This is a genomic window from Allobosea sp. 05T438, from assembly GCF_056396025.1.
The window spans coordinates 54,726-108,114 of the sequence record NZ_JBFTKQ010000011.1; the positions used below are offsets into that span (position 1 = coordinate 54,726).

General features: G+C 67.4%; 60 protein-coding genes and 1 other RNA gene (2 of these 61 only partly in view). 40 read left to right on the forward strand and 21 right to left on the reverse strand.

The window, feature by feature from the left end; translation table 11 throughout:
- The 3 genes from ftsH to ybgF all read right to left on the reverse strand — a co-directional run.
- Positions 1–84, reverse strand: partial view of an ATP-dependent zinc metalloprotease FtsH gene (ftsH, locus tag AC1DIN_RS20250; protein ID WP_441472890.1) — the start only. 1,842 nt of this gene lie to the left of the window's left edge; only the first 84 of its 1,926 coding nucleotides appear in the window; it begins with the start codon at positions 82–84; its stop codon lies beyond the left edge, outside the window.
- Between the two features lie 109 nt (positions 85–193).
- Positions 194–1,252 (reverse strand): tRNA lysidine(34) synthetase TilS, encoded by a 1,059-nt coding sequence (gene tilS / locus AC1DIN_RS20255; RefSeq protein ID WP_476811092.1) that lies wholly within the window; start codon positions 1,250–1,252, stop codon positions 194–196.
- Complete coding sequence (ybgF, locus tag AC1DIN_RS20260) at positions 1,249–2,187, reverse strand: tol-pal system protein YbgF (protein ID WP_476811093.1); 939 nt, start codon at positions 2,185–2,187, stop codon at positions 1,249–1,251. Before ybgF ends, tilS begins: the two co-directional genes overlap by 4 nt.
- A gap of 156 nt (positions 2,188–2,343) precedes the next feature.
- On the opposite strand from ybgF, the gene ssrS reads away from it, so the two are divergent.
- The 3 genes from ssrS to AC1DIN_RS20275 all read left to right on the forward strand — a co-directional run bounded on the left by ssrS (position 2,344) and on the right by AC1DIN_RS20275 (position 4,125).
- A non-coding RNA gene (ssrS, locus tag AC1DIN_RS20265) (6S RNA) lies at positions 2,344–2,501 on the forward strand.
- A gap of 8 nt (positions 2,502–2,509) precedes the next feature.
- A complete protein-coding gene (locus AC1DIN_RS20270) occupies positions 2,510–3,109 on the forward strand; it encodes a 5-formyltetrahydrofolate cyclo-ligase (RefSeq protein WP_476766420.1) in 600 nt (199 codons plus the stop codon).
- Positions 3,110–3,300: 191 nt separating this feature from the next.
- Entirely contained in the window at positions 3,301–4,125 is an 825-nt protein-coding gene (locus AC1DIN_RS20275; RefSeq protein ID WP_441472894.1) for a TIGR00282 family metallophosphoesterase, read from the forward strand.
- A gap of 20 nt (positions 4,126–4,145) precedes the next feature.
- Here AC1DIN_RS20275 and AC1DIN_RS20280 read toward each other — a convergent pair whose 3' ends face one another.
- Positions 4,146–5,501 (reverse strand): methyl-accepting chemotaxis protein, encoded by a 1,356-nt coding sequence (locus tag AC1DIN_RS20280; RefSeq protein WP_441472895.1) that lies wholly within the window; start codon positions 5,499–5,501, stop codon positions 4,146–4,148.
- A 221-nt stretch (positions 5,502–5,722) separates the two neighbouring features.
- Between AC1DIN_RS20280 and AC1DIN_RS20285 the strand changes: the two genes are divergently transcribed.
- Positions 5,723–6,469 carry a YebC/PmpR family DNA-binding transcriptional regulator gene (locus AC1DIN_RS20285; protein ID WP_441472896.1) on the forward strand — a complete coding sequence of 249 codons (747 nt, stop codon included), beginning with the start codon at positions 5,723–5,725 and terminating at the stop codon, positions 6,467–6,469.
- A gap of 122 nt (positions 6,470–6,591) precedes the next feature.
- Here AC1DIN_RS20285 and AC1DIN_RS20290 read toward each other — a convergent pair whose 3' ends face one another.
- Positions 6,592–7,407 carry a TSUP family transporter gene (locus AC1DIN_RS20290; RefSeq protein WP_476811094.1) on the reverse strand — a complete coding sequence of 272 codons (816 nt, stop codon included), beginning with the start codon at positions 7,405–7,407 and terminating at the stop codon, positions 6,592–6,594.
- 117 nt (positions 7,408–7,524) lie between these two features.
- On the opposite strand from AC1DIN_RS20290, the gene ruvC reads away from it, so the two are divergent.
- From ruvC to AC1DIN_RS20315, 5 genes are all read left to right on the forward strand, one after another.
- The gene (ruvC, locus tag AC1DIN_RS20295) at positions 7,525–8,037 is read left to right on the forward strand and encodes a crossover junction endodeoxyribonuclease RuvC (protein WP_441472898.1); all 513 of its coding nucleotides are present in this window, start codon (positions 7,525–7,527) and stop codon (positions 8,035–8,037) included.
- A 167-nt stretch (positions 8,038–8,204) separates the two neighbouring features.
- Positions 8,205–8,822 carry a Holliday junction branch migration protein RuvA gene (gene ruvA, locus AC1DIN_RS20300; RefSeq protein ID WP_476811095.1) on the forward strand — a complete coding sequence of 206 codons (618 nt, stop codon included), beginning with the start codon at positions 8,205–8,207 and terminating at the stop codon, positions 8,820–8,822.
- On the forward strand, positions 8,819–9,310 hold the full coding sequence (locus AC1DIN_RS20305) for an N-acetyltransferase family protein (RefSeq protein ID WP_476811096.1): 492 nt from the start codon (positions 8,819–8,821) through the stop codon (positions 9,308–9,310). The genes ruvA and AC1DIN_RS20305 overlap by 4 nt, the downstream gene beginning before the upstream one ends.
- Before the next feature lie 23 nt (positions 9,311–9,333).
- A complete protein-coding gene (gene ruvB / locus AC1DIN_RS20310) occupies positions 9,334–10,359 on the forward strand; it encodes a Holliday junction branch migration DNA helicase RuvB (RefSeq protein WP_441473016.1) in 1,026 nt (341 codons plus the stop codon).
- Positions 10,356–10,901: a DUF3828 domain-containing protein gene (locus tag AC1DIN_RS20315; protein ID WP_476811097.1), complete on the forward strand. Its 546-nt coding sequence runs from the start codon at positions 10,356–10,358 to the stop codon at positions 10,899–10,901. The genes ruvB and AC1DIN_RS20315 overlap by 4 nt, the downstream gene beginning before the upstream one ends.
- 48 nt (positions 10,902–10,949) lie before the next feature.
- Here the strand turns inward: AC1DIN_RS20315 and AC1DIN_RS20320 are convergent, their stop codons facing one another.
- Positions 10,950–11,465 carry a hypothetical protein gene (locus AC1DIN_RS20320; protein ID WP_476811098.1) on the reverse strand — a complete coding sequence of 172 codons (516 nt, stop codon included), beginning with the start codon at positions 11,463–11,465 and terminating at the stop codon, positions 10,950–10,952.
- A gap of 128 nt (positions 11,466–11,593) precedes the next feature.
- Between AC1DIN_RS20320 and ybgC the strand changes: the two genes are divergently transcribed.
- The 3 genes from ybgC (at position 11,594) to AC1DIN_RS20335 (ending at position 13,260) form a co-directional block, all read left to right on the forward strand.
- A complete protein-coding gene (gene ybgC / locus AC1DIN_RS20325; protein WP_476811099.1) occupies positions 11,594–11,998 on the forward strand; it encodes a tol-pal system-associated acyl-CoA thioesterase in 405 nt (134 codons plus the stop codon).
- Between the two features lie 52 nt (positions 11,999–12,050).
- Positions 12,051–12,710, forward strand: coding sequence for a TetR/AcrR family transcriptional regulator (locus AC1DIN_RS20330; protein ID WP_476811100.1), 660 nt, complete (start codon positions 12,051–12,053; stop codon positions 12,708–12,710).
- Between the two features lie 91 nt (positions 12,711–12,801).
- Positions 12,802–13,260: a DUF2852 domain-containing protein gene (locus AC1DIN_RS20335; protein ID WP_476811101.1), complete on the forward strand. Its 459-nt coding sequence runs from the start codon at positions 12,802–12,804 to the stop codon at positions 13,258–13,260.
- 252 nt (positions 13,261–13,512) lie between these two features.
- On the opposite strand, the gene AC1DIN_RS20340 is transcribed toward AC1DIN_RS20335, so the two are convergent.
- Entirely contained in the window at positions 13,513–14,094 is a 582-nt protein-coding gene (locus AC1DIN_RS20340) for a hypothetical protein (protein ID WP_441472906.1), read from the reverse strand.
- 647 nt (positions 14,095–14,741) lie between these two features.
- On the opposite strand from AC1DIN_RS20340, the gene tolQ reads away from it, so the two are divergent.
- The 5 genes from tolQ to pal all read left to right on the forward strand — a co-directional run bounded on the left by tolQ (position 14,742) and on the right by pal (position 19,455).
- Complete coding sequence (gene tolQ, locus AC1DIN_RS20345; RefSeq protein ID WP_441472907.1) at positions 14,742–15,452, forward strand: protein TolQ; 711 nt, start codon at positions 14,742–14,744, stop codon at positions 15,450–15,452.
- Between the two features lie 11 nt (positions 15,453–15,463).
- On the forward strand, positions 15,464–15,913 hold the full coding sequence (locus AC1DIN_RS20350; protein ID WP_476811102.1) for an ExbD/TolR family protein: 450 nt from the start codon (positions 15,464–15,466) through the stop codon (positions 15,911–15,913).
- A 28-nt stretch (positions 15,914–15,941) separates the two neighbouring features.
- Positions 15,942–17,150 (forward strand): cell envelope integrity protein TolA, encoded by a 1,209-nt coding sequence (gene tolA, locus AC1DIN_RS20355; RefSeq protein WP_441472909.1) that lies wholly within the window; start codon positions 15,942–15,944, stop codon positions 17,148–17,150.
- A 5-nt stretch (positions 17,151–17,155) separates the two neighbouring features.
- Positions 17,156–18,493, forward strand: a complete 1,338-nt coding sequence (gene tolB, locus AC1DIN_RS20360) for a Tol-Pal system beta propeller repeat protein TolB (RefSeq protein ID WP_441473017.1) — start codon at positions 17,156–17,158, stop codon at positions 18,491–18,493.
- A gap of 449 nt (positions 18,494–18,942) precedes the next feature.
- Complete coding sequence (pal, locus tag AC1DIN_RS20365; protein ID WP_441473018.1) at positions 18,943–19,455, forward strand: peptidoglycan-associated lipoprotein Pal; 513 nt, start codon at positions 18,943–18,945, stop codon at positions 19,453–19,455.
- A gap of 88 nt (positions 19,456–19,543) precedes the next feature.
- Here the strand turns inward: pal and AC1DIN_RS20370 are convergent, their stop codons facing one another.
- Both AC1DIN_RS20370 and AC1DIN_RS20375 read right to left on the reverse strand, forming a co-directional pair.
- Positions 19,544–19,912, reverse strand: a complete 369-nt coding sequence (locus AC1DIN_RS20370; RefSeq protein WP_476811103.1) for a cell division protein ZapA — start codon at positions 19,910–19,912, stop codon at positions 19,544–19,546.
- A gap of 124 nt (positions 19,913–20,036) precedes the next feature.
- Positions 20,037–20,357: a DUF4164 family protein gene (locus AC1DIN_RS20375; RefSeq protein WP_349238563.1), complete on the reverse strand. Its 321-nt coding sequence runs from the start codon at positions 20,355–20,357 to the stop codon at positions 20,037–20,039.
- A gap of 341 nt (positions 20,358–20,698) precedes the next feature.
- Here AC1DIN_RS20375 and tkt point away from each other — a divergent pair, with 341 nt between their 5' ends.
- The 12 genes from tkt (at position 20,699) to AC1DIN_RS20435 (ending at position 33,448) form a co-directional block, all read left to right on the forward strand.
- Complete coding sequence (gene tkt, locus AC1DIN_RS20380; RefSeq protein WP_476766415.1) at positions 20,699–22,696, forward strand: transketolase; 1,998 nt, start codon at positions 20,699–20,701, stop codon at positions 22,694–22,696.
- Positions 22,697–22,885: 189 nt separating this feature from the next.
- Entirely contained in the window at positions 22,886–23,896 is a 1,011-nt protein-coding gene (gene gap, locus AC1DIN_RS20385) for a type I glyceraldehyde-3-phosphate dehydrogenase (protein WP_476811104.1), read from the forward strand.
- A 102-nt stretch (positions 23,897–23,998) separates the two neighbouring features.
- Entirely contained in the window at positions 23,999–24,496 is a 498-nt protein-coding gene (locus AC1DIN_RS20390; RefSeq protein ID WP_476811105.1) for a hypothetical protein, read from the forward strand.
- The gene (locus tag AC1DIN_RS20395) at positions 24,493–25,686 is read left to right on the forward strand and encodes a phosphoglycerate kinase (RefSeq protein WP_441472914.1); all 1,194 of its coding nucleotides are present in this window, start codon (positions 24,493–24,495) and stop codon (positions 25,684–25,686) included. Before AC1DIN_RS20390 ends, AC1DIN_RS20395 begins: the two co-directional genes overlap by 4 nt.
- A gap of 140 nt (positions 25,687–25,826) precedes the next feature.
- Entirely contained in the window at positions 25,827–26,909 is a 1,083-nt protein-coding gene (gene fba / locus AC1DIN_RS20400; protein ID WP_441472915.1) for a class II fructose-bisphosphate aldolase, read from the forward strand.
- A gap of 170 nt (positions 26,910–27,079) precedes the next feature.
- Complete coding sequence (locus AC1DIN_RS20405) at positions 27,080–28,234, forward strand: benzoate/H(+) symporter BenE family transporter (protein ID WP_476811106.1); 1,155 nt, start codon at positions 27,080–27,082, stop codon at positions 28,232–28,234.
- Positions 28,231–28,884, forward strand: coding sequence for a thiamine phosphate synthase (locus AC1DIN_RS20410; RefSeq protein ID WP_476811107.1), 654 nt, complete (start codon positions 28,231–28,233; stop codon positions 28,882–28,884). Before AC1DIN_RS20405 ends, AC1DIN_RS20410 begins: the two co-directional genes overlap by 4 nt.
- A complete protein-coding gene (locus AC1DIN_RS20415; RefSeq protein ID WP_476811108.1) occupies positions 28,881–29,801 on the forward strand; it encodes a tetratricopeptide repeat protein in 921 nt (306 codons plus the stop codon). The genes AC1DIN_RS20410 and AC1DIN_RS20415 overlap by 4 nt, the downstream gene beginning before the upstream one ends.
- 197 nt (positions 29,802–29,998) lie before the next feature.
- Positions 29,999–30,790: an inositol monophosphatase family protein gene (locus AC1DIN_RS20420; protein WP_441472919.1), complete on the forward strand. Its 792-nt coding sequence runs from the start codon at positions 29,999–30,001 to the stop codon at positions 30,788–30,790.
- Positions 30,791–30,975: 185 nt separating this feature from the next.
- Positions 30,976–31,986 carry a flagellar motor protein MotA gene (locus AC1DIN_RS20425; protein WP_476811109.1) on the forward strand — a complete coding sequence of 337 codons (1,011 nt, stop codon included), beginning with the start codon at positions 30,976–30,978 and terminating at the stop codon, positions 31,984–31,986.
- A 29-nt stretch (positions 31,987–32,015) separates the two neighbouring features.
- Positions 32,016–33,032, forward strand: a complete 1,017-nt coding sequence (locus AC1DIN_RS20430) for a peptidoglycan -binding protein (RefSeq protein ID WP_476811110.1) — start codon at positions 32,016–32,018, stop codon at positions 33,030–33,032.
- A 2-nt stretch (positions 33,033–33,034) separates the two neighbouring features.
- A complete protein-coding gene (locus AC1DIN_RS20435) occupies positions 33,035–33,448 on the forward strand; it encodes an Ivy family c-type lysozyme inhibitor (protein WP_476811111.1) in 414 nt (137 codons plus the stop codon).
- Between the two features lie 79 nt (positions 33,449–33,527).
- Here the strand turns inward: AC1DIN_RS20435 and AC1DIN_RS20440 are convergent, their stop codons facing one another.
- Positions 33,528–35,306 carry an ABC transporter transmembrane domain-containing protein gene (locus tag AC1DIN_RS20440; RefSeq protein WP_476811112.1) on the reverse strand — a complete coding sequence of 593 codons (1,779 nt, stop codon included), beginning with the start codon at positions 35,304–35,306 and terminating at the stop codon, positions 33,528–33,530.
- 266 nt (positions 35,307–35,572) lie between these two features.
- Here AC1DIN_RS20440 and rpmE point away from each other — a divergent pair, with 266 nt between their 5' ends.
- Positions 35,573–35,809: a 50S ribosomal protein L31 gene (rpmE, locus tag AC1DIN_RS20445; protein WP_441472924.1), complete on the forward strand. Its 237-nt coding sequence runs from the start codon at positions 35,573–35,575 to the stop codon at positions 35,807–35,809.
- Between the two features lie 141 nt (positions 35,810–35,950).
- Here rpmE and rcdA read toward each other — a convergent pair whose 3' ends face one another.
- Together rcdA and AC1DIN_RS20455 are read right to left on the reverse strand one after the other, a co-directional pair.
- Positions 35,951–36,481, reverse strand: coding sequence for a protease adaptor protein RcdA (gene rcdA / locus AC1DIN_RS20450; RefSeq protein ID WP_476811113.1), 531 nt, complete (start codon positions 36,479–36,481; stop codon positions 35,951–35,953).
- A gap of 372 nt (positions 36,482–36,853) precedes the next feature.
- Positions 36,854–37,054: a DUF1192 domain-containing protein gene (locus AC1DIN_RS20455; RefSeq protein WP_441472926.1), complete on the reverse strand. Its 201-nt coding sequence runs from the start codon at positions 37,052–37,054 to the stop codon at positions 36,854–36,856.
- 95 nt (positions 37,055–37,149) lie between these two features.
- On the opposite strand from AC1DIN_RS20455, the gene AC1DIN_RS20460 reads away from it, so the two are divergent.
- The 3 genes from AC1DIN_RS20460 (at position 37,150) to AC1DIN_RS20470 (ending at position 39,513) form a co-directional block, all read left to right on the forward strand.
- On the forward strand, positions 37,150–38,148 hold the full coding sequence (locus tag AC1DIN_RS20460; RefSeq protein WP_476811114.1) for an NAD(P)H-quinone oxidoreductase: 999 nt from the start codon (positions 37,150–37,152) through the stop codon (positions 38,146–38,148).
- Between the two features lie 2 nt (positions 38,149–38,150).
- On the forward strand, positions 38,151–38,612 hold the full coding sequence (locus tag AC1DIN_RS20465; RefSeq protein ID WP_476811115.1) for a nuclear transport factor 2 family protein: 462 nt from the start codon (positions 38,151–38,153) through the stop codon (positions 38,610–38,612).
- Positions 38,613–38,784: 172 nt separating this feature from the next.
- Complete coding sequence (locus tag AC1DIN_RS20470; protein WP_441472929.1) at positions 38,785–39,513, forward strand: DUF1013 domain-containing protein; 729 nt, start codon at positions 38,785–38,787, stop codon at positions 39,511–39,513.
- 153 nt (positions 39,514–39,666) lie between these two features.
- On the opposite strand, the gene AC1DIN_RS20475 is transcribed toward AC1DIN_RS20470, so the two are convergent.
- Positions 39,667–41,601 carry a propionyl-CoA synthetase gene (locus AC1DIN_RS20475; protein WP_441472930.1) on the reverse strand — a complete coding sequence of 645 codons (1,935 nt, stop codon included), beginning with the start codon at positions 41,599–41,601 and terminating at the stop codon, positions 39,667–39,669.
- A 175-nt stretch (positions 41,602–41,776) separates the two neighbouring features.
- On the opposite strand from AC1DIN_RS20475, the gene AC1DIN_RS20480 reads away from it, so the two are divergent.
- Positions 41,777–42,541 (forward strand): sulfite exporter TauE/SafE family protein, encoded by a 765-nt coding sequence (locus AC1DIN_RS20480; RefSeq protein WP_441472931.1) that lies wholly within the window; start codon positions 41,777–41,779, stop codon positions 42,539–42,541.
- Positions 42,542–42,720: 179 nt separating this feature from the next.
- Positions 42,721–44,349 (forward strand): acyl-CoA synthetase, encoded by a 1,629-nt coding sequence (locus AC1DIN_RS20485; protein ID WP_476811116.1) that lies wholly within the window; start codon positions 42,721–42,723, stop codon positions 44,347–44,349.
- Between the two features lie 70 nt (positions 44,350–44,419).
- On the opposite strand, the gene AC1DIN_RS20490 is transcribed toward AC1DIN_RS20485, so the two are convergent.
- The 3 genes from AC1DIN_RS20490 to AC1DIN_RS20500 form a co-directional block, all read right to left on the reverse strand.
- Positions 44,420–44,887 carry a YidB family protein gene (locus AC1DIN_RS20490; protein WP_441472933.1) on the reverse strand — a complete coding sequence of 156 codons (468 nt, stop codon included), beginning with the start codon at positions 44,885–44,887 and terminating at the stop codon, positions 44,420–44,422.
- Positions 44,888–44,961: 74 nt separating this feature from the next.
- Positions 44,962–45,222 carry a GlsB/YeaQ/YmgE family stress response membrane protein gene (locus AC1DIN_RS20495; RefSeq protein WP_441472934.1) on the reverse strand — a complete coding sequence of 87 codons (261 nt, stop codon included), beginning with the start codon at positions 45,220–45,222 and terminating at the stop codon, positions 44,962–44,964.
- Positions 45,223–45,424: 202 nt separating this feature from the next.
- Positions 45,425–45,613: a YdcH family protein gene (locus AC1DIN_RS20500; RefSeq protein WP_441472935.1), complete on the reverse strand. Its 189-nt coding sequence runs from the start codon at positions 45,611–45,613 to the stop codon at positions 45,425–45,427.
- Positions 45,614–45,842: 229 nt separating this feature from the next.
- On the opposite strand from AC1DIN_RS20500, the gene AC1DIN_RS20505 reads away from it, so the two are divergent.
- The 5 genes from AC1DIN_RS20505 to AC1DIN_RS20525 all read left to right on the forward strand — a co-directional run bounded on the left by AC1DIN_RS20505 (position 45,843) and on the right by AC1DIN_RS20525 (position 49,256).
- A complete protein-coding gene (locus tag AC1DIN_RS20505) occupies positions 45,843–46,061 on the forward strand; it encodes a YdcH family protein (protein WP_441472936.1) in 219 nt (72 codons plus the stop codon).
- 102 nt (positions 46,062–46,163) lie between these two features.
- Positions 46,164–46,664 (forward strand): 5-(carboxyamino)imidazole ribonucleotide mutase, encoded by a 501-nt coding sequence (gene purE / locus AC1DIN_RS20510; protein WP_441472937.1) that lies wholly within the window; start codon positions 46,164–46,166, stop codon positions 46,662–46,664.
- On the forward strand, positions 46,661–47,761 hold the full coding sequence (locus AC1DIN_RS20515) for a 5-(carboxyamino)imidazole ribonucleotide synthase (protein ID WP_476811117.1): 1,101 nt from the start codon (positions 46,661–46,663) through the stop codon (positions 47,759–47,761). The genes purE and AC1DIN_RS20515 overlap by 4 nt, the downstream gene beginning before the upstream one ends.
- 168 nt (positions 47,762–47,929) lie before the next feature.
- Entirely contained in the window at positions 47,930–48,163 is a 234-nt protein-coding gene (rpsU, locus tag AC1DIN_RS20520; RefSeq protein ID WP_441472939.1) for a 30S ribosomal protein S21, read from the forward strand.
- Positions 48,164–48,407: 244 nt separating this feature from the next.
- Entirely contained in the window at positions 48,408–49,256 is an 849-nt protein-coding gene (locus AC1DIN_RS20525) for a tetratricopeptide repeat protein (protein ID WP_441472940.1), read from the forward strand.
- Here the strand turns inward: AC1DIN_RS20525 and AC1DIN_RS20530 are convergent, their stop codons facing one another.
- From AC1DIN_RS20530 to AC1DIN_RS20550, 5 genes are all read right to left on the reverse strand, one after another.
- Positions 49,257–50,141, reverse strand: a complete 885-nt coding sequence (locus tag AC1DIN_RS20530; RefSeq protein WP_476811118.1) for an alpha/beta hydrolase — start codon at positions 50,139–50,141, stop codon at positions 49,257–49,259.
- A 131-nt stretch (positions 50,142–50,272) separates the two neighbouring features.
- Complete coding sequence (locus tag AC1DIN_RS20535; protein ID WP_476811119.1) at positions 50,273–51,679, reverse strand: NAD(P)(+) transhydrogenase (Re/Si-specific) subunit beta; 1,407 nt, start codon at positions 51,677–51,679, stop codon at positions 50,273–50,275.
- A gap of 3 nt (positions 51,680–51,682) precedes the next feature.
- Complete coding sequence (locus AC1DIN_RS20540) at positions 51,683–52,117, reverse strand: NAD(P) transhydrogenase subunit alpha part 2 (protein WP_476811120.1); 435 nt, start codon at positions 52,115–52,117, stop codon at positions 51,683–51,685.
- A 17-nt stretch (positions 52,118–52,134) separates the two neighbouring features.
- Complete coding sequence (locus tag AC1DIN_RS20545; protein WP_441472944.1) at positions 52,135–53,274, reverse strand: Re/Si-specific NAD(P)(+) transhydrogenase subunit alpha; 1,140 nt, start codon at positions 53,272–53,274, stop codon at positions 52,135–52,137.
- A gap of 36 nt (positions 53,275–53,310) precedes the next feature.
- Positions 53,311–53,389, reverse strand: partial view of an aa3-type cytochrome c oxidase subunit IV gene (locus tag AC1DIN_RS20550; protein WP_441472945.1) — the end only. Its footprint extends 206 nt past the window's final position; only the last 79 of its 285 coding nucleotides appear in the window; the start codon falls outside the window, past its right edge — the gene reads right to left on this strand; the stop codon is at positions 53,311–53,313.

The following is a 53,389-nucleotide window of genomic DNA, read 5'->3' on the forward strand; positions in this document are numbered from 1 at the left end:
TGGGCTCTGGAACAGAGTCACCAGCGCCAGGACAAGAAGAAAAATCACCACCCAGAGGGCGAAATTACGAAAATTCGGATTCATCACCAGTCCGATCGGGCCTGCCGGACCAACCGGATAAGGCCAAGGGTTTCCCGAGCTAATCTAGGAGCGGCGTACGCCCTTGCCAAGGGAAACAGAAGACGTAAGGGCACTAAGATGTCGCAGGGTGAACGCCGCGTCGACGTGGCGGCTCCCGTTCGAGGGCCAGCACGCCGTCCACGCCGAGCATCACCATGCAGCCGGACAATGTCCGTCTGATGGCAGAACCTGTCTTCGCGCCAGCACGCAGCGCCTCCACGCAATCCTCCAGCCGTTCGAGCCGACCATAGCGGTCGCCGCTGGCCATGACGGCCTCAAGCGCCTGCCCGACCACGCGCAGAACGATCTCGTCCGGCTCGGCCATCAGCGCCGAAAAGTCGAGCCTCACCCGGTCCTCGCCCGCCTCTCGCGGCAAGCCGACCGCTGCAAACACGGCCTGCGCGCGCTGGCTCGCCGCAGCCTCCAGCCGCGCCATCCTTTCCGCCATCCGTCCGAAGCGCTCAGCCGTCAGCCCCTCCTCCGCGAGAACCGGCATGATCTCACGCCAGCGAACGCGCTCGAAGCGCAGGTCGGCATTGCTCGGATCACTCACAAAGGGAAGGCTGCGCGCCCGGGCTGTCGCAACGAGCCGTGCCTTCGCAATGCCGAGAAGCGGGCGGACAAGTACGACACCGTCCTTCACGGTTCGCGCGCGCATCCCGGCGAGACCGGATGGGCCGGAGCCGTGGGCGAGCCGCATCAGCATCGTCTCGGCCTGATCGTCGAGCGTGTGGGCGGTCACCAGAACGGCACCGCCGAGCCGCTTCGCCTCTCCCGCCAGCAGCGCGTATCGGGCACGCCGGGCCGCTGCCTGGATGCCCCTTGAGGGCTTCTCGCCTTCCCAGCGCAGGGTCGCGTGCGCGACGCCGAGCCGCGCGCAGAGCGCGGCGACAGCGGCAGCCTCCGCCGAGGCTTCCGGCCTCAAGCCATGGTCGACGGTCGCGGCATGGAGCCGTGGCCGGCCCGGCAAGCGCGCCCAATCGGCCAGCAGCCCCAGCAATGCGACCGAATCCGGCCCGCCTGAAACCGCGACGAGCAGAACGCTTTCCTGCGTCAGCCCCAGAAAGAGTTCGCCGGCCTCGACAGGCGAGACCGGCGACGCATTCGTTTGATTCTGTGGCAGCGCGCTCAAGCGCAGCCGGAGCGGCGCCGCTCGCGCGCCACGCCCTGGCGCACCGCATTGGAGGCCGAGGGATAATCGACGCCGACCTTGGCATAGGTCGCGCAGGCCTGGTCCTTGGCACCGAGCCCATTCAAAGCCATGCCGAGCTTGAGCAGGCTGTCCGGCGCCTTGGTCGCCTTCGGCGATTCCCGCGAGATCTTCAGGAACTGCTCGGCAGCCTCGCGATAGCGCTGGCGCTGTAGATAGCTTTCGCCGAGCCAATAGGTGGCGTCGACCGCAAGCCGGTCGCGCGGATAGCTCTGCAGGAACTGCCGAAAGCCCATCTCCGCCTGCTCGTACTCCCTGCGTTGGAGCGAGGTGAAGGCGAGGTCGTAGGCCTCCTTGGCGCTCTGGGGACCGCTGGCAGCCGCGACGCTCGGCCCCCGCGGCATGGCCTGCGGCAGGCCGCCTTGCGGAGCGGGGCGTCCGACGCCCTGCAGGTCGAGCGGCCGGCCCGTGGCCGGTCCGCCGCCATCGTCATCCTCGATGATGCCTGCGATCCCGCCGCCGAGCTGCTGCGGGCCGCCGGCGGCGCCCTGCTGCATCGTCGGATCGAAGGCATCGCCACGGCGCTGGCGCTGCGGCGCCCCGGGGGCGCCACCGCCAGCCGGCGGAGCGCCCGGCGCGGCCCCGCCTGAACGGCCGCCGCCCTTCTCGTTCAGGCGGAAATCGACATCCTCCTGAAACTTGCGCAGCTGTTCGCTGAGGCGGCGGTTCTCGAACTGGAGCTGCTCGATCTGGCCGGACATCTGGCGCAGCTGGTTCTCCAGCCGCGTCGTACGCACCAGCAGGTCAGCGGCATCCTGGGCCGAGCCGGGCGCGGCCCCGCCGAACAGTGCCGCGGCGCAGGCGAGCGCAACCAGCCCCGAACGGGAAAGATAACGGGCGAGGATCGAAGGAAGCATCGATGAAACCGGTTTTCCGAACATGTCGCGCTTGTCTATATCATCTGCTCACCACGTCCAAAATATGAACATTTTCATGGCGCCCCCCCGCACATTTGGGTGCGTGCCGGCAAATCGCCTCTGGCGCTTTGCCGGCGGCTTGCTTACATTGGCTGAGCGGGGCTGCCTGGTGCGTGAGAGACAGCATTCCCCGGGCCCATACGACTCCCTAGGGAGCTGTCCCTGTCCGGATCCATCGGAACCGGGCACACGGCGCCCACCTACTTCTGTAGGTGTCCCGGGATTCAAAACTCCACGGCCGAGGTGGCTCCGCAGCCTGACCATGACGACCACGCGTCCCGATACGCCTTTCATACCCCCGGCCTCCCCATCCCCGCGCAAGGTCGTTCTCCGTGACGCCGCGCTGGCCCGCCGTGACGCGCTGGATCTCGACAGCCGGCTCGAATGGGATGCGGACATCGCCGCCCGCGTCCTCGCTCTGCCCGTCTGGGACAGCACCGGCCCTATCTCCGCCTATTGGCCGATGCGCTCGGAAGCCGATCCGCGCCCGATCCTCGAAGCGCTGCATGAGCGCGGGCTGCCGCTCTGCCTGCCGGCGATCGTCGACAAGCGCATGATCTTCCGCCGCTGGGCGCCCTACGAGCCGATCGTGCCGGGCGGCTTCGGCACGCTCGTCCCCGCTCCCGCCGAGCCCGAGGCTAAGCCTGTCATCCTGATCGTGCCGCTCGCCGCCTTCGACCGGCGCGGCTACCGCATCGGATACGGCAAGGGCTACTACGACCGTGCCCTGACGGAACTCGGGCCGACCGTCAGCATCGGCATTGGCTACGCAGCACAAGAAATCGAGGCCGTGCCGGACGAGCCGCACGACCAGCGCCTCGACTGGATCGTGACCGAACGCGACACTATCCGCTGCGGTTGATTCCGGCTGGCTTTCGGGTCACGGAGGAGGACAGACCTGCCATTCCACAGCCCTCATCCTGAGGAGCCGCGGAACGCGGCGTCTCGAAGGATGATCCAGCGGACTGTGGAACATCCGTCGAGGCGCGACCTGCGGCCGCTCCTCAGGATGAGGGCTCGTGTAACCGGCGCCCCTACCGGCTCGGAGCCCTCATGCGTTTTCTCTTCCTCGGTGACATCGTCGGCCGCCCTGGCCGGATTGCGGTTCAGGAGCGCCTGCCGGCCCTGCGCGAAGCGTGGAAGCTCGACTGCGTGGTCATCAACGGCGAGAATTCCGCGGGCGGCTTCGGCATCACCGAGGCGATTTGCGACGAGATCCTCGCAGCCGGCGCGGATGTCGTCACGCTCGGCAATCATTCCTGGGACCAGCGCGAGGCGCTTGTCTTCATCAACAGGCAGGACCGGCTGATCCGCCCGGCGAATTATCCGCCCGGCACGCCCGGCCGCGGCGCTACCGTCATCGAGGCGCGCAACGGCGCCCGCGTCCTCGTCGTCAACGTCATGGGTCGTCTCTTCATGGACCCGCTCGACGACCCCTTCGCCGCAGTCGAGCGCGAGCTCGCCGCCTGCCCGCTTGGCGAAGTCGCCGACGCCGTCATCGTCGACGTCCATGCCGAGGCGACGAGCGAAAAGCAGGCGATGGCCTATTTCCTCGATGGCCGCGCCAGCCTCGTCGTCGGCACCCACACCCATGCGCCGACCTCCGACACGCGCATCCTGCCCGCCGGCACGGCCTATCAGTCCGATGCCGGCATGTGTGGCGACTATGATTCCGTGCTCGGCATGCAGAAGGACGAGCCGGTGCGCCGCTTCCTGCAGAAGGTGCCGGGCGCGCGGCTGGAGCCGGCCACCGGCGAGGGCACTCTGTCAGGCGTCGCAGTCGAGATCGACGATGCGACGGGGCTCGCGAAAGCCGTCTGGGCCGTACGGGTCGGCCCGCATCTCAGCGAGGCGCTGCCCGGCTGGGCGCAAGACTGACCCGCAGGAGCCTGCGCGCCTCAGACCGCGCGGTGCTGGCGAACCAGATCGTCGAAGGCGTGGTTCAGACTCTCGGCCTGGCGGGACAGGGTGCCCGCCACGTCGAGCACGTCATGCACCGCCTTGCCGGCCTGCTGCGCCCGGTCGTTCAGTTGCACGATGGTTTCGGCGTTGGCCTGCGTGCCCATCGCCGCCTGATCGGCACTGCGTGCGATTTCCTGCGTGGCGGCGCGCTGCTCGTCGATGCTCGCCGCAACCGCACCGGCGATGCCGTTCACCTGGCTGACGAAGGCGACGATGCTCTCGATCGCCGTCACCGCCTCGCGCGTCGCCGCCTGCATCGCCGGGACCTGGGCCGCGATTTCGTCCGTGGCCTTCGCGGTGCGCGATGAAAGCTGCTTCACCTCCGTAGCCACAACGGCAAAGCCTCGTCCGGTCTCGCCGGCGCGTGCAGCCTCGATCGTAGCGTTGAGCGCAAGCAGATTGGTCTGGCTGGCGATCGTCTGGATCATCTCCACGACCGAGCCGATCGTCTCCGCCGAAAGAGCGAGACTCTTGACGATGGCATCGGTCTTCTGGGCAGCGACATGGGCCTCATGCGCCATGGTCGATGCCCGCACGACCTCCGCCGCGACATGGTCGAGCGAGATCGACAACTCGTTCGTCGCGGTCGCGACGTTGCTGACATTGTCCGAAGCGCTCCCCGCCGCCCCCGCGGCCCGTTTGGCTTGCGCGCTCGTTTCTCCGACCACGTCTTCGACCGAGGCGGCGAGGCGCTCCACCTTGCCGGCGCTCGCGTTCACCGCGCCAACCACCTCCCGGACCGTGACCTCGAACGCCTCGATCTGGTGGCGCGTGCGGTCGCGGCTCTCCTGCTGAACCACGGCATAGGTCTCGAGCAGCAGCTCCAGGTCGAGCTGGGTCGCCTTGGAGAGCGCCGTGCGCGTCGCGATCCGCCGGTCGAGCTCGCGTCTCTGCCAGAAGCTCGACAGCCCCATCATGCTCTGCCGGTCGAGGCCGAGCTCCACGATGATGGCGTTCGAGACGATCGCGTGGCAGATCACCACCGCATAGATCGGCACGCCATGGTCGTGGAACGCGGTCGCCAGCTTGCGGGCCGACTCGCTGTAGCCCTCCCGGAGATCGCCGGAAGCAAGTTTGATCCAGTGCGCCAGCCGCCGCTGGTGGACGTCGGGACGGCGCAGCGCCTGCGCGATCTCCGGCCAGGGCGCGAATTGCTCGTGCAGCTCCTCCAGCAGTTGCGGCAGCCGGTCGCGCGCGAAACCCGATAGCGAAGCGAGAAGCTCGATATCCTCGCTGAAGATCCGGAAGGCGCGGAACCGGTGTTCCTGCGCGGCGATGGAATTGAATGTCACTGGTTCACGAGCTTGAAGGATGGCGACATGGCGGCGCCGGCATACTGCTCGGCCACGGCAAACAATGGCTTAACGGCCGCTCCGCCATCGATCTCGCCAGCGAGGGCCCACTGGCGCTTGCCTGTCCCGGAAATCGGCGCCTATAAGGCCGTTCCGATCGCCCCGGCGCGCCGCGGGTGGTGTTTCCATGGTTCCATCATCTCAAAGGGCAGCGAGTCCCCATGGCCGGCCATTCACAGTTCAAGAACATCATGCACCGCAAGGGCAAGCAGGACGCGGTGCGCTCCAAGCTGTTCTCGAAGCTGGCCCGCGAAATCACCGTCGCCGCCAAGATGGGCATGCCCGATATCAACATGAACCCGCGGCTGCGCATGGCGGTGCTCGCCGCCCGCGCCGAGAACATGCCGAAGGACAATATCCAGCGCGCCATCAACAAGGCCGCCGGCGGCGAAGGCGATAACTACGACGAGGTCCGCTACGAGGGCTACGGCCCCGGCGGCGCCGCCGTCATCGTCGAGGCGCTGACCGACAATCGCAACCGCACCGCCTCGGCCGTCCGCTCCTACTTCACCAAGTCCGGCGGCGCGCTCGGCGAAAGCAATTCCGTCTCCTTCATGTTCAACCGCGTCGGCGAGGTCACCTATCCGCCGGAGGCCGGCGATGCCGACAAAGTGATGGAAGCCGCGATCGAAGCCGGCGCCGACGATGTCGCCTCGGACGAGAACGGCCATGTCATCACCTGCGCCTTCGACGCGCTGAACGAAGTCTCCAAGGCGCTCGAAGCCTCGCTCGGCGCGCCCGCCTCGGCCAAGCCGGTCTGGCGGCCGACGACGACGGCCCCGCTAGACGAGGACAAGGCGGCATCGATGATGAAGCTGATGGAAGCGCTCGACAACGACGACGACGTCCAGAACGTCTTCGCCAATTTCGAGATCGCCGACGACATCATGGCCAAGCTCAGCGCCTGATCCCGGCCAGCCGTCATTCTCGGGCGAAGCGAAGCGCAGACCCGAGAATCTCATGCCGGAAAACGCGGCGGCACCTCCTGGTCACGAGATGCTCGGGTCAAGCCCGAGCATGACGGCCTCCATTACCGCCCGATCAGCGCATCCCAGAGCGGCAGGCTGATCAGCGCACTCAGGAAGATCACCAGATAGGCGCCGCGCCGGAAGCTCTGCTCCGAGGCCAGCCGGAAGCCATGCGTGCCGGCCCAGAGCCCGATGCCGTAGACCGCGAAGAGCGGCACCGCCATCAGCAGCGCGCCAAAGATGAGAATGCCTTTCCACCACAGCACCGCGCCGCTGATCAGCGTCGAGACGCCGAAGAAGGCCTGCATGTTGGCCCGCGTCTTGTGCCGGTCGTTGCGCTGGGCACCCAGCCAGAACACCGCCAGCGGCATGCCGCCGATCGAGGCCATGCCGTTGAAAAGTCCGGACAGCGCGCCGACCCCGAGCGAAAGCGGGATCGTCGGGCGCCCGTGATAGCGCCATCCCGAGGCCATAAGAGCGACCGCAACCAGCACCAGCGAGGCGAGCAGCCAGCGCATCGTCTCGCGGTCGAGCCAGGTCAGAAGCCAGATGCCGGCCGGCAGCGCCAGCGTCGCCGTCAGCAGGAGCGGCAGGATTTCGCCCCACTCGGCCCGCCTGGCGCTGCGCGCCGCGATCGGCAGGGCGAAGGGCAGGTCGATGAACCAGATCAGCCCCAGCGCCGCCACCGGCCCGAGCACCATCGAGGCCAGCGGCATGAACACCATCGCAAAGCCGAAGCCGGTGAAGCCGCGCACCAGCCCGCCGAGCAGCGTGGCGGCGAGCAGGACGGCGATGCCGTCTGAGGTCAGTCCGGGCATGAAGGCGGAGAGGCTGAAAGGCATGGCGTCGGCGTCGGAGAAGCTGATCCGGCGAACCATGCCCGCCGCTGCGCGGCAAGAACAACTTTCCTTTTTGATGCGATCGCTGAGCGGAATTCATCTCCGCCCAAGTTCCGGGCGGGACAAATCCGAAACACCCGCTAGTTTGGCAACGTCATGGCACCCGCGATTCGCATCATCGGCATCGACCCCGGCCTCCGGAAGACCGGCTGGGGCGTCGTCGTCTCGGAAGGCAACAAGCTCTCCTTCGTCGCCTGCGGCTGCGTCGAAAGCGACGGCACTCTCGCCTTGGGCGAGCGCCTGCGGCAGCTGCACGAGGGACTGCACAAGATCATCGCCACGCATCGCCCGCATGAGGCGGCCGTGGAAGAGACCTTCATCAATCGCGATCCGCAATCGGCGCTGAAGCTCGGCCAGGCGCGCGGCATCGCATTGGTCGTGCCCTCGCTGGCCGGCCTGAGCGTGGCGGAATACGCCGCCAATCTCGTCAAGAAGACGGTGGTCGGCGTCGGCCACGCCGACAAGAAGCAGGTGCAGGCGATGATCCGCGTGCTCCTGCCCAAGGCCGAGACCCGCTCCGCCGATGCGGCGGACGCGCTCGCCGTCGCGATCTGCCATGCCCAGCATCGCGGCATGAAGGCGTTGGTCGCGCAATTGAAGGCATCGTGAGGGCCATGCTGTCATCTGGTAATTTTTGCGAGGCTCGTACCGCGCAGGTCATCCCGGACGCAGCGAAGCGGAGATCCGGGATCCATGCCTGAACCTCTATCGGCGGCGCTCCGGCATGGATCCCGGGTCTCCCTGCGGTCGCCCGGGATGACAGGCGGAGAATATCGATGATCGGCAAGCTCAAGGGCCTGATCGATTCCTATGGCGAGGATCACGTCATCATCGACGTGCAGGGCGTCGGCTATGTCGTGCAGTGCTCGGCGCGCACGCTGCAGCGCCTGCCCAAGCCGGGCGAGGCGGCGGCGCTCTCGATCGAGACCCATGTCCGCGAGGATGCCATCCGCCTCTACGGCTTCATGTCCGACGTCGAGCGCGACTGGTTCCGGCTGATGCAGGTGGTGCAGGGCGTCGGCGCCAAGGTCGCGCTCGCGATCCTCTCGACGCTCGATCCCGGCGCGCTCGCCACCGCCATCGCCACCAACGACAAGGCGGCGATCGCCCGCGCTCCGGGCGTCGGCCCCAAGCTGGCGCAGCGCCTCTGCGCCGAGCTCAAGGACAAGGCCCCGGCCTTCGGCCATATCGATCCCGGGATCGCCCAGCTCTCCGGCGCGCTCGAGGACCGGAAATTGCCGCAGCCCATCGCCGACGCAGTCTCGGCGCTCGCCAATCTCGGCTATCCTCAGGCGCAGGCCGTAGCGGCCGTCGCAGCCGCCGCCAAGGCCGCCGGCGACGGCGCCGGCACGGCCCAGCTCATCAAGCTGGGCCTGAAGGAACTGGCGAAGTGAGCGAAGCGCCCGACGAGCTGGACCTGCGCATCGTCACCGACAAGACCGAGCTTTGCCGCATCATGCTGGCGAGCTGGGGCTCGCACAGCATGATGATCGACCTGCATGTCTATGACGTCGCGGAGATCGGCGCGCTCGGCTTGTTCGAGCGCGATGGCAGGACGGCGGCGCTGGCGAGCTGGACGGTGAGAGGCGACACCGCCTATCTCTGCGCGCTCCATTCGCTGCGCCCCGGCGAAGGCGTGGCGATCCAGATGCTCGACGCCGTCATCGAGGCCGCACGGACGGCGGGCGCGAAGAAGCTCAAGGCGATGCTGACCAACGACAACATGCCCGGCCTGACCTTCTACCAGCGCCGCGGCTTCCGCCTCTCGGGGCTTTATATCGAGGCGATCGACCACTATCGCTCGGTCGTGCCTGATATCATCAAGACGGGGTACAAGGACATTCCGATCCACGACGCCATCGAGCTGGAGATCGCGCTGTGAGCGACCCAAAGCGCTCCGGCCTTATGACGGCCGAACGCCGCGACGACGACAGCGAAACCTCGCTGCGGCCGCTATCGCTCGCCGATTTCACCGGCCAGGCGGCGGCCCGCGCGAATCTCCAGGTCTTCATCAACGCCGCCAAAAGCCGGGGCGATGCGCTCGACCATGTCCTCTTCGTCGGCCCGCCCGGCCTCGGCAAGACGACGCTTGCGCAGATCGTGGCGCGCGAGCTCGGCGTCAATTTCCGCTCGACCTCGGGCCCGGTCATCGCCAAGGCCGGCGATCTCGCCGCGCAGCTCACCAATCTCGAAGAGCGCGACGTGCTCTTCATCGACGAGATCCATCGGCTGAACCCAGCAGTTGAGGAAATCCTCTACCCGGCGATGGAGGACTACCAGCTCGACCTGATCATCGGCGAGGGACCAGCCGCCCGCTCGGTCAAGATCGACCTGCCGAAGTTCACCCTGGTCGGCGCCACCACCCGCGCCGGCCTGCTGACCACGCCTTTGCGCGACCGCTTCGGGATCCCGATCCGGCTGCAGTTCTACACCGTCGAGGAACTGCAGGGCATCGTCGCCCGCGGTGCCCGCGTGCTCGGCGTGCCGATGTCGGACGACGGCGCCAACGAGATCGCCAAGCGGTCCCGGGGGACGCCGCGCATCGCCGGGCGCCTGCTGCGGCGGGTGCGCGACTTCGCCATCGTCGACGGCGACCCGATCGTCACCCGCAAGGTCGCGGACAAGGCGCTCTCGCTGCTCGATGTCGACGCCATCGGCCTCGACCAGATGGACCGGCGCTACCTGACGACGGTGGCCATCAATTTTGGCGGCGGCCCGGTCGGGATCGAGACCATCGCCGCCTCGCTCTCCGAGCCGCGCGACGCGATCGAGGAGATCATCGAGCCCTTCCTGCTGCAGCAGGGCTTCATCCAGCGCACGCCGCGCGGGCGGCTGCTGACCCCCCATGCCTTCCGCCATCTCGGCATGCCCGAGCCCTCGCGTGAAACGGCACAGTTCGGCTTGTTCGGAAACGACGAGGACGAAGCGTGAAGCAGATCGTTCGGAATTTCGCGCTGGCGCTCGCGCTGACGGGCCTGTTCGCAGTCCTGGCGGTTTCGGCCCGCGCCGGCGACGACGTTCCGCGCGGGCCGGTGGAAGAAGGGTACGCCATTACGACCAGGACGCTGATGGCCAAGGGCAAGGCCCCGCCGCCGGCATGGCGCCCGCCGCACCGTGACAAGCTGATGAGCAAGAGCCTGGCCGCGCTCTTCGCCCGCGACGACCTCTACCAGACGGAAAGCGGCGATATGGGCCAGATCGGCGCCGATCCCTTCCTCAACGGCCAGGATGGCGAAGTGAAGAAGCTGAGCTTCGACACGATTCCCGTCGCCGCCGGCAAGGCGACCGTGCTGGCCAACTTCCGTAGCTTCGGCAAGCCTGTCACCGTCCAGTTCCAGATGATCAGGGAGAACGGCGGCTGGCGCATCGACGACATCGTCAACCGCTTCGAGGGCAAGGATTATTCGATCCGCGAGCAGCTCTCGCAGCCCTATGATTGCGGCTCCTTCATTAACAAGCCCTGCAAGCGCTAAGCGCCCGCAGGGCCCGAGATAACCGCGCCGCCGGAACGCGCCGACTGATCAGCCGCTGCGGCGAGCCATCTTCGCGCGCATCATCGCGGGGCGGGCGCCAGCATCCTTGAGGGCGCCCGACTTGGCCGCCTTGGGATTCTCGACCGGCTGCATGCCCTTGCCGGCAGTGCGGCTCTTCGGACGCTCCAGCGCGCTCTGGCGTTGTTTCAGCGCCAACGCCTTGCGGGCGAGGCTGCGCTGGCTCGGCTCCTTCAGCTTCTCGGCGCGACGGGTGCGCTCGGCGCCGACCCGCTTCAGCGCCGCCGTCAGCGCATCGGCCTTGGCCTTGGTGCCGCTGTTGTCGCTCGCCGCCTTGGCGCCTTTCGGCTCCGCCTTGCCGCGCATCTCGCGCTTCTGGCGCCGCGCGCTGTCGCGCGCCTTGTCGCGGCGTTCCCGCAGCTTGGCGGCAAGATCGCGCAGCTCCTCGTCCGGTAATGCGGCTATCGCGCCGCGCTGCGTGCGGGCGACGAAGTCGAGCTCGGTCTTGTCGAGCAGCCTTGCCGTCGCCTTGCTGGATTGTGCCATCTGATGTCCTCCCACGTCTTTGGCCGCGTAACGGGCAACGCTTCCCGGCCGAACCGGTTCCGGCCTTTCCGAAGGCGCGCCTGTTGGTCTATTGCAGCGCGAACAATCCGACAGCGCCCCGGAGCGACATGAGCAGGGTCCACCGCCTCGACGTCCGCGTCTACTATGAAGACACCGATTTCTCGGGCGTGGTCTACCACGCCTCCTATCTACGCTTCATGGAGCGCGGGCGCACCGAGCTGATCCGTTCGCTCGGCATTGAGCAGCGCGAGCTGTTCGACGGCGAGACAGCGCTGGGCTTTGCCGTGCGCAAGATGACGATCGACTTCCTGCGCCCCGCCGTGATGGACGATCTGCTGACCGTCGAGACCCGCTCGGTCGAAGCGCGTGGCGCCACCATGGATCTCGAACAGCGCGTGCTGCGCGGCGAGGACGTGCTGATCACCGCGCAGGTCATGGTCGCCTGCGTCGGCGGCGGCCGGGCCCGGCGCATCCCGGACGGCCTGCGCAAGCGGCTGATGCTCGACGACTGACAGATCGCACGACAGTCGACGCGGCGCCTGCGCTTATGTTAGCGCTCCTTACATGAGCTGGAAGCGCGACCGCCCCGAGACACCCCGCGGCTATCACCATGGCAACCTCAAGGAGGAGCTGGTGCGTGCGGCGCTCGGGCTGATCGGCGAGAAGGGCCCGAACGGCTTCACCTTCGCCGAGGCCGCGCGCCTCGCCGGCGTCAGCCCGGCCGCGCCCTATCGCCATTTTCGCGACCGTGACGAACTGCTGGCCGATGTCGCGACACGCGGCTTCCAGGCGTTCGAGGCCGCGCTCTCGCACGCCTGGGACCAGGGCAGGCCCGATCCCGAAACCGCCTTCCACCGGCTGGGGCGCGCCTATCTCGCCTTCGCCCATGACGAGCCCGCCTATTATTCGGCGATGTTCGAGGCGGGCGTACCGCTCGACGCCAGTTCCGAATTGCGCGAAGCGGCCGACCGCGCCTTCGCCGGCTTGCGGCAGGCGGCGGAAGCGCTGATCGCCCGGCTGCCGCAGAACAAGCGCCCGCCCGCGCTGATGATGGCGCTGCACATCTGGGCGATGTCGCATGGCATCGCCGCCCTGTTCGGCCGCGCCGACGGTGGCCGGCGGCCGCTGCCGATGTCGGCCGCCGAGCTCCTCGAAGCCGGCATGCTGATCTACCTCCATGGCCTCGGAATCGGCCCGGACGCAGCGCCACCGCCGGCCGGCTGACGATTTTCGCGGCGCCATTCTTGACAAGCCGGGGGGTCGCGCGCATCTATGTAAATGTGATTTACATTCACGCCGATGAGCGGAGGAGAAGATGCCGATCGTCACGAAGCTTGACGAATATGGAAGAGGGGCCTGGATCGCCTTCGCGGTGCTCGGCTTCATCGTGTGGTGGCCGCTGGGTCTGGCGACCCTGGCCTTTCTGTTCGGGAGTGGACGCATGGGTTGTGGCTACGCGGGCGACCGTTACGAGCACCGGATGAGCCGCCTTCAGGGCAAGATGGATCGTCTGCGTGAGCGCATGGCCGGCCGTGAAGGCGGCTTTGGCGGCGGCTTCGGCGGCTGGGGCCGCGGCGGCCCCTCCAGCGGCAACCGCGCCTTCGACGAGTATCGCGCCGAGACGCTGCGCCGGCTCGAGGACGAGCAGCGCGAGTTCCACGACTTCCTGGGCCGCCTGCGCATGGCCCGGGACAAGGCCGAGTTCGATCAGTTCATGAACGAGCGCCGCAACAACCCGTCGGCCAATCCTCCGGCCCAGCCTGACGCGGCCTGACGCGCCGGTTGAGGCAAGCCAAGAATCGAGCCCGCCCCGGACCGCCGGGGCGGGCTTTTCTTTTCGGCCGCGGCTTCTTCGCACAAGCAAGCAGACGGCGGATGGCGACTACAGCGAGACGCCGACCTCCTGGCGCGACGCCGGCAGCGTCGCGCCGAAGCCCGATCGCACGACCAAGCGACGCAGTCTCATCGCCCAAAGCGGGCTCCGCCTGCCCGGGACCACCAGGCAGGCGGCCCATGCGGCCAAACGCTATTTGAGAGTGATGAAGAAGGCTTCCTCGAAGCTGAGGTCCACCATGTCACCCCGCTTGAACTTCTGCAGCCGCGCCTTCACGGCGGGGTCGACCACGGTGATCGAGCGCGGACCGAAGGGGCCCACATAACTCACGACGCCGCTGGCCGCATCGAACCGCTCGAACTTGGCGGTCAGCGTCACCGACCGGGCGACGAACCTCTCCGGCAGGTTCTGGAAGGTCGAACTGGCCCCTATCTCCGTATAGGTGATCCCCGGCTTGGCACCCCGCCTGTTGGGCCGGACCTCGACGACGACGCCCTCGACACGGCTGATATCGACCGTGTCGCCTTCCCGCAGATTTTCGAGATTGCCGAAGACAGGCGGGACATCAACGAGCCACCTGTAGCCGCGCTGCTCGACCGTCACGGCACGGTTGGGCCGGTCGATCGACACCACGCGGACATTGAGGCGCTCGATCTCGACCGGGCCGACGCCCGAAACGATCACGGTTTGGGTGGTAACCTCGGGGTAGGTGGCGCAACCCGCCAGACCCGCTGCGATTGAAATGGCAACAATCAGACCAATGTGCCTCGACATGGGAAACCTCTCCACTCAGAAAGCAACGACGGTTCAATTTTTTGCGTCTTGTCGCGGATGGCAGCCGCGACATCAGTCGTAGAGTGTTCCGAGACAAGTTTCAGCCGATTTCTTGTTTTTGCCATCCCGACGAACGCCGAGATGCCTCCGTGCGCCGATTCGGCCAGCCGGCCGAAGAGCGTCTGTGAGATCTCGAGCGGGTGAAAGTCCGTGGCCGGGTCAGATCACGGGCTTTTTCCGGAGATGCTCGGCGCCCTTCCCTTCGGATCCCGATCTGCGACATCTGCACGGAATACTGGCTGTTCCTTGCCGCTGAGCAGCCGAATCATGCGCCTGCCCGATGTTTCAAGCGGGGCTTTCCGTCCCTGCCTGTGCCCCCGTCATCGCCGCATCGCACCAGACGTATACCCCACATTAACCTTGCTGGATGCTTAACTGCTCCTGGAGCATGCGTTTCGTGGGAAACCCCGTTTCGGCCCATCTTTCGCCGAATTCGCGCGCGATTGACGGGATACGGCATTTCCCCGATCGCGAAACGGGCGGCGGCGTGGGTCTCCTGCGACGCGAGCGGCGGGGTTTGGGGCCGGGGCCATGAGCCTTGAAGGTTCGGGCCATCGGCGTACCGCCTGGGTAAGAAGGATGACAGGATGAACCCCGCCGACGTCGCGCAGGCCGCGCCACAGATCGACATGTCGTTCTGGACGCTGTTCTGGCATGCTCACATCGTCGTCAAGCTGGTGATGATGGGCCTGATCAGCGCCTCGATCTGGTGCTGGTCGATCATCATCGACAAGACGCTGCTCTATCGGCGCACGCGGCGCGACATGGACGCCTTCGAGGAGGTGTTCTGGTCCGGCCGCTCGCTCGAGGAACTCTATCGCGACCTCGCCAGCAAGCCCGTCAACGACATGGCCGCGGTCTTCGTCGCGGCGATGCGGGAATGGAAGCGCTCCTTCGAGAATGGCGGCCGCTCCGTCGCCAGTCTCTCCCAGCGCATCGACAAGGTGCTCGACGTCACCATCCAGCGCGAGACCGAGCGGCTCGAATCTAAGCTCCTGGTGCTCTCGACCATCGCTTCGGCTGCGCCCTTCATCGGCCTCTTCGGCACGGTCTGGGGCATCATGCACTCCTTCACCGCCATCGCGGTCTCCAAGAATTCCTCCCTCGCAGTGGTCGCGCCCGGCATCGCCGAAGCGCTCTTCGCCACCGCGATCGGCCTCTTCGCCGCAATCCCCGCGCTGATGGCCTACAACAAGCTCCAGGCCGAGGTCGCCAAGGCGCAAGGCCGGCTCGAAGCCTTCGCCGACGAGTTCTCCGCGATCCTGTCGCGGCAGATCGACGAGCGCATGGCCGCGTGAGGGGCTGAACAATGGGTATGTCCGCCGCCACCGCCGCGAAGGGCGCCGGCCGCCGGGGCCGCCGCGGGCGCCGCCACGGCGCCATCGCCGAGATCAACATGACGCCGTTCATCGACGTCATGCTGGTGTTGCTCATCATCTTCATGGTCGCCGCGCCGCTGATCGCGACGGGCGTCCCGCTCGACCTGCCGCAGACCGGCGCCAAGCCGATCAATGTCGATCAGAAACCGATCACCATCGCCATCGACAGCAAGGGGCAGATCTTCCTGCAGGATCAGCCGACGCTGGAGCCGGACCTTGTCAGCAAGCTGCAGGGCCTCGCCAAGCAGGGCTTCGACGAGCGCATCTATGTGCGCGGCGACAAGCTGGTGGATTACGGCCGGGTCGCTTCGGTGATGTCGACCATCACCTCGGCCGGCTTCAAGCGGGTCGCGCTGGTCACCGAGCCGGCGAGCCGCTGAGAGCGACGAGAGTAAGGGTGTTCAGGGCGTGAAGCTTACGACCTCCGAACCTGGCATGCTGGTGTCGGCGCTCGGCCATGCGACGGTCCTCGTCGCGGGGTTGCTGGCGTTTTCGTCCCCGGCGCCGCTGCCGGAGAACGAGGAAGCGATCGCCGTCGAGATCATCGATCCCAACGCACTGAACCAGGTCACGCGCGGCGAGCGTAGCGCCGAGAAGGTGCAGGCGCAGCCGACGCCGCGCGCCGAGCGCCAGTCCGATGTCGTCGAGCGCAAGGAAGCCGGCGAGGCCAAGACCGACACGCCCGCCCCACCCTCGCGCCCGCCCGAGCTGAAGGTCGCCGAGGACAACGCCTCGACACCGCCGCCGCCGGCCCGCCCGGTCGAGTTGCCGAAGCCCGAGACCAAGCCGCCGGAGCCGGCCAAGCAGCCCCCGCAGAAGAGCGAGGCCGCGGCCGCCCGCGAGGCCGAGCAGAAGCGCGAGGAGCTGGCGAAGCTCGCCGAGGACGCGGAGCTCGCCTCCAAGGCGAAGCAGGCCGAGGAGGAGGCGAAGGCCGCCGCCAAGGCCAAGGCGGAAGCCGAGGCCCAGGCCGCCAAGCGCGCGGCCGACGCGAAGGCCAAGGCCGAGGCGCTCGCCAAGGCCGAAGCCGACAAGCAGGCCAAGGAGAAGGCCGAAGCTGCCGCCAAGGCGAAGGCCGAGGCCGAGCAGAAGGCGAAGCTCGCCGCCGAGGCCAAGGCCAAGCAGGAGGCCGAGGCCAAGGCCAAGCGCGAGGCCGAGATCGCCAAGAACTTCAACGCCAGCGATATCGCCAAGCTGCTGCAGTCGAAGGAGAAGGCGCAGTCCTCCGGCTCCTCGGCGCCGCAGGTCAACCGCACGGCCTCGCTCGGCACCGAGCGCGGCGCCTCGCAGAAGCTCAGCCCGTCGCTCCGGGCGCAGCTCATCGGCATCATCCAGGATCAGCTGCTGAAGTGCTGGAACGTGCCGATCGCGCTCGCCAACGCGCATGGCAGCGGCAACGTCGTGCCGTCCGTGCGGATGAAGCTCAATACCGACGGCTCGCTCGCCGGCCAGCCGGGCGTGATCAACTCCTCGTCCGACCCGCTCTTCCGTGTCGCCGCCGACTCGGCGCTGACCGCCACCCGCCGCTGCGCGCCTTTGCGCATTCCGGCTCAATTCGCCGCCTATTATGACGACTGGCGCGACGTCGTCGTCAATTTCGACGCAAGGGACGTCATGTGACCCCGATGATCGACATTAGCCCCCTCCCCTTCCTGACGGCCGCGCCGACGCGCCGCCGTCTGCTCGCCACCGCCGGCGCCGCCCTGATGGTGCCTGCGGCCGCCCGCGCCGAACTTGTCATCGACCTGCGCGGCGGCGCCTTCCAGCCCATGCCGATCGCCATCGCCGATTTCGCCGGCGAAGGCGGCGTGCTCGTCTCCAGCGTGATCACCAACAACCTGAAGCGCTGCGGCTACTTCACGCCGGTCGACAAGAGCCGCTTCCCGGAGCCGAACCCGCCCTTCGACTCCGCGCCCCGCTTCGACGCCTGGAAGGCCAGCGGCGTACAGGCGCTGGTCACCGGCCGCGTCGCGCGCGAGGCCGGCCGCATCCGCGCCGAGTTCCGGCTCTGGGATGTCGCGACCGGCACGCAGACCGACGGCCAGCAGTACTTCACCGACCCGAGCAATGCCCGCCGCGTCGGCCACATCATCTCGGATGCGATCTTCAGCAAGGTCACCGGGCTCGGTGGCTTCTTCGACACCCGCGTCGTCTTCGTCGACGAATCCGGCCCGAAGGAGAGCCGCCGCAAGCGTCTCGCCATCATGGACCAGGACGGCGCCAATGTGCGCTATCTCACCAATGGCGATACCTCGGTGGTGACGCCGCGCTATTCGCCGGTCTCGCAGGACGTCACCTTCATGTCGCAGCGCCAGGGCGAGCAGCCCCGCGTGCAGGTGCTCAACATCGAGACCGGCCAGCGCCAGATCGTCGGCAACTTCCCGGACATGAGCTCGAGCCCGCGCTTCGCGCCCAACGGCCAGCGCGTCGTGCTCTCGCTGCAGCAGGGCGGCAACGCCAATCTCTACGCCATCGATATCGGCTCGCGCTCGACGACGCGCCTGACCTCGACGGCGGCGATCGACACCTCGCCTTCCTACGCGCCCGACGGCTCGCGGATCGTCTTCGAGAGCGACCGTGGCGGCCAGCAGCAGCTCTATGTGATGTCGTCCTCCGGCGGCGAAGCCCAGCGCATCTCCTTCGGCCAGGGCCGCTATTCGCAGCCTTCGTGGTCGCCGCGCGGCGACCTCATCGCCTTCACCCGGCAGGGCGGCGGCGGCTTCGCCATCGGCGTGATGCGCCCGGACGGCTCGGGCGAGCGCATCCTCACCGAGGGCTTCCACAACGAAGCCCCGAACTGGGCGCCGAACGGCCAGTACCTGATGTTCTTCCGCGATCCGGGCGGCCAATCCGGCGGTAAATTGTACATGGTCGACATCACCGGCCGCGTCGAGGTGCCGGTCCCGACACCGGCTTTCGCCTCCGATCCGACCTGGTCGCCGCTGCTGAGCGGGCAGCGCTGAGAACGGCCGCGTATTTGACAGGAGAAGGGGCCGCCCGGCCATGGTTGGGCGGCCTTCTTTTTGGCCAGAGAGGCGGCCCGGAGCCTGATCCGATCAGGTTCAATCGACCTGATCGGTTAAGCCGTCCCCAAGCTATTCAAAGTGCACGCCCCGACCGAGAGCTTGCCCCAGCCTTGTGATGCACTGCGAGGCGTCGCCGAAACGATTGCGCCCCTGATCGGTCGGGTAGCTGGCAAAGTGGCCAGAGAGGCGAGCTTCTGTGTCTCCAGGGCCACAACGGCCAGCGCAAACGCCTTTCGCCATAATTGGTTAACCATACGCCGCAATGCCGCCACTTCGCCTTGTTCTGGCAAGGTCTCGTTTAGGTTGACGCTTCATTGATGGAGCCACGCGAAGCCGTCCTTGAAGCGCGCCGCCAAGAGATTTCGATCGCCCGGAGTTTAGCCATGATGACCACTCTTTTCGCCGGCGGCCGTTCGGTCCGCTTTGCCGCCGCCATCGCCGCAACGCTCGCGCTCGGCGCCTGCGCCAAAGACCAGAATGCCGACGCCTCGGGCTTCGGCGCCGGCGGCGCCGCGACGCCCGGCAGCGCCCAGGACTTCGTCGTGAATGTCGGCGACCGCGTCTTCTTCGAGACCGACTCCACCGACCTGACCTCCACCGCCACCGCTACCCTCGACAAGCAGGCCGGCTGGCTGCAGCGCTATCCGCGCTACACCTTCACGGTCGAGGGCCACGCCGACGAGCGCGGCACGCGAGAGTACAACTATTCGCTCGGCGCCCGCCGCGCCCAGACCGTGCGCGACTACCTCGCCTCGCGCGGCATCCAGGCGAACCGCATGCGCACCATCTCCTATGGCAAGGAGCGCCCGGTCGCGGTCTGCAACGACATCTCCTGCTGGTCGCAGAACCGCCGCTCCGTCACGGTGCTGGACGGCGCGGGCGGCGCCCCGGGCGTCTGATCGCGACAGCTTTCGCAAGGAAAAAGCCCCGGACGGCAATCGTCCGGGGCTTTCGCTTTGATTGGCAGGTGCCGTTGCCGGCAGTCCGTCACCCCGTCATTGTCGGAAGCAAGCTCTTGGCCACGCCCTCGATCCGCTCGGCCGCCGCGACCAGGGCTTCCGCCGCGCGGTCCTCGACCTCGCTCAGGCGCTGGTCGGCCGCGCCGGCATCGCCCTGCGTTGCGGCGAGGTCGGATTCGAGCCTGGCCAGCCGCTGCTTCAGTTCATGGACCTCGTCCGCGACCATCAGCGCCGCCATGACATGCAGCCGCATGTCGCCGATCTCGCCGAAGGCCTGCCGCATCTCGCCGATCTTTTCGTCATAGAACTGCGCGAGCCCTTCGAGATGGGCTTCTTCGCCCTCCCCGCATGCCATGCGGTAGGCCTTGCCGGCGATCATGACGTTGACTTGCGGCATCCGTCTCCTGCCCTCTTCGCTTCTGGTGCATTTCCGCGTCTCTGCGTATCGCGGGAATGCTCCATCTCTTCGTTTTGTCGCGTTTTCCGTACGCGAACCGGCGTCCACTTCGCTCGAAAATGCGCTAGCTCGCTTCGGCCTCGTGCTCCGGCTCCTCGGCCGGCTGCTGCGCCTGCACGCGTTCGATCACCGCGCTGATGACGTTCATCGCCCGCAGCAACCGCTGGTCGACATCGGCGGCCGCCGTTTCGACATGGCCGAGCCGCGCCATCGCGCCGTCGAGATCGGCCGCGAGCCGCGCCCGGTCGTCCTGCATCAGCGCCAGTTCGGTTTCGAGATTGCCCCGGCCGCGTTCCGCTTCGATCCGCCGCCGCGCCGCCGCCTCGAGCTGCCCCAGAGCGCTGTCGAGACGCGCCAGCGCATTGTCCAGCATCAGGCTCGCCACGGTCGCTCTCCTTTCAGATCGAAGCCGGCTCACACGATTCGTGCCTGAATTTACAGCAGAACGCGGGAAAACAGGAATCGACCCAAAAGCGCGTAAACGCTGCCTCGCAAAGGCTTGCCCGCCGCGACGGATGCGCCATCTGCGAAAAACCGGGCACTGAGGCCCCCTGCGACCGCGAAAGCCGGCCTCCGCGAATTGACTCGAAGGGAGAGCCGGGCCTAATCCACCCGTCCTTTCCAAGCTCGCCAAAAGCAGCTTCAAGACTGCCTCCCCCCTCCCCCGGCCCGCTGTCGCGCAGGTCGGACCGGCCCTCCCGCCAGACGGAGCCCTGTGAGACCATCATGACCAGCATCGACCGCGCCCAGCACGACAAGCTCGCCAACGCCATCCGCGGCCTGGCGATGGACGGCGTCGAGAAGGCCAAGTCCGGCCACCCCGGCCTGCCGATGGGCGCCGCCGACGTCGCCGCCGTGCTGTTTACCCGCGTGATGAAATACGATGCCGCCGATCCGCGCTGGCCGGACCGCGACCGCTTCGTGCTCTCCGCCGGCCATGGCTCGATGCTGCTCTACGCCCTGCTCTATCTCACCGGCACCCCCGGCATGGAGCTCGCCGACCTCCAGAAATTCCGCCAGCTCGGTTCGAACACGCCGGGCCATCCGGAGAATTTCGAGACTGCCGGCGTCGAGACCACCACCGGCCCGCTCGGCCAGGGCCTCGCCACCGCCGTCGGCATGGCGATGGCCGAGCGCATGCTCGCCGCCGAGTTCGGCAAGAAGGTCGTCGATCACCACACCTATGTGCTGGCCTCTGACGGGGACCTGATGGAGGGCATCAGCCAGGAGGCGATCGCGCTCGCCGGCCACCAGAAACTCAACAAGCTGATCGTGCTCTGGGACGACAACGGCATCTCCATCGACGGCCCGCTCTCGATCACCGACAATGTCGATCAGGTCGCGCGCTTCAAGGCCTGCGGCTGGCGCTCCGAGCGCGTCGACGGCCATGATCCCGAGGCGATCGAGGCCGCCATCCGCCGCGCCCAGAAGTCGAACAAGCCGACCATGATCGCCTGCAAGACGATCATCGGTTTCGGCGCGCCGCATAAGCAGGGCACCTCGAAGGCCCATGGCGAGGCGCTGGGCGCCGACGAGCTCGCCGCAGCCAAGAAGAACCTCGGCATCACCGGCGGCCCCTTCGAGGTTCCCGCCGAGGTGCTGAAGGCCTGGCGCAGCTTCGGCGCGGCCGGCGCCGCCGCGCACAAGGAATGGAACGAGCGCTTCGGCGCCCTATCCGAGCGAAAGCGCGGCGAGTTCGAGCGCCGTCTCGCCCACACGGTCCCCGCCAAGCTCGACAAGGTGATCCTCGCCCACAAGAAGGGGCTGATCGCTGCGCCGCAGGCCGTCGCGACCCGCAAGGCCTCGGAGCTGGCGCTGGAAGCCATCACGCCGGTCATGCCGGAGCTGGTGATGGGCTCGGCCGACCTGACGCCGTCGAACAACACCCGCACCAAGGCCGCCGAGGACTTCACCCCGAAGACCCCGAAGGGCCGCTACGTGCGCTACGGCATCCGCGAGCATGGCATGGCCGCGGCGATGAACGGCATCACCCTGCATGGCGGCTTCCGCACTGCCGGCGGCACCTTCCTCGTCTTCGCCGACTATGCCCGTCCGTCGATGCGCCTCGCCGCCCTGATGGGGCTGCCGGTCGTCTATGTCATGACCCATGACTCGATCGGCCTCGGCGAGGACGGCCCGACCCACCAGCCGGTCGAGCAGATCGCCTCGCTGCGCGCCATGCCGAACATGCGCGTCTTCCGCCCGGCCGACGCGATCGAGACCGCCGAAGCCTGGCAGGCAGCGCTGGAGCGCAGGGACGGGCCGACCGTGCTGGCTCTGTCGCGCCAGAACCTGCCGCAGCTGCGCACCGACGCCACGGCGAAGAACCGCTCCGCCGCCGGCGCCTATGAGCTGCTCGCGGCCGAGGGCGGCAAGGCCCAGGTCTCGCTCTTCGCCTCGGGCTCCGAGGTCGAGCTTGCCGTCGCCGCCCGCAAGCTGCTGGCTGAGAAGGGCGTGCGCGCCCGCGTCGTCTCGGTGCCCTCGCTCGAACTCCTGCTCCTGCAGGACGAGGCCACCCAGGCCGAGATCATCGGCTCCGCGCCGGTCAAGGTCGCGGTCGAGGCGGGCGTGCGCTTCGGCTGGGATGCGGTGATCGGCCATGACGGCGCATTCGTCGGCATGCACTCCTTCGGGGCGAGCGGCCCCTATAAGGAAGTCTACAAGCACTTCGGCATCACGGCGGAGGCTGTCGCCGAAGCCGCGATGAAGCAGCACAACGGCTGATATTCCCCCGTCATTGCGAGCGCGGCGAAGCAATTCAGGGGAACGTCGGGCCCTGCTGCCCCTGGATTGCTTCGTCGCTACGCTCCTCGCAATGACGGTTTTTATCTTGCGTTCGGCCATGCTTTGGCCGAATTGCCCGCGTGGATAGCGACGGCTCACGCCGGTTCGCTCGGCGAAGGAGAGGAAGAGATGACGGTTAAGGTGGCGATCAACGGCTTCGGCCGCATCGGGCGCAACGTTCTGCGCGCGATCATCGAGTCGAAGCGCAAGGACATCGAGGTCGTCGCGATCAACGATCTCGGCCCGGTCGAGACCAACGCCCATCTCTTCCGCTTCGACTCAGTCCACGGCCGCTTCCCCGGCACGGTGACCGTCTCCGGCGATACGATCGATGTCGGCCGCGGCCCGATCAAGGTCACCGCCATCCGCGATCCGAAGGACCTGCCGCACAAGGCTCTCGGCGTCGACATCGCGCTGGAATGCACTGGCATCTTTACCACCCGCGAGAAGGCCGCCGCCCATCTGGCCGCAGGCGCCAAGCGCGTGCTGGTCTCTGCCCCCTGCGACGGCGCCGACCTCACCGTCGTCTACGGCGTCAACCATGCCGAGCTCAGCAAGGAGCATCTCGTCGTCTCGAACGCCTCCTGCACCACGAACTGCCTCGCGCCGGTCGTGCGCGTGCTTCATGACGCCGTGGGCATCGACAAGGGCTTCATGACCACGATCCATGCCTATACCGGCGACCAGCCGACGCTCGACACCATGCACAAGGATCTCTATCGCGGCCGTGCCGCCGCGATGTCGATGATCCCGACCTCGACCGGCGCTGCCAAGGCGATCGGCCTCGTCATCCCCGATCTCAAGGGCCGCCTCGACGGCACCTCGATCCGCGTGCCGACGCCGAACGTCTCGGTCGTCGACTTCAAGTTCCTCGCCAAGCGCAAGACCTCGGTCGAGAAGATCAACGACGCCATCATCAAGGCGTCGAAGCGTGGCGCGCTGAAGGGCATCCTCGGGGTCACCGACCAGCCGAACGTTTCGATCGACTTCAACCACGACTCGCATTCCTCGACCTTCGCCCTCGACCAGACCAAGGTCATGGACGACAAGTTCGTGCGCGTGCTGTCCTGGTACGACAATGAGTGGGGCTTCTCGAACCGCATGAGCGACACGGCCGTCGCCATGGGCGCCCTGCTCTGATCCATCGCCCCCATGCCCCCGGCAGGGGGTATGGTGCCTGAAAGCGAGGCCGCACCGTGCTCCGGCGCGGCCCCGCCATTTCCTCCACGCTACGGAGAGCCTATGGCCAAGATCGAGCCGACTGTTGCGTCCCCGGTGCCCGTCGAGGCGCCCGCCGTGATGCCGCCCCCCGCATTCAGCCCTGCTCCCGCAGTTGCAGCGCTGGCACCGGCAGCTCCCGCCGTGGTCATCGGCTCCGCGGTGCCCGCCTCCGTCGAAACCGCATCGAAGCCCGATCCGCGCCAGCTCGATCAGCTCTCCCGCATCGAGGAGAAGGCCGCGCGCATCGAGGAGAAGTTCGCCCGCTACGAGGCTGTCCTGACCCGCGCCGAGGCCTCGCTGGAGCGCAGCGCCCACAAGGTCGACGCCGCCGCCGGCACGATGGACTTCGCCGCGATCCGCGGCGAGATTTCCGCTCTGCGTGACCGCGTCGACGCCACGCCGCGCGCCGGAACCCTGTTCTTGACCGCCATCGTCACGGCCGTTCTCACTGTCGCGCTCACCATTGCGGTGCTGAGGTTCGGAGTGCCCGGTCTGTTCGGGAGCCTGCTGACGCGATGACCGCCTTCCGCACCCTCGACGACGCCGATCTCGCCGGCAAGCGTGCCCTCGTCCGCGTCGACCTCAACGTTCCGATGGAGAACGGCAAGGTCAGCGACACCACCCGCATCGACCGTGTGCTGCCGACCATTCGCGAGATCGCCGACAAGGGCGGCAAGGTCATCCTGCTCGCGCATTTCGGCCGTCCCAAGGGCCGCGACGACAAGAACAGCCTGAAGCAGATCGTCCCGGCGCTGACGCAGGCGCTCGGCCGCCCCGTCGCCTTCGTCGACGACTGTATCGGCGAGCCGGTCGCCAAGGCCGTTGCCGCCGCGAAGAACGGCGACGTCCTGCTGCTGGAGAACACCCGTTTTCACGCTGGCGACGAGAAGAACGACGCCGAGTTCGTGAGGGCGATCGCCGCCAATGGCGATCTCTACGTCAATGACGCCTTCTCCGCCGCCCACCGCGCCCATGCCTCGACTGAAGGTCTCGCCCATGTCCTGCCGGCCTATGCCGGACGGACCATGCAGGCGGAGCTGGAGGCGCTTTCCGCCGGCCTCGACAATCCCGCCCGGCCGGTGATGGCGATCGTCGGTGGCGCCAAGGTCTCGACCAAGCTCGACTTGCTCGGCAACCTCGTCAGGAAGGTCGACGTGCTCGCTATCGGCGGCGGCATGGCCAACACGTTCCTCGCCGCGCGCGGCGTCGATGTCGGCAAGTCGCTCTGCGAGCACGACCTGCTCGACACCGCCCGCGAGATCGAAGCCAAGGCCAAGGCCGCCGGCTGCGAGATCCTGCTTCCGGTCGATGCGCTCGTCGCGCGTGAATTCAAGGCCCATCCCAGCTACCGCGTCGTGCCGGTTGGCGAGGTCGAGGCCGACGAGATGATCCTCGACGCCGGCCCGCTGAGCATCGCCGAAGTCGTTCTGCGGTTGGAGAAGGTCAAGACGCTGGTCTGGAACGGCCCCTTCGGTGCCTTCGAGCTGCCGCCCTTCGACACGGCGACCGTCGCGGTCGCCAAGGCGGCGGCCAGGCACGTCCAGGCAGGCGAACTCGTCGCGGTCGCCGGCGGCGGCGACACCGTCTCGGCCATGAACCATGCCGGCGTCGCGGACAGCCTGTCCTATGTCTCGACGGCAGGTGGCGCCTTCCTCGAATGGATGGAAGGCAAGGCTCTGCCGGGCGTCGAGGCGCTGCGGAAAGCCTGATTGCGACGATGTTTTCAGAGGCCGCCCGGCACCCGGGCGGCCCTTCGCATTTTCAGCATGTCAGTGCTTTAGTTTTGCGCCAGTGGCGCTTACGCACTACATCAAACCTCATATCGATTAGCCAAAGGGGAGTGCCAATCGTGGCCCGTATCACGCTTCGCCAGTTGCTCGACCACGCCGCCGAGAACGACTACGGCGTGCCCGCCTTCAACATCAACAACATGGAGCAGGCGCTGGCGATCATGGCCGCGGCGGATGCGACCGACGCGCCCGTCATCATCCAGGCCTCGCGCGGCGCCCGCAGCTACGCCAACGACATCATGCTCAAGCACATGATGGACGCCGTCACCGAGATCTATCCGCATATCCCGGTCTGCGTGCATCTCGACCACGGCAACGAGCCGGCGACCTGCATGACCGCGATCCAGGCGGGCTTCACCTCGGTGATGATGGACGGCTCGCTCAAGGCCGACGGCAAGACCCCCGGCGACTGGGACTACAATGTCGGCGTGACCAAGACCGTCACCGACATGGCCCATCTCGGCGGCATCTCGGTCGAGGGCGAGCTCGGCGTGCTCGGCTCGCTCGAATCCGGCGAGGGCGAGAAGGAGGACGGGCACGGCTTCGAGGGCAAGCTCAGCCATGACCAGCTCCTGACCAACCCCGACGAAGCCGTGAAGTTCGTTGCCGAGACCAAGGTCGATGCGCTCGCCATCGCCATGGGCACCTCGCACGGCGCCTACAAGTTCACCCGCAAGCCCGACGGCGCGATCCTGGCGATGCATGTCATCGAGGAGATCCACAAGCTGCTGCCGAACACGCATCTCGTCATGCACGGCTCGTCCAGCGTTCCGCAGGACCTTCAGGACGTCATCAACCAGTACGGCGGCAAGATGCCCCAGACCTGGGGTGTGCCGGTCGAGGAGATCCAGCGCGGCATCAAGCACGGCGTGCGCAAGATCAACATCGACACCGACAACCGCATGGCGATGACCGGCCAGATCCGCAAGATCCTGTCCGAGAACCCCGGCGAGTTCGATCCGCGCAAATATCTGAAGCCCGCCATGGAGGCGATGACCAAGCTCTGCAAGCAGCGGCTCGAGGAGTTCAACACCGCCGGCCAGGCCTCGAAGATCAAGCGCGTCATCACGCTCGCCGAAATGGCCAAGCGCTACGCCAAGGGCGAACTCGACCCGACCTTCGGCTCGAAGAAGGCGGCGTGATCCGCCTGACGGCTCCATTCTGCAACGCCCGGCCTGGCGCCGGGCGTTTTATTTCCGGGGCGGCGCATCGCTCCGGCTGCAGCTCGGCATGTGCCTAGCGCTCTTTCCGTACGCAGCGTTTTCTGATTCAACGGCTTGATCCCGCCGCCTGCGATCACCGCCGGAACGCCATGTCGATCGTCTTCTCCGCTCTGGTCGCAGTCTTCGTCGGCTTCGCCGCCTCGGTGGCCGTCATCCTCTCCGCCGCGCAGACGCTCGGCGCAACGGCCGGACAAACCGTGTCCTGGATCGCCGCGCTCGCCATTGCGACCGCGATCTCCAGCGCCTTTCTGTCCTGGCGCTACCGCATGCCGATGATCTGCGCCTGGTCGACGCCGGGCGCGGCCCTCATCGCCGCCGCCAGCGGCTTCGACATGGCGTCGGCGGTCGGCGCGTTTCTCCTCGCCGCGGCGCTGATGATGCTCACCGCCGCCTTCCGCCCGCTCGGCCGCCTGATCGAACGCATCCCGATGCCCGTCGCCTCGGCGATGCTGGCTGGTGTCATCTTCCGCTTTGTCGTCGCGGTCTTCGACGAGATGAGGCTGTCGCCGACGCTCGTCCTGCCGCTGCTCGCGGTCTTTCTCGTCGCGCGGCTGATCAGCCCCTTCCTTGGCGTCATCGCCGCGCTCGCCGCCGGTATTGTGATCAGCTTTGCGGGCGGGCTCGCCCATTGGCCGGCAGGAGAGATCGCGCTGACCGGCCTCGAATTCGTCACGCCGCGCTTCGATATTGCCGCCATGCTCGGCATCGGCGTCCCGCTCTACCTCGTCACCATGGCCGCCCAGAACCTGCCGGGTTTCGCCGTGCTGCGCGCCGCCGGCTACAGCCCCCCGACGGCGCCCGCCCTCTTCGTCACCGGCCTGACCTCGCTCGTCACCGCACCCTTCGGCGCGCATATGACCAACATGGCCGCGATATCAGCCTCGATCTGCACCGGCGGCGACACCCACCCTGACCCGAAGCAGCGCTGGAAGGCCGGCGTGGTCTACGGCGCGCTCTGGCTCACCGTCGCTGGCTTTGCCGGCCTGCTGATCGCGCTGGTGCTCGCCATGCCGAAGGCGCTGATCGTCGCCGTTGCCGGGCTCGGCCTCGTCGGCTCGCTCACGGGCGCGCTCGCACAGGCCATATCCTCCGACAAGGAGCGCTTCGCCGCCGTCATCGCCTTCTCCGTCGCCGCCTCCAGCTTCTCGCTCTTCGGCATCGGCTCCGCCTTCTGGAGCTTGATTGCCGGGCTTGCAGTCTTGACATTGGACTTCGCTGCGGGCCGTTTGCGCAGCCGATCATGACCACGCACTCCTCCCACACCCGCCTGATGCTCGTCACCCCGCCCGTCGCGGACGCGGAGGCGATCGTCTTTCGCCTGATGCAGGCCATGGCCGGCGGTGACATCGCCGCCATCGTGCTGCGCCTCACGCCCGGCGACGACCGCAACCGCATCGAGCGCGTCAAGCGCCTCGCCGCACCGGTCCAGGCCAACAACGTCGCCCTTGTCGTCGAGGACAGCGCGCTCGTCGCGACCCGCGGCGGCGCCGACGGCGTGCATGTCACCGGCGGGCCCGAGGCGATCGCAGAGGCCCGCTCCAGCCTGAAGAACGAGCGCATCGTCGGCGCCGGCGGCCTGCGCGCCCGCCACGACGCGATGGATGTCGGCGAGGCCGGTGTCGACTACGTCATGTTCGGCGAACCGCGCGCCGACGGCAGCGTGCCGCCGCTCACGGCCGTGATCGAGCGCGCCGGCTGGTGGGCCGAGATCTTCGAGACGCCCTGCGTCGCCTATGCGCCCGATGCCGAATCGATCCCCGCGCTGGTCGAGACCGGGGCCGAGTTCGTCGCGCTCGGTGCCTGGGCCTTCGAGGAAGGCCAGGATATCCGCGCGCTGGTCGAGGCTGCCAATGCCACGATCGCCGAATTCGCGGCCCGGAAGGCGGCGCGATGAAGCATCTCGCCCGTATTGCCTGCCTCGCCGGTTCCATGCTGGTGGCGGCTCCGGCTTGGGCCGCGCCCTCAGCCGACAATGCCTATGGCGCCTATCAGGCAGGCCACTACCGGCGTGCGCTGTCCGATGCGCTCAAGCGCATCGAGACCGACAACAGCGACGCCGCCGCGATGACGCTGCTCGGCGAGCTCTACCGTCAGGGCCTCGGCGTCGCCCCGAACCAGAAGGTCGCGACCGAATGGTATGAACGGGCCGAAGCGCGCGGCGATATCAATGCCACCTTCGCCCTGGCGACTCAGCTCCTCGACGAGAAAAGCGGAAAGCGCGATCCGGTCCGCGCCGGCGCCCTGCTTGAGAAGGCCGCTGCGGCCGGCCACCCGGCCGCCAACTACAATCTCGCGCTGACCCTGCTCGCCACCGGCCGCGAGGCGGACGACCAGCGCGCCGTCGCCTGCCTCGAGATCGCCGCCAAATCCAATGTCGGGGACGCCATGCATGCCCTCGGCGTGCTGGCAAAGCAGGGCCGCGGCATGCCGGCGAGCGAGGAGACAGCCGCGCGCTGGATGAAGCAGGCGGCTGCGGCCGGCAACGTTCCCGGCATGGTCGAGTATGCGATCATGCTGTTCAACGGCATCGGCGTGTCCAAGGATGAGGCGCGCGCGGCGAAGCTGTTCCAGCGCGCCGCCGCGCTCGGCAACCCGATCGCCCAGAACCGTCTGGCCAAGCTCTACCAGTTTGGCCTGGGCATTCCGCCCGACACGATCGAGGCAGCGGCCTGGCATCTCGCCGCCCGTGCGCAGGGGCTCGATGACCCCGGGCTCGACGCCCTGTTCGACCGGCTGAAGCCCGAACAGCAGGCCCGCGCCGCGCGCATTGCGGCCAGCCGCATCAGCAGCGCCGTCTTGACGGCGCAGTAAGAGCCGCGCAAGTGACGGGTTACTACGGTCGAAACACAGCCCTCATCCTGAGGAGCAGCCTTTAGGCTGCGTCTCGAAGGATGTTCCAGTGCACTCTGAAACATCCTTCGAGACGCCGCTTTGCGGCTCCTCAGGATGAGGGCTGGAGAGGCCGTTCCTTCCTTTCCAGCCGCGCCCCGGCGCGCAAGAGGTTTCCGATGATCCGCTCCCCCCTGATGACCGTGATGACCGACGCCGTGATGAAGGCGTCCCGCTCTCTGAAGCGCGACTTCGGCGAGGTCGAGAACCTGCAGGTGCTCGCGAAAGGGCCCGGCGACTTCGTCTCGAAGGCCGATCACAAGGCCGAGCAGATCCTGCGCGAGTCGCTGGAGAAGGCGCGGCCGGGCTACGGCTTCATCATGGAGGAAAGCGGCGTCGTCCACGGCACGGACGAGAGCAATCGCTGGCATATCGACCCGCTCGACGGCACCCACAACTTCCTGCGCGGCATCCCGCACTGGAACATCTCGGTCGCGCTCGAGCGCGACAACCAGTTCATCGCCGGCGTCGTCTATGACGCCGCCAAGGACGAGATGTTCATGGCCGAGAAGGGCAAGGGCGCCTATGTCAACAACCGGCGCCTGCGCGTCTCCGGCCGCAACGAGCCGGCCGACATGCTGATCGGCACCGGCATCCCGCATATCGGCAAGGGCGGCCACGGCCAGTTCCTGCGCGAGCTCGCCGCCGTGATGCCGCGCTTCGCCAATGTCCGCCGCATGGGTTCGGCCGCGCTCGACATCGCCTATGTCGCCGCCGGCCGCATGGATGCCTATTGGGAACGCGGGCTCAACACGTGGGATTTCGCGGCGGGCGCCGTGCTGATCCGCGAGGCGGGCGGCACCTTCGGCTCGCTCGACGGCAAGCCGATCACCAGCGCCCGGGACATCATCTGCGGCAACGAGGCCGGCGAGCGTGCGCTCGCCGCAGCGCTGAAGACAGCCGCCGCCTGAGAGGCTCTCTGGGCGCACCAGTCCTCATCCCGAGACGCCACTTCCGGCGAAATGGCTCCTCGCCCGAGGGCTGGGGACTTTTTCAAACCGGCTTTGAGACAGAACTGTAGCTCTTTCGTGCTTGATCCCGGAGGCGTGGAAGGCGACAGTCCTCCCCGCACTCCGAGGCGAACGGAAGACGACGAATGGCGAACGAGGATTTCGCGGCCGAGCCGGTGACGGCCGCACCCCTGCGTACGGAGACCCGCTTCTCGCGCCCGCTTCGCTACATCATCCGTGCGGTCCTGTTTCTCGCCCTGATCGGCTTCCTCGGCTACATCCTCCAGGGCGGCCTGGTTCAGGCCTTCATGACCAATCCGGGGCTGAACGGCCTCATTGTCGGCGCACTGTTCGTCGGCGTGCTGATCGCCCTGCGCGAACTCTGGCGCCTTTACACCGAGGCCCGTGCCGCCACCCGGCTTGCCGCCGCCCCCGCCTCGGCAGAGGTCCAGCGCAGCCAGGTCATCGCGCCCTTCGGCTCCGTCCTCACAGCTCTCGATCGCGGCACGCTCGCCCCCGCCCAGGCCGTCTCGGCCCTCGAATCGGTCGCGGTCAGGCTCGACGACGGGCGTGAGGTGCTGCGTTATCTCGCCGGCCTGCTCGTCTTCCTCGGCCTGCTCGGCACCTTCTGGGGCCTGCTCGACACCGTGGGTTCGGTCGGCACCGTCATCAAGTCGCTGCGCACCGGCGCCGAGGCCGGGGTGCTCTTCGACGAGCTGAAGGCCGGGCTCTCGGCCCCGCTCGCCGGCATGGGCCTGTCCTTCTCGTCCTCGCTCTTCGGCATCGCCGGCTCGCTGATTCTCGGCTTCCTCGATCTTCAGGTGGCGCAGGCGCAGCGCCGCTTCCGCAACGAGCTCGAAAGCTGGCTCGGCACCCGCACCGCAACGCCGGATACCATCGCGCCCCTGCTCGCCGCGGGCGACCCGCTGGCCGACCGCTTCGAAAGACTGAGCGCCGCGATGGCGGACGGCGCCTCGAACAACCGCGCGGCGACCCAGGCGCTCGCCAACCTCGCCGAGGGCATCCAGGGCCTCGTCCAGCATATGCGCGCCGAGCAGCAGATGATCCGCGACTGGGTCGAGGCGCAGGCCACGCGCGAAAAGGATCTGAAGCGGTTGATCGAACGCCTTACGGCTGACCAGATCACCGAGCCATGATCGCCGTCGGCACTTCAGGAGCCTGACCCATGGCCCTCTCCCGCGCCCATCGCCGCGAGGACGCGAATTTCTGGCCCGGTTTCGTCGATGCGCTCTCGACGATGCTGATCGGCATCGTCTTCCTGCTCACCGTCTTCGTCCTCGGCCAGTTCTTCCTCTCACAGGAGCTGACCGGCAAGGACACCGCCCTGGAGCGGCTCAACAGGCAGATCTCCGAGCTCACCGATTTGCTGGCGCTGGAGCGTTCCTCGAACCGGCAGGCGCAGGAGAACCTGCAGCTCATGCAATCGACCCTGACGCGCGAGCAGGACGAGCGCGGCCGCCTGCAAGGCCAGCTCGCCACCCAGAACAATGCAGCCCCGGTCCAGCTCGCAGAGGCGCAGAAGGCGCTCGACGCCGAAAAGCAGCTCTCCGCCCGCGCCCAGTCGACCGTCGATCTCGTCAACCAGCAGATTCTCGCCATGCGCCGTCAGCTCGCGGCGCTGGAAGAGGCGCTTGCCGCCTCGGAGGCCAAGGATAAGGATTCGCAGGCGCGCATCTCGGAACTGGGCTCGCGGCTCAATGTGGCGCTGGCCCAGCGCGTCCAGGAACTCGCGCGCTACCGCTCGGACTTCTTCGGACGTCTGCGCCAGGTGCTCGGCACGCGGCCCGACATCCGCGTCGTCGGGGACCGCTTCGTCTTCCAGTCGGAAGTCTTCTTCGATGCCGGTCAGGCGGTGCTGAAGCCCGAAGGCAAGGAGGAGCTCGACAAGCTCGCCACCATCCTGCTCGATCTCGGCCGCGAGATGCCGCCCGACCTGCCCTGGATCCTGCGCGTCGACGGCCACACCGACAACCGCCCGATCAAGACCGCCCAGTTCCCTTCGAACTGGCATCTCTCCTCGGCGCGCGCCATCGCCGTGGTCGAGTACCTGATCTCGCGCGGCCTGCCGACCGATCGGGTCGCCGCCACCGGCTTCGGCGAATACCAGCCGCTCGATGTCGCCAATACCGACGAAGCCCACCGCCGCAACCGCCGCATCGAGTTCAAGATCACGGAGCGCTGACCATGTCCGTCCGGCGCCTCTCTTTCACAGTCGCTGGGGCTCTCGCGCTGCTGCTGACGGCCCCGGCTTCGGCCCAGTCGCCGGGCGGCGGCGGCCGCTATCTCCACGACATGCTGAAGCAGCCGACCTATCGCGAGGCCTGGACCCACATGGTCGGCAAGCTCGGCCCGCGCGAAGCCTGGCTCAGGGCCGACAAGCTGAGCGGTCCGGGCGGCCCCAGCACGATCGTCACCGTCGGCGACCTGACCTTCGAGCGCGTCGACACCTGCAAGCGCCACGATTGCGGCGACAACCGGTTCTATGCGCTGTTCTCGCCCGATGGCAGCGAGGCGCTCGGCGTCCTCATCCAGCCCGGCAACATCCGCTTCTTCGGCCAACCCAGCGAAGAACAACAGCGCGCGCTGGTGGGCCCCTAGAGCCGGGCCCACTGCGTCACTCCGGACACGCCGCTTTAGCGGCGCCGATCCGGAACAACGGTTTTCTTCTCGCTCTATCCTACGCCGCCTCCAGCCCGAACTGCAGCGCGGCCAGGCGCGCATAAAGCCCGCCGCGCGCCTTGAGCTCGGCATGCGTGCCTTCCTCGACGATGCGTCCGTCTTCCATCACGAGAATTCGGTCGGCCGAGAGGATGGTCGCCAGGCGATGCGCCACGACCAGCGTCGTGCGCCCCAGCATCAGCCGGTCGAGCGCATCTTGAACCGCCCGCTCGCTTTCCGAGTCGAGCGCGCTCGTCGCCTCGTCGAGCAGCAGGATCGGCGCGTCCTTCAGGATCGCCCGCGCGATGGCGAGGCGCTGGCGTTGCCCGCCCGATAGCGTGACGCCACGCTCGCCCACGATCGTGTCGTAGCCCTGCGGCAGCGCACGGATGAACTCTTCGGCCGCCGCGAGCCGCGCCGCCGCTTCGACCTCGTCCTGCGACGCGTCGGGACGGCCATAGGCGATATTGTCCCGAATCGAGACACCGAAGACGGTCGGTTCCTGCGGCACCAGCGCGAAGCGCTCGCGCCAGATTTCCGGGTCTGCCTCGGGTCCGGCGACGCCGTCGACCACGACGCGCCCATCCTGCGGATCGTAGAAGCGCAGCGCGAGCTGCAGCACCGTGCTCTTGCCGGCGCCGGACGGCCCGACCAGCGCCACGCGCTCGCCCGGCCGCACGGAGAAGCTCAGATTCGACAGCGCCGGGCCGACCCGGCCGGGATAGCTGAACGAGACGTTCTCGAAGGCGAGCTCGCCGAGCGAAGGGGCCGGCATCGGCTTGGGATGCGGCGGCGCGGCGATCGCAGGCTTCAGGGCCAGGATCTCGCCGAGCCGGCTCGAGGCGCCGGCTGCCGCGCTGATATCGCCATAGACCTCGGACAGCTGGCCGAGCGAACTTGCCGCCAGCACCGCATAGAGAATGAACTGCGAGAGCCGGCCGCCGCTCATCCGCCCGTCGAACACCTCGGTCGCCCCGGTCCAGAGCACGCAGACGACGCTGGCGCTGACCAGGAAGATCGCGACGCCGGAGAGCAGCGCGCGCGAGGCCGTCGCTTCCCGCGAAGCGAAATAAGCTCCGTCGGAGGCGGCCTCGAAGCGGGCCGAGGTCTGGCGGGCGGCTCCGAAGGACTGCATCGTCCGGATCGCGCCGACAGCCTCGGCGGCGAAGGCGGAGGCGTCGGCCAACCTGTCCTGCGCGGCCCGCGCCCGTCTGCGCACCGAACGACCCGAGAGCACCAGCGGGACCACGATCAGCGGGATGACGCCGATGACGATGGCGGAGAGCCGCGGGCTCGTCGCCACCATCAGCCCGAGCGCGCCCAGCGCCATGATGACGTTGCGCAGGGCGATCGAGGCGGTCGAGGCGAAGGTCGACTTGATCTGCGTGGTGTCCGCCGTGAGCCGCGAGACGAGCTCGCCCGCCTTGCTCGAATCGAAGAAGGCCGGCTCCAGCCGCGTCAGATGGCGGAAGACATCGGCACGCAGCGAAGAGACGATGCGCTCGCCGATCGTCATGACGAGGTAGAAGCGCGCCGAACTCGCCAGCGCGAGCACCGCGACCACGCCGATCAGCAGGATGAAGTAGCTGTTGGCGAGCTGCCGTTCGCCGCCGGCGAAGCCGACATCGATGACGCGTCGGACCGCCATCGGCAGCACCAGCGTCGCCAGCGACGCGATCACGAGCGCGACGAGCGCGAAGGCGATCCGCCCCTTCTGCGCGCGTGCATAGGGCCAGAAGGTCGCCAGGGAGCGGAAGTCGGGACGCGCCTTCTTGTCGTTCTTGTCAGCCTCGGCCACGCACCGAACCTCCTTCGTCACGCGCGCGCCACGCGCGCGCCTTTTCCACCAATATCAACCTCGCCCGGTGAAGCCCATGAAGGCGAGCTTGGCAAACGACGCATCGCCGCAGGGGCGCGCCGATTGCCGGTTAAGCTTGCGCTGACGCCGCGGCTGCGATATGTGCACGCGACTTCACGACAGGCTCATCCGAATTCTTTCGACGGGCCGGGCAGGCTCGCCTGCTTGTCGATGCGCCCGTTTTTGTAAGCTCCGAGGATTTCGTCATGGCCAAGGCCGGCATCCACCCCGATTATCACACCATCAAGGTCGTCATGACCGATGGCACCGAATATGCCACCCGTTCGACCTACGGCAAGGAAGGCGACACGCTCAACCTTGACATCGACCCCAAGACCCATCCGGCCTGGACCGGCGGCACGCAGCATATGCTGGACCGTGGCGGCCGCGTCTCGCGCTTCAACACGCGCTTCGCGGGCCTGGGCACGATCGGCAAGAAGTGAGGCTGCGGCGCCCCGGCGCCACCGTCCTTGATCTGAGACAAAGAAACCCGGCCTCGCGGCCGGGTTTTTTGTTGTTCAGCCTGGAAGCGGCGTGAAGCCCGAGACGGCCCGCCCGGAGAGCGGGCCTCCCGCGAGAATTCTTCAGTGCCTCATGCCGAGGCGCGCCTGCAGGCTCGCCAGTTGGTCCTGGACGGGATTGCCGGCTTCGCGGCGGGTCTCGGTCCCGGACATCTGGTTTTCGAGATGGCGCACGCGGGTCTGCAGCCGCAGCGAATGCGCCATCAGGCTACGCAGGCGCTCCGGCAGCTGTGCGACGACATGCTCGGCAGGCGAGATCATCGGATCGCTGATCTTGACCTTGTTGTGCTCGGTTCTGGCCTGCTCGGCCGTGAGCTCGCCTTCGGCCACGGCGCGCTGGACCAGCAGCCAGGAGGCGATCTGCATCAGCCGCGTCGTCAGGCGCATGCTCTCGGTGGCATAGGTCAGCGCGATCTCGCGCGGCAGAGCCGCCGCTTCCTTGCGGCCTTCCCCGTCGAGATAGGCGGCGGTCTGTTCGACCAGCCCCATGCCTTCGCGAAACAGCAGCATGAAGGCGTCCGAACGGACGAAACGGCGCGCGAAGGAAAGCGCGCCCTCCTCCGTCGGCGGATCGAGCAGCTGGGCATCGTTCATGCGGTGTCTCCCATCGGCACAAGCCCGTGCGCCTTTGGAACGCGCCACGGATCATGCCGCTGACGTGGCAAGGATAACGCCGATCGCGTTTCCGAACGCCGCTAAGATGTCGTTAACCTTAACAAGGCTACACCGCTATGGCGGAAACGAGGCCGGCGGCCCGTCCGGGCACAGGCAGTGGCCCTCTCCACAGGAAGGCGCGCGGAAGCGCCAAAAACAAAAAAAGAGCCGCCAAAGGCGGCTCGAAGGTCAACAGGGAGGCGTCAAACAGAGTGGGCAGGAGCCACTCGACATCCAGACAAACTGGATGATGCGATTCATAATTTGGAATCATTAACGCCCCCTTAACGGGCGTTTCTTTTTGATGCTTTTTCAGGCGAGCTTCCGAAAGAAAGCGTCCGCTGCGGAGCGCGAGGCATCCTTGCGCGCCCGCGTTTCGGCCAGGCGTTCGATCTCGGCCTTCAGCGCGGCGATGCGCTCATCGATCTCGGCGAGCGAGAGCATCGACAGGTCCTGCCCGATCTCATGCACGCTCTTCGGTTTGGGGCGATCGTCCTCCGGGAATATCGACATGGCGGCCTCGCATCTGCTCAAACTGCGCGCGGCAGGCTAGCCAACTTGAGGCGACAGTCACGCTGCGCCGCACCATGACGAAGGATGACGAGGCCATGATCCCCATTCCCGAGACGATGACGGCGATCGGCATTCCCGCCCCCGGGGGCCCGGAAGTCCTGCGCCCGGAAACCCGCCCCGTTCCCAAGCCCGGCCCCGGCCAGGTCCTCGTCGCCATCGCGGCTGCCGGAGTGAACCGTCCCGATGTCCTGCAACGCCTTGGCGGTTACACGCCTCCTCCGGGCGCCTCCGACATTCCGGGGCTCGAATTCGCGGGCACGATCGTGACGCGCGGCGAAGGCGCGGAGCGCCTCGCCATCGGCCAGCAGGTCTGCGCCCTTGTTCCCGGCGGCGGCTATGCCGAATACGCCATCGTTCATGAGGACAATGCCCTGCCCGTGCCGAAGGGCTTTTCGCTTGTCGAAGCAGGCGCCGTCCCCGAGACCTACTTCACCGTCTGGACCAATGTCTTCCAGCGCGGCCGGCTGCAGGCGGGCGAGAGCTTCCTCGTCCATGGCGGCTCATCCGGCATCGGCACCACGGCGATCCAGCTCGCCAAGGCCTTCGGCGCGACCGTGCTGGCGACCGCCGGCTCCGACGAGAAGTGCCACGCCTGCCGCGAACTCGGCGCCGACCACGCCATCAACTACCGCACCGAGGACTTCGTCGCCGCTTCGAAGGCCGCGACCGGCGCGCGCGGCGTCGACCTCATCCTCGACATGGTCGGCGGCGACTATATCGACCGCAACTACGAAGCCGCGGCCGATCAGGGCCGCATCGTCCAGATCGCTTTCCTCAACGGCCCGAAGGCATCGGCCAATTTCAGCCGCCTGATGCTGAAGCGCCTGACTCATACCGGCTCGACGCTGCGTCCCCGCACCGTCCCCGAGAAGGCCGCCATCGCCGCCGAGCTGCATGCGAAAGTCTGGCCGCTGCTCGAAGCCGGGCGCTGCAAGCCGCAGATCCATGCTACATTCCCGTTGGCCCGGGCCGCGGACGCCCATCGTCTGATGGAGTCCAGCGCCCATATCGGGAAGATCGTGCTGACGGTGTAGCCATGCAGAACGAGGCGCCGGACGAGGACAGGCAGGCGATTGCAGCGCTGGTCGCGCGGCAGTTCGCCAGCCTGAGCTGGCAGCTCGACGAGCCGGCCGACTGGGCCGGCTTCAGCGCCGACTTCCATGACGCCGCCCTGCTCTATGCCTCCGCTCGCCCCGCCCGGCCGCAATCGCCCGCCCAGTTCGTCGCGCGGATGCAGGAGCTGTCGCAGACGAGCCTGCGCTCCTTCGAGGAAAGCCCGCTCGGCATCGAGATCCGCGTCTTCGGCAATGTCGCCGTGGCGGTCGCAGCCTGCGAGGCAGTCGAAAACGCGGTCGAAACCGGCCGCACCGTCGAGATGATGCTGCTGGTCAAGGAGGCCGACGTTTGGCGGATAGTGGCGCAGGCCTGGGACAAGGCGACACCGTCCCGGCCCGTCCCGGATGCCCTCCTCTCGGCCTGCGAGCAGCAGCCGCAATGACTTGCAAATCCATGGACACTGGCCACGCCCTCGCCTATAAGGCGCGCCATCCTGCTCATCGTCGATGATTTGGATGGCCGGCCGGGGAGGCCGGTCGGCGCATGAGAGCTTTTGTCCGCGACCCTGCCTTGACGAGCCCGATCGGGCGCGAAGGCCTTCCAGGAGACGCCCCGTGTCACAAACCCCGCTGATGCCCAAGGCCACCGCGGTCTGGCTGGTCGAGAACACCTCCCTGACGTTCGAGCAGATTGCCGAGTTCTGCAAGCTGCACCCGCTCGAGGTGCGCGGCATCGCCGATGGCGAGGTTGCGGCCGGCATCAAGGGCCTCGACCCGATCACCTCAGGCCAGCTCACCCGCGAGGAGCTGGAGCGCGCCGCCAAGAACCCGAACCATCATCTGCGTCTCGCCGAGCGCAAGGTGAAGGTGCCCGAGGTCAAGCGCGCCAAGGGCCCGCGCTATACCCCGGTCTCCAAGCGCCAGGATCGCCCGAACGCCATTCTCTGGTTGCTGCGCAACCACCCCGAGCTCAAGGACGCGCAGATCATCCGCCTGATCGGCACGACCAAGTCGACCATCGCGCAGATCCGCGACCGCACGCACTGGAACGCCCAGCAGCTCACCCCGATCGACCCGGTCAGCCTCGGCCTGTGCTCGCAGATCGACCTGGACTTCGAGGTCGGCCGCGCCGCCAAGGACCGTCCGGCCGCGCTGGCCGAAGCCGGCTCGACCCTGCTGCCCGCCGAAGAGACCACCGCGCCGGCGCACGCCCACACCGAGAGCCAGCCCTTCGCCGACATGAGCCGGCCGAAGCGCGAGGAGGAAGCGGCGATCGACGTCGATTCCGTCTTCGCCAAGCTGAAGCAGCTCAAGCGCCCGGCGGATGAGGACGACGAGGGCTGAGGCTCTCTAGCCTCCTTCCACACAACACCGTCATCCCGGACAAGCCGCGTGAGCGGCGCCGATCCGGGATCCATGCCTGAACAGTTCCGGCATGGATCCCGGGTCTTCGCTTCGCTCCGCCCGGGATGACTGTGGAGGATGACGGAGCCAGCCCTACCCGATTCCCTTGTCCTTCAGCGCCGTGCCGATCTCGTCGAGCACTCCGGCGTCCTCGATCGTCGCCGGCACGGCATAATCCTCGCCGTCGGCGATCTTCTTCATGGTCGCCCGCAGGATCTTGCCGGAACGCGTCTTCGGCAGCCGATTGACCGTCACCGCCAGCTTGAAGGCCGCCACGGGGCCGATCCGCTCGCGCACCAGCGCGACCAGCTCCTTCTCGACCTCCGCCGGCGACTGGCGTGTACCCGCCTTCAGCACGACGAAGCCGCAGGGCTGCTCGCCCTTGAGCGCATCGCGAATGCCGACCACGGCGCATTCCGCCACGGCCGGATGCGCCGCCAGCACCTCCTCCATGCCCCCGGTCGAGAGCCGGTGGCCGGCGACGTTGATGATGTCGTCGGTGCGCCCCATGATGAAGACATAACCGTCCTCGTCGATGAAACCGGCATCCGAGGTGTTGTAGTAGCCCGGATAGGTCGTCAGATACGCCTGCCTGAAGCGCTCGTCGTCGTTCCAGAGCGTCGGCAGGGCGCCGGGCGGCAGCGGCAGCTTCAGCACGATCGCGCCCATCGTCCCTGCCTTCACCGGATGGCCGGCCTCGTCGAGGCATTGGACGTCCCAGCCCGGCAGCGGCACCGTCGGCGAGCCGTGCTTCACCGGCAGCAGGCCGAGGCCCATCGGATCACCGACGATCGGCGAGCCGCTCTCGGTCTGCCACCAATGGTCGATCACCGGCACCTTGAGCAATTCCTCGGCCCATTTCAGCGTCTCGGGATCGGCCCGCTCGCCGGCGAGGAAGAGCGCCCTGAACCGCGACAGGTCATGACCGGCGAGGTACCTGCCCTCGGGATCCTCCTTGCGGATCGCGCGGAACGCGGTCGGCGCCGTGAACAGCACCTTGACGCCATGCTCCGCGATCACCCGCCAGAAGGCACCGGGATCGGGCGTGCCGACCGGCTTGCCCTCATAGAGCACGCTGGTCGCGCCCTGGATCAGCGGCGCGTAGACGATATAGCCGTGACCGACGACCCAGCCGACATCCGAGGCGGTGAACATCACCTCGCCGGGCTTCACGTCGAAGAGCTGGTCCATCGTCGCCTTGAGCACGACCATGTGCCCGCCATTGTCGCGCACCACGCCCTTCGGCTTGCCGGTCGTGCCGGAGGTGTAGAGGACATAGAGCGGGTCGGTCGCCGCCACCTCGACGCAATCAGCCTTGCGCCCGGCCGCCTTCGCCGCGGCCACCAGCGTGCGCCAGTTCTTGTCGCGCATTGCATGCATCGAGGCGTCCGCCTGCGGCCGCTGCAGCACGACGCAGGTTTGCGGCTTGTGCCTGGCCATCTCGATCGCGCCATCGAGCAGCGGCTTGTATTCGACCACGCGCGTCGGCTCGATGCCGCACGTCGCGGTCAGGATCACCTTGGGCTCGGCATCGTCGATACGCGTCGCCAGCTCCTTGGCGGCGAAGCCGCCGAAGACGACCGAATGCACCGCCCCGATGCGGGCGCAGGCCAGCATGGCGAAGGCCGCCTCCGGCACCATCGGCATATAGATGAGGACGCGGTCACCCTTGGCCACGCCAAGATCCTGCAGCACGGCCGCGAGCGTCGCGACCTCCTCCAGCATCTGCGCATAGGTGTAACGGGCCTTTGTCCCGGTCACCGGACTGTCGTAGATCAGCGCGACCTGATCGCCGCGCCCGTCCCGGACATGCCTGTCCAGCGCATTGAAGCAGGTGTTGCAGGTCGCGTCGGGGAACCAGCGGCCATAGATGCCGGCCGAAGCGTCGAAAGCCCTCTCGGGCGGCCGAATCCAATCGATTCCCTTGGCAATATCGAGCCAGTAGGCGGCCGGATCGGCCTGCCACCGGGCGTAGGTTTCGCGATAGCCTTCGGCGGGGCGGGCGGGTACCGCATGGGAGCCATTCATCGGACGTGTTCCTCTGCGCCGGGTTTCGTCCTAAAGCCCCGCAGCGAGCCGGCGATGGCAGGGCTGGTTTTGCGCGGAATCCTGCGCACTCCCCTCGGCCAGCGCAAGCACGTAAACTTACGACTTTCGCCCATCCCATTCTGCACCTCTCGGCGCTGCGGCGCAGCGTCACTCCATGTCCTTCGACCTCATCTTCTTCGCCGCCATGGTGCCGGCCGTCATCCTGACGGGGCTCGCGAAAGGCGGCTTTTCCGGGCTCGGCCTGCTTTCCCTGCCGCTGATGGCGCTGGTCGTCTCGCCGGTGACGGCAGCCGCGATCATGCTGCCGCTGCTGATCGCGCAGGACGTGGTCTCGGTCTGGTCCTACCGGCGGGACTTCGACCGCCGCAATCTCGCAACCCTGGCGCCCGGCGCGCTGCTGGGCATCCTCCTCGGCTATCTGCTGGCGGCGAAGGTCTCGGACGCAGCCGTCGTTCTCGCCGTCGGGTTGATCTCGGTCGGCTTCGCGTTGCGCCGCATGCTGAGCGACGGCAAGAAGCCCGCCGTGGCGACGCAGGCGAATTGGAGCGCGGGCGGCGTCTGGGGCTTCCTCTGCGGCTTCACCAGCATGGTCGCCCATGCCGGCGGCCCGCCATTCCAGATCTACGTCATGCCGCAGAAGCTGCCGCCCGCCGTCTTCGTCGGCACCGGCGCGATCTTCTTCGCCGCGATGAACTGGGTGAAGATCATCCCCTATCTCGCGCTCGGCCAGTTCAGCAGCCAGAACCTCATGGCCTCAGCCGCGCTGCTGCCCTTCGCCATCGCGGCGACCTTTGCCGGGATCTGGCTGGTCCGGCGGGTGCCGGCCGAGCGCTTCTACGGCATCGTCTACTGGCTGCTGCTGCTCGTCGGCGCGAAGCTGGTCTTCGACGGCGTGCGCGACCTGCACCTTCTCGGCTGATTCCCAGGCGCCCGTTCACCTCTCGGCCCTCATCCTGAGGGGCCGCGCAGCGGCGTCTCGAAGGATGAGGGCTCACGATGAACTGCCACCGCGCGATTGCGCCGCATCGGAAAAAGGGATGGATTACGCGAGGGCGCTCCAGCCGCTAAGGCTGTCGCGCTTGCGTGGAAGGTTTTCCGATGACCCGTTCGGCCTATGACACCGATCTCGACCGCAACCCGGCGAATTTCCAGCCGCTGACGCCGCTCACTTTCCTTGAGCGCGCCGCCGCGGTCTTCCCGAGCCGCACGGCAATCGTCCACGGCACGCTGCGGCGCTCCTATGCCGAGTTCTATGCCCGCTCGCGCCGGCTTGCGTCCGCGCTGGCGAAGCACGGCATCGGCAAGAACGACACCGTCGCCGCGATGCTGCCGAACACGCCGGCGATGCTCGAATGCCATTACGGCGTGCCGATGGCCGGCGCCGTCCTCAACACGCTGAACACCCGGCTCGATGCTGCGATCATCGCCTTCTCGCTCGACCATGGCGAAGCCAAGGTGCTGATCTGCGACCGTGAGTTCTCGAAGACGGTCAAGGAGGCGCTCGCGCTCTGCAAGGCGAAGCCGCTGGTCATCGACTATGACGATCCGGTCTATGACGGGCCGGGCGAGCGCCTGGGCAGTGTCGAATACGAGGATTTCGTCGCTGGCGGCGACCCGAATTTCGACTGGCAGATGCCATCGGACGAATGGGACGCCATCGCGCTGAACTACACCTCCGGCACCACGGGCGACCCGAAGGGCGTGGTCTATCACCACCGCGGCGCCAATCTGCTCGCCACCTCCAACGTCATCACCGGCAATATGGGCCGGCATCCCGTCTATCTCTGGACGCTGCCGATGTTCCACTGCAATGGCTGGTGCTTCCCCTGGACGATCTCGATCGTCGCCGGCACCCATGTCTGCCTGCGGCAGGTCCGCGCCAAGGCGATGTACGATGCGCTCGCCGACCACGGCGTCACGCATCTCTGCGGCGCGCCGATCGTGATGTCGACGCTGCTCAACGCCCCGGCCGAGGAGCGCCGCGACTTTCCGCAGAGGGTCTCCTTCTTCACCGCCGCCGCCCCGCCGCCAGAGGCGGTGCTCGCCGGCATGAAGCAGGCCGGCTTCGAGGTGACGCATCTCTACGGGCTGACCGAGTGCTACGGCCCGTCAGTCGTCAACGACTGGAACGACGACTGGAATGCGCTCTCCCCCGCCGATCAGGCCGCCAAGAAGGCCCGGCAGGGCGTGCGCTATCCGGCGCTGGAAGGGCTCGACGTGCTCGATCCCGAGACGATGCATCCGGTCCCGCGTGACGGCCAGACGCTCGGCGAGGTGATGATGCGCGGCAATGTGGTGATGAAGGGCTATCTCAAGAACCCGAAATCGACCGGCGCCGCCTTCACCGGGGGCTGGTTCCACACCGGCGACCTCGGCGTGCGCTATCCCGACGGCTACATCCAGCTCAAGGACCGCTCCAAGGACATCATCATCTCAGGCGGCGAGAACATCTCCTCGATCGAGGTCGAGGACGCGCTCTACAAGCACCCCGCCGTGCAGGCTGCCGCCGTGGTGGCGCGGCCCGACGAGAAATGGGGCGAGGCGCCCTGCGCTTTCATCGAGCTGAAGCCGGGCCACTCCGCGACCGAGGCCGAGATCATCGCCTGGTGCAAGGAGCACCTCGCCTCGTTCAAATGCCCGCGGACGATCGTCTTCGCCGAGGTGCCGAAGACCTCCACCGGCAAGATCCAGAAGTTCCGCTTGCGCGAAATGGCGCGGGCGCTCTGAGACAAACGAAAACCGTCATTCCGGGCGGCACGCAGAGCGACGGCCCGGAATCACGAAAACGGGCTGTCGATCAGCCCCGTTTCAACTGGCCTTCCGGCGTGTAGCGATCGACCGCTTCCGGCAGGATTTTCGACAGCCGCGCCAGCAGGTCTTCGCGAGTCAGCCCGGTCTGGCGCGTGATCGCGTCGATGACCTGGGGGCCGAGCGCCTGCTCCAGCTCATTCGGCGCAACCTGCTCATTCGGCCCCTGGCTCACCCAGGAATCGGCCTTCTGGCCCTGCCCCGACTGGTTGAAGCGGTCGACCAGTTCGCCCAGGCCGTTGTTGAGCACCGCGCCGACACCGCCCGCCCCGAGCAAGCCGCCGAGGCCGCCGAGAAGTCCGCCGCCCTGCTGCGGCTGTGCCTGTGCCTGCCCGGGTTGCGGCACGGGCGAGGGAATCTGTCCCGGCTCGGGCTGGCCGCGACCGCCGATCCACTCGGCGATCTTGTCGCGGTTTTGAAAGCCCGCCACGGCCAGAAGACCGAGCAAGGCGGTCATGGACGGGAAGCCGCTGCTGCTGTTGTCGTCACTCACGGCAATCACTCCTCTGTCCTGGAATAGGCTCGCGTGGATCAGACCGCACGATTGCGGCCGGATAGGGCGCCCCAGATGACGAGCACGACGATCGCGCCGACAACTGCGCCAATCAGCCCCGCGCCTTGGCCCGGCGCGTACCAGCCGAGCGCTTGGCCGAGATAGGTCGCCACGATGGCGCCGACGATGCCGAGGATCGTGGTCAGCACGAACCCGGAAGGCTCGTTCGATCCCGGCATGATGAACTTGGCGACGACGCCGGCAATGAAGCCGATGATGATGGTCCAGACGATGCCCAAGGCTACCTCCCCTTTGCACGAACGCCCGGCCTCAACGGCTGACTGAGCAAGATGTTCCTGCGCGATTGCGTCATCCTGTTGACGACCCTGCGCGAAGACGGCGTCGACAAAAAAACCGGCCCCTTTCGGGGGGCCGGCTCATCCGCATCGTCGAATTCTGGAATCGTCGAATCCTTGGCGGGCTGGGTCGCCCGCTCTGGCCTCAATGCAAGGTGCGCACCGGCATCGTCTGCCTTACGCGCTCGATCTCATCCTTCAGTTGCAACTTCTTCCGCTTCAGCTCAGCCACGCTGAGGTCGCTCGAGGACGGGCTCAAAACGGCCTGCGCGATCGCGTCTTCGAGCTGACGGTGCTTGCGCTCAAGTTCCGCAAGACGGGTTTGCAACGACATCTGGATCCTCCTGATGAGCGGTTGACGCCTCAATCTGACATAGAGCCGGCTTCACGTCTTCCCTGTGATGTCACACGGTATTCATGAGATTCTGTGATCCTCGCCAGCTCGGTCCCGGAAAGCCGTGAATAGGACGACCTTCCGGCCCTCGTACCGCCGCGGACGCTCTTGCAGGGCGCGCAGCGGCAAAGGCATAGTTGCGCCCAAGTGCGGCGATGATGAGATGGCCATGGGATTCGAGCTCAGCCCGGAAGAGGTCGAGACCTTCACCGCGGAGCTGGCGCGGCTACGCGAGGAACACCGCGATCTCGACAGCGCCATCGATGCGCTGGAGCGGGTCGGCGCGATCAACCAGATTCAGGTGCAGCGGCTGAAAAAGCGCAAGCTCTACCTGAAGGACCGCATCGCGCAGATCGAGGACGCGCTGACGCCCGATATCATCGCCTGACGTGATGCCTTTTCCGGCAGCGCAGGCCCGATTCGCCCTTGCTTACCGAGCGCGGGACGGTCTAGATCGCGCGCTTCCCTAAGCGGAGCCTTGAGCGCATCCATGGCCGAGACCAACCCTCCCGTCGCCATCATCATGGGCAGCCAGTCCGACTGGGCGACGATGCGCCATGCCGCGGAAGCGCTCGACGCGCTCGCCATTCCCTATGACGCCCGCATCGTCTCGGCTCATCGCACGCCCGATCGTCTTTTCGCCTTCGCCAAGGGCGCCAAGGCTGAGGGCTTCAAGGTGGTGATCGCAGGTGCCGGCGGGGCCGCCCATCTGCCGGGCATGACCGCTTCGCTGACGCCGCTGCCGGTCTTCGGCGTGCCGGTCGAATCCAAGGCGCTGTCGGGACAGGACAGCCTGCTCTCCATCGTGCAGATGCCGGCGGGCATCCCCGTCGGGACGCTCGCCATCGGCCGTGCGGGCGCGGTCAACGCCGCCCTTCTCGCCGCTGCAGTGCTCGCGCTTTCGGACGCGAAGCTGGCCGAGCGGCTGGATGCCTATCGCGCCCGACAGAGCGCCGGCATCGCCGAGCGCCCCAGCCGCGAGGACGCATGAGCCCCCCCGTTCCCACCGGCCTTGCGCCGGGCGCCGTGCTCGGCATCCTCGGCGGCGGCCAGCTCGCCCGCATGATGGCGCTCGCGGCCGCCGATCTGGGCGTGCGCTGCCATATCTTCGCGCCCGAGGCCGACAGCCCGGCTTTCGATGTCGCCGCCCGTCACACGATCGCCGAGTATGAGGACGAGGCGGCGCTCGCCGCCTTCGCCGGTGCGGTCGACGTGGTCACTTACGAATTCGAGAACGTTCCCGCCGCGACCGCCGCGTTCCTCGCCGGCCGCACCCCGCTGCACCCCGGCGCCCGCGCGCTTGCGGTCACCCAGGACCGGCTCAGCGAGAAGCGCTTCATCGCCAATCTCGGCCTGCCCGTCGCCCCCTTCCGCGCCGTCGATTCGCAGGCCGATCTCGAGGCTGCAGTCGCCGCCCTCGGGCGCCCCTGCGTGCTCAAGACCCGCCGCTTCGGCTATGACGGCAAGGGCCAGGTCAAGATCGCGCCCGGCAGCGATCTCGGCGAAGCCCACGAAGCGATCGGTCGCTTTCCCGCGATCCTCGAAGGCTTCGTGCCCTTCGTCCGCGAAGTCTCGGTCATTGCTGCCCGCGGGCTGGATGGCGCCTTCGCCGCCTTCGACGTCTGCGAGAACGAGCACCGCGACCACATCCTCGCCTTCACTCATGTGCCGGCGAATCTCTCCGCCGAGGCTTCGCACGCCGCCATCGATGCCGCACACCGCATCGGCGAGGCACTGGGCTATGTCGGCGTTTTCGCCGTCGAGATGTTCGTGCTCGAAGAGGGCGAGGCCGAGCGCATCGTCATCAACGAGATCGCCCCGCGCGTCCACAATTCCGGGCACTGGACCAGCGAAGGCGCGCAGACATCGCAGTTTCACCAGCATGTCCGCGCCGTCTGTGGCTTCCCGCTCGGGTCCGCCACCAGGCGCGGCCATATCGAGATGGAGAATCTGATTGGCGATGCCGCGCTGCGCTGGCGCGAGATCCTCGCCGAGCCCGGCGCTCATCTGCATCTTTACGGCAAGCGCGACGCCCGCCCCGGCCGCAAGATGGGCCACGTCACGCGCATTACCCGCGACGGAGTCTAGGCCTTCGGCACAGCGCCAACCTGAAACCGCCACAAACCCCGGTTTTCACGGGTTTTCGGCGTGGACAGGCAAAATGAATTCTGCTATCCGCACGAACCTTCGAGCGATGTGCCTCGTGTCATCGCCGGCCCTCATTTTTGGATCAACCGCTAAGGACGGACGTTTCACGTGCAGGTTCTCGTTCGCGACAACAATGTCGACCAGGCTCTCCGCGCTCTCAAGAAGAAGATGCAGCGCGAAGGTATCTTCCGTGAGATGAAGCTCCGCGGTCACTACGAGAAGCCCTCCGAGAAGAAGGCGCGTGAGAAGGCCGAGGCCGTCCGTCGCGCTCGCAAGCTCGTCCGCAAGAAGATGCAGCGCGAAGGTCTCCTGCCCGCGCCGGTGAAGCCGAAGCGTCCCTGATCGATTCCCGGGCGGCCATTGAGCCGTCCAGGACCCAGGGCCGATAGCGAAACGCGCCTGGAGACCCCTCCGGGCGCTCTTGCTTTTCAGCCATGTTAACCAAGTTTTGGCGGGTTTCAGGCGTTCTCTTCCGCGAGGCGCTGTCGGTTGGGAGCGCAGAGACGCCGTGTCCGGCCTTGTGCCGGATGAGCCTTCCGCGCGGAGGCCATGCGGCAGGCGAAGCACGGAACCAAAGAGGCAGAGCATGATCCGAGGCAGATATTGGCTGGCCGCCGCCGGCATGGCGCTTGCGCTCGCAGGATGCGACACCGTCTCCGGCCTCTCCTCGCAGCCCGCTATCGCCGAGCTCGACACCCGCGATACCGCCGACGCCAACGTCAATATCGGCTCGCTGACCGAGGTCATCAGCCGCAATCCGAACGACCCCGGCGCCTACAATCTTCGCGGTGCGGCCTATGCCCGCGTCGGCCGCTTCTCCGATGCGATCGGGGACTTCACCAAGGCGGTCCAGCTCGATCCGAACCTCGCCTCGGCCTATACGAATCGCGGCCTGGCACTGCGCCAGAGCGGCCGGAACGACGCCGCGCTCGCGGATTTCAACCGCGCCACGACGGCCAATGCGAATTATGCGCCGGCCTATGTCGCCCGCGCCAACCTGCTGCGCCAGCAGGGCAACAGCCAGCAGGCCATCGCCGACCTCAACACCGCGATCCGCCTCAACCCGGAAGCGGCCGAAGCCTTCCACGCCCGCGGGCTCGTTTACCAGAAGGAAGGCCAGCACCAGCATGCCGTCACCGATTTCGATTCGGTGATCGACCGGAACCCCTACACCGCGCCGCCCTATATCGCCCGCGGCCAGAGCCTGAACGCGCTCGGCAAATACGACGCGGCGCTGGAGGATTTCACCGCCGCGCTCAACGTCGACAACCGCAATGCCGATGCCTGGGCTGGCCGCGGCTTCGCCTTCGAGAAGCTCGGCAAGAAGACGGAGGCTTCGGAGGCCTATCAGCGTGCGCTCAGCCTCGACGGCAACAACGCCCAGGCTCGCGCAGGCCAGTCACGTCTCGGCGGCGGCGGCTTCTTCCGCAGCTGATCACGGCGCGGAGCCGGCCCTGGTTGCCGGCTCGCCCACCGTCCGGGTTTCGGCCCCGCTCAGCCTGCCTCCCGCGACATCGGCGAGGAAGCGTCGCACCTCGGCGAGCGAGCCATATTGCGGCAGATCCTCGTGCCCGCCATAGGGAAAGCGCAGGAAACGCTTCGGCGCGTTGGCGAGCTCATAAAGAGCCCTCCCTTGGGCGAAGGGAATGACCTTGTCCCGCTCGCCATGCATGACGAGCAAAGGCGTCTTGAGGCGCCCGACGACCTCATCCGAGTGGAACTGGTCCTTCATGAACGATCCGACCGGGGCGTAAGGATAGCGTTCCTGCGCGACGGCGGCGATCGAGAGGTAAGGCGCCTCCAGCACCACGGCCTTGAGCGGCACCTCCGCCGCCAGTTTCAGCAGCACGCCGGTCCCAAGCGACTCGCCGTAGCCGACCAGCCGCCCCGTGCCGAAACGGTCTGCGGCAGCGCCATAGGCGGCCCGGGCATCCTGCAGCAGCCCCTCCTCGCTCGGGCTGCCGGTCGAGCCGCCATAGCCGCGATAGCTCACCGCGAAGAGCCCCGTGCCATCCTCCGTCAGCGCCCGGAATCGCCCCACCCGGCCGGCCCGCGCGAGATTGCCGGCATTGCCGTGGAAATAGAGCAGGACCGGCTTGTCGGCCCGCGGCGGCACGATCCAGGCGATGAGCCGCTCGCCATCCGCGGTCGCGATGGTCGCCTCCTCGGCCGCGACGAGGCCCGCCGTGGCAATGTCTGCCTTCGCTGGATCGCGCGGATACAACAGCTCCCGCTGCCGGGCGTAGAGCATGCCGAGCATCGCGAGATAGCCGGCGACACCCAGAACTGCGATCAGCTTCAGAAGGCGCAGGACGATCACGACGGCACGCCCGGAAAGCGAAAGGGCCGGCGATCAAGCCGGCCCTTTGCAGCAATCCGATGACGGCGGGGCGTTTCGCCTGGAACCAGTCCGCATCGCAAAAGTGGCGCCACTTTTGCGGGGGCGTGTTCTCAGTGCGCCATCGCCTTGACGATCTCGTCGGTGACCTTCTTGGCGTCGCCGAACAGCATCATCGTGTTGGGCCGGAAGAACAGCTCGTTCTCGACGCCGGCATAGCCAGCCGCCATGCCGCGCTTGATGAAGATCACGGTCTTGGCCTTCTCGACGTCGAGAATCGGCATGCCGTAGATCGGCGAGGACTTGTCGGTCTTGGCCGCCGGGTTGGTGACGTCGTTGGCGCCGATGACGAAGGCGACATCGGCCTGGCCGAATTCCGAGTTGATGTCCTCCAGCTCGAAGACCTCGTCATAAGGCACGTTGGCTTCGGCCAGCAGCACGTTCATGTGGCCGGGCATGCGGCCCGCCACCGGGTGGATGGCGTATTTGACCTCGACGCCCTCCTTCTTCAGCGTGTCCGCCATTTCGCGCAGCGCATGCTGCGCCTGGGCCACCGCCATGCCGTAGCCCGGCACGATGATGATCTTGCCGGCGTTCTTCATGATGTAGGCAGCGTCGTCCGGCGAGCCCTGCTTGACCGGCCGCGCCTCGGCCGCGCCGCCCGCGCCAGCCGCTGCATCGTCGCCGCCGAAGCCGCCGAGAATGACGGAGATGAAGCTCCGGTTCATCGCCTTGCACATGATGTAGGACAGGATCGCGCCGGAGGAGCCGACCAGAGCGCCGGTGATGATCAGCGCCATATTGCCGAGCGTGAAGCCGATGCCGGCCGCAGCCCAGCCGGAATAGGAGTTCAGCATCGAGACCACGACCGGCATGTCGGCGCCGCCGATCGGGATGATCAGCAGGATGCCGAGAGCCAGCGAAACCACGACGATCAGCCAGAAGACCGCATGGCTCTCGCTCTTGATGAAGATCGCGAGCAGCACGACGAGCGCGATGCCGAGGCCGATATTGATGCCGTGGCGCTGCGGCAGCATGATCGGCTTGCCGCTCATCCGCCCGTCGAGCTTGAGGAAGGCGATGATCGAGCCGGTGAAGGTGATCGCGCCGATCGCGACGCCGAGCGCCATCTCGAACAGGCTCGAGCCGTGGATCGCGCCGGTGCGGCCGATACCGAAGGCGTCCGGGGCGTAGAGCGCCGCCGCCGCCACCAGCACGGCGGCGAGGCCGACCAGCGAGTGGAAGAAGGCGACGAGCTGCGGCATCTGCGTCATCTGCACGCGCTTGGCCATATAGGCGCCGGCGCCGCCGCCGATGGCGATGCCGACCACGACCAGCAGCCAGCCGGAGAAGCCGGCAGGCGGGAAGAACAGCACGGTCGTGACGATGGCGATCGCCATGCCGATCATGCCGTAGCGGTTGCCCTGTCGCGAGGTCGTCGGATGCGACAGGCCCCGCAGGGCCATGATGAAGAGGACGCCCGAAACGACGTAGAGGAGGGCTGAGAGGTTCGCGGCCATGCGTCAGCCCTTCTTCTTGTACATCGCGAGCATGCGCTCGGTGACGAGGAAGCCGCCGAAGATGTTCACCGAGGCCAGGATCAGCGCGACGAAGCCGAAGAGCTTGGCCCAGATCGGCCCGTCGCCCAGCGCATCCGCCGCCGAGACGCCGACCGCCAGCAGGGCGCCGACGACGATGACCGAGGAGATCGCGTTGGTGACCGACATCAGCGGCGTGTGCAGCGCCGGCGTCACCGACCAGACGACGTAATAGCCGACGAAGACGGCGAGCACGAAGATGGCGAGGCGGAACACCGTCGGATCGACGCCGCCGGTTGCGATGCTGGCGGCAGCTGCAGCCTGGTCGGCGTAGCGCTCGGCGAGCTCGGCCGCCTGTTTGGCGAGAGCGGCCGCGTTGCGGGCCTGTTCCAGAGCCTGTTCGGGAGAGGGAGTTGCCATGGTCGGAATTCCTTCGCTCAGGCCTTCGGCGCGAAATTCGGATGGATGACGGCACCGTCCTTCGTCAGGGCGGTCGCCTTGACCAGCTCGTCGTCCCAGTTCACCGCGAGTTTCTTCTCGGCCTTGTCGATCAGCGTCTCGACGAAGGCGAAGAGGTTCTTGGCGTAGAGCGAGGAGGAGGTCGCGGCCAGGCGCCCGGGCACGTTGAGATGGCCGACGATCTTGACGCCGTTGTCCGTCGTCACGACCTCGCCGGGCTTGGCCAGTTCGCAGTTGCCGCCGCGCTCGACCGCGAGGTCGACGATCACGGAACCGGGCTTCATGCTCTCCACCATTGCCGCCGAAATCAGCTTCGGCGCCGGGCGGCCCGGGATCAGCGCGGTGGTGATGACGATGTCCTGCTTGGCGATGTGGCTGGCTGTCAGCTCCGCCTGCTTCGCCTGGTACTCCTTGGACATCTCCTTGGCGTAGCCGCCCGCCGTCTGCGCCTGCTTGAACTCCTCGTCCTCGACGGCGAGGAACTTGGCACCGAGCGATTCGACCTGTTCCTTCGTGGCGGGGCGCACGTCGGTAGCCGTGACGATAGCGCCGAGGCGGCGCGCGGTGGCGATCGCCTGCAGGCCGGCGACGCCGACGCCCATTACGAAGATCTTCGCGGCCGGCACGGTGCCCGCCGCCGTCATCATCATCGGCAGCGCACGGCCGTATTCGCCCGCCGCGTCGATCACGGCGCGGTAGCCGGCAAGATTCGCCTGCGAGGAGAGCACGTCCATCACCTGGGCGCGGGTGATGCGCGGCATGAACTCCATGGCGAAGGCCGCGACATTGGCCTTGGCCAGCGCCTCGACCTGCGCCTCGTTGCCGTAGGGGTCCATCGTCGCGATGACGAGTGCGCCCGCCGGCAGGCCGGCTATCTCGGCCTCGCCCGGGCGCCGCACCTTCAGCACGATCTCGGCGCCCTTCAGCGCCTCCTCGGCCGTCTTCGCGATCGTTGCGCCAGCTGCCTCATACTCCGCATCGGGGATGCCGGAGGTTTTGCCCGCCCCAGCCTGGATCACCACCTCGGCTCCAAGGCCTTTGAACTTGCGGACGGTCTCCGGCGTCGCGGCGACGCGGGTTTCCGCCCCTTGCGTTTCGGCTGGGACAGCAATGCGCATGGTGGGGCAGGCCTTTCCGGCGTTATGGGAAGACGGTCAGAGCAGCAGGAGGGCGAGCAACATCAGGACCAGCGCGACGACCGGCGCGCGCCACGAGATCGAGGGAGCAGCAATG

What these genes read in the sequence shown, in the direction of transcription:
- ybgC (WP_476811099.1), top strand. Translation starts at nt 11,594, where the DNA reads ATGAGCAGGGTCCACCGCCTCGACGTCCGCGTCTACTATGAAGACACC.
- AC1DIN_RS20425 (WP_476811109.1), top strand. Translation starts at nt 30,976, where the DNA reads ATGGCGAACGAGGATTTCGCGGCCGAGCCGGTGACGGCCGCACCCCTG.
- AC1DIN_RS20320 (WP_476811098.1), bottom strand. Translation starts at nt 11,465, where the DNA reads ATGGCACAATCCAGCAAGGCGACGGCAAGGCTGCTCGACAAGACCGAG.
- AC1DIN_RS20475 (WP_441472930.1), bottom strand. Translation starts at nt 41,601, where the DNA reads ATGAATGGCTCCCATGCGGTACCCGCCCGCCCCGCCGAAGGCTATCGC.
- ybgF (WP_476811093.1), bottom strand. Translation starts at nt 2,187, where the DNA reads ATGCTTCCTTCGATCCTCGCCCGTTATCTTTCCCGTTCGGGGCTGGTT.
- ruvA (WP_476811095.1), top strand. Translation starts at nt 8,205, where the DNA reads ATGATCGGCAAGCTCAAGGGCCTGATCGATTCCTATGGCGAGGATCAC.
- pal (WP_441473018.1), top strand. Translation starts at nt 18,943, where the DNA reads ATGACCACTCTTTTCGCCGGCGGCCGTTCGGTCCGCTTTGCCGCCGCC.
- AC1DIN_RS20420 (WP_441472919.1), top strand. Translation starts at nt 29,999, where the DNA reads ATGATCCGCTCCCCCCTGATGACCGTGATGACCGACGCCGTGATGAAG.
- AC1DIN_RS20460 (WP_476811114.1), top strand. Translation starts at nt 37,150, where the DNA reads ATGATCCCCATTCCCGAGACGATGACGGCGATCGGCATTCCCGCCCCC.
- AC1DIN_RS20415 (WP_476811108.1), top strand. Translation starts at nt 28,881, where the DNA reads ATGAAGCATCTCGCCCGTATTGCCTGCCTCGCCGGTTCCATGCTGGTG.
- ruvB (WP_441473016.1), top strand. Translation starts at nt 9,334, where the DNA reads ATGACGGCCGAACGCCGCGACGACGACAGCGAAACCTCGCTGCGGCCG.
- AC1DIN_RS20405 (WP_476811106.1), top strand. Translation starts at nt 27,080, where the DNA reads ATGTCGATCGTCTTCTCCGCTCTGGTCGCAGTCTTCGTCGGCTTCGCC.
- AC1DIN_RS20535 (WP_476811119.1), bottom strand. Translation starts at nt 51,679, where the DNA reads ATGGCCGCGAACCTCTCAGCCCTCCTCTACGTCGTTTCGGGCGTCCTC.
- AC1DIN_RS20395 (WP_441472914.1), top strand. Translation starts at nt 24,493, where the DNA reads ATGACCGCCTTCCGCACCCTCGACGACGCCGATCTCGCCGGCAAGCGT.
- AC1DIN_RS20525 (WP_441472940.1), top strand. Translation starts at nt 48,408, where the DNA reads ATGATCCGAGGCAGATATTGGCTGGCCGCCGCCGGCATGGCGCTTGCG.
- purE (WP_441472937.1), top strand. Translation starts at nt 46,164, where the DNA reads ATGGCCGAGACCAACCCTCCCGTCGCCATCATCATGGGCAGCCAGTCC.
- ruvC (WP_441472898.1), top strand. Translation starts at nt 7,525, where the DNA reads ATGGCACCCGCGATTCGCATCATCGGCATCGACCCCGGCCTCCGGAAG.
- AC1DIN_RS20515 (WP_476811117.1), top strand. Translation starts at nt 46,661, where the DNA reads ATGAGCCCCCCCGTTCCCACCGGCCTTGCGCCGGGCGCCGTGCTCGGC.
- AC1DIN_RS20370 (WP_476811103.1), bottom strand. Translation starts at nt 19,912, where the DNA reads ATGCCGCAAGTCAACGTCATGATCGCCGGCAAGGCCTACCGCATGGCA.
- AC1DIN_RS20410 (WP_476811107.1), top strand. Translation starts at nt 28,231, where the DNA reads ATGACCACGCACTCCTCCCACACCCGCCTGATGCTCGTCACCCCGCCC.
- AC1DIN_RS20505 (WP_441472936.1), top strand. Translation starts at nt 45,843, where the DNA reads ATGGGATTCGAGCTCAGCCCGGAAGAGGTCGAGACCTTCACCGCGGAG.
- tolB (WP_441473017.1), top strand. Translation starts at nt 17,156, where the DNA reads ATGATCGACATTAGCCCCCTCCCCTTCCTGACGGCCGCGCCGACGCGC.
- AC1DIN_RS20285 (WP_441472896.1), top strand. Translation starts at nt 5,723, where the DNA reads ATGGCCGGCCATTCACAGTTCAAGAACATCATGCACCGCAAGGGCAAG.
- tkt (WP_476766415.1), top strand. Translation starts at nt 20,699, where the DNA reads ATGACCAGCATCGACCGCGCCCAGCACGACAAGCTCGCCAACGCCATC.
- AC1DIN_RS20485 (WP_476811116.1), top strand. Translation starts at nt 42,721, where the DNA reads ATGACCCGTTCGGCCTATGACACCGATCTCGACCGCAACCCGGCGAAT.
- AC1DIN_RS20275 (WP_441472894.1), top strand. Translation starts at nt 3,301, where the DNA reads ATGCGTTTTCTCTTCCTCGGTGACATCGTCGGCCGCCCTGGCCGGATT.
- AC1DIN_RS20540 (WP_476811120.1), bottom strand. Translation starts at nt 52,117, where the DNA reads ATGGCAACTCCCTCTCCCGAACAGGCTCTGGAACAGGCCCGCAACGCG.
- rpmE (WP_441472924.1), top strand. Translation starts at nt 35,573, where the DNA reads ATGGCCAAGGCCGGCATCCACCCCGATTATCACACCATCAAGGTCGTC.
- AC1DIN_RS20500 (WP_441472935.1), bottom strand. Translation starts at nt 45,613, where the DNA reads ATGTCGTTGCAAACCCGTCTTGCGGAACTTGAGCGCAAGCACCGTCAG.
- AC1DIN_RS20340 (WP_441472906.1), bottom strand. Translation starts at nt 14,094, where the DNA reads ATGTCGAGGCACATTGGTCTGATTGTTGCCATTTCAATCGCAGCGGGT.
- AC1DIN_RS20490 (WP_441472933.1), bottom strand. Translation starts at nt 44,887, where the DNA reads ATGACCGCCTTGCTCGGTCTTCTGGCCGTGGCGGGCTTTCAAAACCGC.
- gap (WP_476811104.1), top strand. Translation starts at nt 22,886, where the DNA reads ATGACGGTTAAGGTGGCGATCAACGGCTTCGGCCGCATCGGGCGCAAC.
- AC1DIN_RS20435 (WP_476811111.1), top strand. Translation starts at nt 33,035, where the DNA reads ATGTCCGTCCGGCGCCTCTCTTTCACAGTCGCTGGGGCTCTCGCGCTG.
- AC1DIN_RS20390 (WP_476811105.1), top strand. Translation starts at nt 23,999, where the DNA reads ATGGCCAAGATCGAGCCGACTGTTGCGTCCCCGGTGCCCGTCGAGGCG.
- AC1DIN_RS20335 (WP_476811101.1), top strand. Translation starts at nt 12,802, where the DNA reads ATGCCGATCGTCACGAAGCTTGACGAATATGGAAGAGGGGCCTGGATC.
- AC1DIN_RS20270 (WP_476766420.1), top strand. Translation starts at nt 2,510, where the DNA reads ATGACGACCACGCGTCCCGATACGCCTTTCATACCCCCGGCCTCCCCA.
- AC1DIN_RS20480 (WP_441472931.1), top strand. Translation starts at nt 41,777, where the DNA reads ATGTCCTTCGACCTCATCTTCTTCGCCGCCATGGTGCCGGCCGTCATC.
- AC1DIN_RS20465 (WP_476811115.1), top strand. Translation starts at nt 38,151, where the DNA reads ATGCAGAACGAGGCGCCGGACGAGGACAGGCAGGCGATTGCAGCGCTG.
- AC1DIN_RS20455 (WP_441472926.1), bottom strand. Translation starts at nt 37,054, where the DNA reads ATGTCGATATTCCCGGAGGACGATCGCCCCAAACCGAAGAGCGTGCAT.
- tolQ (WP_441472907.1), top strand. Translation starts at nt 14,742, where the DNA reads ATGAACCCCGCCGACGTCGCGCAGGCCGCGCCACAGATCGACATGTCG.
- AC1DIN_RS20350 (WP_476811102.1), top strand. Translation starts at nt 15,464, where the DNA reads ATGGGTATGTCCGCCGCCACCGCCGCGAAGGGCGCCGGCCGCCGGGGC.
- AC1DIN_RS20330 (WP_476811100.1), top strand. Translation starts at nt 12,051, where the DNA reads ATGAGCTGGAAGCGCGACCGCCCCGAGACACCCCGCGGCTATCACCAT.
- AC1DIN_RS20290 (WP_476811094.1), bottom strand. Translation starts at nt 7,407, where the DNA reads ATGGTTCGCCGGATCAGCTTCTCCGACGCCGACGCCATGCCTTTCAGC.
- rcdA (WP_476811113.1), bottom strand. Translation starts at nt 36,481, where the DNA reads ATGAACGATGCCCAGCTGCTCGATCCGCCGACGGAGGAGGGCGCGCTT.
- AC1DIN_RS20430 (WP_476811110.1), top strand. Translation starts at nt 32,016, where the DNA reads ATGGCCCTCTCCCGCGCCCATCGCCGCGAGGACGCGAATTTCTGGCCC.
- AC1DIN_RS20545 (WP_441472944.1), bottom strand. Translation starts at nt 53,274, where the DNA reads ATGCGCATTGCTGTCCCAGCCGAAACGCAAGGGGCGGAAACCCGCGTC.